The 41,861-nt window shown below is 60.4% G+C and carries 27 protein-coding genes and 1 pseudogene; 9 read left to right on the top strand and 19 right to left on the bottom strand.

Annotated elements, in window-relative coordinates:
- The 8 genes from F561_RS0119075 to F561_RS0119050 all read right to left on the bottom strand — a co-directional run.
- Window positions 1-247, bottom strand: a 247-nt coding sequence (locus tag F561_RS0119075) for a helix-turn-helix domain-containing protein (RefSeq protein ID WP_245556577.1), incomplete at its 3' end; no start/stop codon positions are given.
- 97 nt (window positions 248-344) lie between these two features.
- Window positions 345-923 carry an HD domain-containing protein gene (locus F561_RS0119070; RefSeq protein ID WP_019011569.1) on the bottom strand — a complete coding sequence of 193 codons (579 nt, stop codon included), beginning with the start codon at window positions 921-923 and terminating at the stop codon, window positions 345-347.
- Window positions 913-1,881 (bottom strand): NAD(P)H-dependent glycerol-3-phosphate dehydrogenase, encoded by a 969-nt coding sequence (locus F561_RS0119065; RefSeq protein WP_019011568.1) that lies wholly within the window; start codon window positions 1,879-1,881, stop codon window positions 913-915. The genes F561_RS0119070 and F561_RS0119065 overlap by 11 nt, the downstream gene beginning before the upstream one ends.
- The gene (locus tag F561_RS0119060) at window positions 1,878-2,651 is read right to left on the bottom strand and encodes a class I SAM-dependent DNA methyltransferase (protein WP_019011567.1); all 774 of its coding nucleotides are present in this window, start codon (window positions 2,649-2,651) and stop codon (window positions 1,878-1,880) included. Before F561_RS0119060 ends, F561_RS0119065 begins: the two co-directional genes overlap by 4 nt.
- An 8-nt stretch (window positions 2,652-2,659) precedes the next feature.
- Window positions 2,660-3,220, bottom strand: a complete 561-nt coding sequence (locus F561_RS0119055; protein WP_019011566.1) for a DUF1802 family protein — start codon at window positions 3,218-3,220, stop codon at window positions 2,660-2,662.
- Window positions 3,148-4,587, bottom strand: a complete 1,440-nt coding sequence (locus F561_RS28075; protein WP_083922554.1) for an O-antigen ligase family protein — start codon at window positions 4,585-4,587, stop codon at window positions 3,148-3,150. Before F561_RS28075 ends, F561_RS0119055 begins: the two co-directional genes overlap by 73 nt.
- Window positions 4,553-4,930, bottom strand: a complete 378-nt coding sequence (locus tag F561_RS28070) for a prepilin-type N-terminal cleavage/methylation domain-containing protein (protein WP_083922553.1) — start codon at window positions 4,928-4,930, stop codon at window positions 4,553-4,555. The genes F561_RS28075 and F561_RS28070 overlap by 35 nt, the downstream gene beginning before the upstream one ends.
- Before the next feature lie 71 nt (window positions 4,931-5,001).
- The gene (locus F561_RS0119050; protein ID WP_019011565.1) at window positions 5,002-5,382 is read right to left on the bottom strand and encodes a type IV pilin protein; all 381 of its coding nucleotides are present in this window, start codon (window positions 5,380-5,382) and stop codon (window positions 5,002-5,004) included.
- Window positions 5,383-5,796: 414 nt separating this feature from the next.
- Between F561_RS0119050 and dnaB the strand changes: the two genes are divergently transcribed.
- The 5 genes from dnaB to nrdR all read left to right on the top strand — a co-directional run bounded on the left by dnaB (window position 5,797) and on the right by nrdR (window position 9,481).
- Window positions 5,797-7,143 carry a replicative DNA helicase gene (gene dnaB, locus F561_RS0119045; RefSeq protein WP_019011564.1) on the top strand — a complete coding sequence of 449 codons (1,347 nt, stop codon included), beginning with the start codon at window positions 5,797-5,799 and terminating at the stop codon, window positions 7,141-7,143.
- On the top strand, window positions 7,143-7,859 hold the full coding sequence (locus F561_RS0119040; RefSeq protein ID WP_019011563.1) for an NUDIX hydrolase: 717 nt from the start codon (window positions 7,143-7,145) through the stop codon (window positions 7,857-7,859). Before dnaB ends, F561_RS0119040 begins: the two co-directional genes overlap by 1 nt.
- A 121-nt stretch (window positions 7,860-7,980) precedes the next feature.
- Entirely contained in the window at window positions 7,981-8,214 is a 234-nt protein-coding gene (locus tag F561_RS0119035) for a hypothetical protein (RefSeq protein WP_026299075.1), read from the top strand.
- Window positions 8,215-8,295: 81 nt separating this feature from the next.
- Window positions 8,296-9,009, top strand: coding sequence for an SDR family NAD(P)-dependent oxidoreductase (locus F561_RS0119030; RefSeq protein WP_019011561.1), 714 nt, complete (start codon window positions 8,296-8,298; stop codon window positions 9,007-9,009).
- A gap of 16 nt (window positions 9,010-9,025) precedes the next feature.
- Window positions 9,026-9,481, top strand: coding sequence for a transcriptional regulator NrdR (gene nrdR / locus F561_RS0119025; RefSeq protein WP_019011560.1), 456 nt, complete (start codon window positions 9,026-9,028; stop codon window positions 9,479-9,481).
- 12 nt (window positions 9,482-9,493) lie between these two features.
- On the opposite strand, the gene F561_RS0119020 is transcribed toward nrdR, so the two are convergent.
- From F561_RS0119020 to F561_RS0118980, 9 genes are all read right to left on the bottom strand, one after another.
- Window positions 9,494-10,429: a class I SAM-dependent methyltransferase gene (locus F561_RS0119020; protein WP_026299074.1), complete on the bottom strand. Its 936-nt coding sequence runs from the start codon at window positions 10,427-10,429 to the stop codon at window positions 9,494-9,496.
- A 20-nt stretch (window positions 10,430-10,449) separates the two neighbouring features.
- Entirely contained in the window at window positions 10,450-11,367 is a 918-nt protein-coding gene (locus F561_RS0119015; protein ID WP_040381282.1) for a DMT family transporter, read from the bottom strand.
- A gap of 110 nt (window positions 11,368-11,477) precedes the next feature.
- The gene (locus F561_RS0119010) at window positions 11,478-15,212 is read right to left on the bottom strand and encodes a beta strand repeat-containing protein (RefSeq protein ID WP_169389544.1); all 3,735 of its coding nucleotides are present in this window, start codon (window positions 15,210-15,212) and stop codon (window positions 11,478-11,480) included.
- A 1,272-nt stretch (window positions 15,213-16,484) separates the two neighbouring features.
- Window positions 16,485-21,635 carry a CshA/CshB family fibrillar adhesin-related protein gene (locus F561_RS0119005; protein WP_019011556.1) on the bottom strand — a complete coding sequence of 1,717 codons (5,151 nt, stop codon included), beginning with the start codon at window positions 21,633-21,635 and terminating at the stop codon, window positions 16,485-16,487.
- Window positions 21,636-22,033: 398 nt separating this feature from the next.
- The gene (locus F561_RS0119000) at window positions 22,034-26,851 is read right to left on the bottom strand and encodes a DUF11 domain-containing protein (protein ID WP_019011555.1); all 4,818 of its coding nucleotides are present in this window, start codon (window positions 26,849-26,851) and stop codon (window positions 22,034-22,036) included.
- 1 nt (window position 26,852) lies between these two features.
- Window positions 26,853-29,648, bottom strand: a complete 2,796-nt coding sequence (locus F561_RS0118995) for a DUF11 domain-containing protein (protein ID WP_157452008.1) — start codon at window positions 29,646-29,648, stop codon at window positions 26,853-26,855.
- A 286-nt stretch (window positions 29,649-29,934) separates the two neighbouring features.
- Window positions 29,935-32,238 carry a hypothetical protein gene (locus F561_RS27390; RefSeq protein WP_157452007.1) on the bottom strand — a complete coding sequence of 768 codons (2,304 nt, stop codon included), beginning with the start codon at window positions 32,236-32,238 and terminating at the stop codon, window positions 29,935-29,937.
- 310 nt (window positions 32,239-32,548) lie between these two features.
- Window positions 32,549-34,780 (bottom strand): hypothetical protein, encoded by a 2,232-nt coding sequence (locus F561_RS0118985; RefSeq protein ID WP_019011552.1) that lies wholly within the window; start codon window positions 34,778-34,780, stop codon window positions 32,549-32,551.
- Window positions 34,781-34,850: 70 nt separating this feature from the next.
- A complete protein-coding gene (locus tag F561_RS0118980; RefSeq protein WP_019011551.1) occupies window positions 34,851-35,366 on the bottom strand; it encodes a DUF11 domain-containing protein in 516 nt (171 codons plus the stop codon).
- Window positions 35,367-35,882: 516 nt separating this feature from the next.
- Here F561_RS0118980 and dusA point away from each other — a divergent pair.
- From dusA to pta, 4 genes are all read left to right on the top strand, one after another.
- Window positions 35,883-36,911 carry a tRNA dihydrouridine(20/20a) synthase DusA gene (gene dusA, locus F561_RS0118975; protein WP_019011550.1) on the top strand — a complete coding sequence of 343 codons (1,029 nt, stop codon included), beginning with the start codon at window positions 35,883-35,885 and terminating at the stop codon, window positions 36,909-36,911.
- Window positions 36,908-37,351, top strand: coding sequence for a tRNA (adenosine(37)-N6)-threonylcarbamoyltransferase complex ATPase subunit type 1 TsaE (tsaE, locus tag F561_RS0118970; protein ID WP_019011549.1), 444 nt, complete (start codon window positions 36,908-36,910; stop codon window positions 37,349-37,351). Before dusA ends, tsaE begins: the two co-directional genes overlap by 4 nt.
- A gap of 388 nt (window positions 37,352-37,739) precedes the next feature.
- On the top strand, window positions 37,740-38,924 hold the full coding sequence (locus tag F561_RS0118965) for an acetate kinase (RefSeq protein ID WP_026299072.1): 1,185 nt from the start codon (window positions 37,740-37,742) through the stop codon (window positions 38,922-38,924).
- A gap of 104 nt (window positions 38,925-39,028) precedes the next feature.
- Window positions 39,029-41,152, top strand: a complete 2,124-nt coding sequence (gene pta / locus F561_RS0118960) for a phosphate acetyltransferase (RefSeq protein WP_019011547.1) — start codon at window positions 39,029-39,031, stop codon at window positions 41,150-41,152.
- 61 nt (window positions 41,153-41,213) lie between these two features.
- Here pta and F561_RS29075 read toward each other — a convergent pair whose 3' ends face one another.
- Together F561_RS29075 and F561_RS29070 are read right to left on the bottom strand one after the other, a co-directional pair.
- On the bottom strand, window positions 41,214-41,633 hold the full coding sequence (locus F561_RS29075; protein WP_157452006.1) for a hypothetical protein: 420 nt from the start codon (window positions 41,631-41,633) through the stop codon (window positions 41,214-41,216).
- 99 nt (window positions 41,634-41,732) lie between these two features.
- A pseudogene (locus tag F561_RS29070) lies at window positions 41,733-41,861 on the bottom strand (IS5-like element ISDds9 family transposase); the annotation flags it as partial.

Here is a 41,861-nt window from a genome sequence, read left to right as displayed (position 1 = left end):
TGGTTTCATGCACGCCCCAGTCGTCGCCAAGATGCGCGAAAGTGCGGTACTCGCGCCAGAATTCCAGGGTCATCAGCAGCTGTTCAGCCACGCTCAGCGCGGCTGGGCGGCCAGATTTCTTCTTCCGCCCTTCGCGTTCATTCAGCACTGCTTCCATCTCGGCGAAGGTTTCCGGATAGACCCCGGTGCGTCGCCGAAACTGCTTGCGGTTCATCTTTAGCGTGCGTGTCAGACGATCTTGCTCCACCCTGCCAGCTTAGCCCACGACTTTCGCAAGAGGTCTATAGATTCGGGAGTGGGGCGGCACTTGACCTATCTGGATAGAAGGTCATCACTCCTTTAAGCTAGCTCAGCTTTCCAAGTACGTCCAGCAGATTTGCCCGCGCCTGTCCCTCCAACTCCGCAAATTCCGGCGTCGTAAAGATTTGCTCCCGCTCCAGAAAGCCGCGCAGAATTTTTTTGCGGCCCATGCGGTACAGCAGGCCCGGAACGTGTTTGTATTCCCGGCGAATGGCGGTGTCGTAGGCGGCAAACACCCCGGCATCGGCCCCCAAAATGCTCAGGTCGGCGTCAATCAGCAGGGCTTCGGCACGGGTGGCGGCGGGTGCGGCGTGGCGGGTCGCCAGAATCAGGGCGTGGATGTCGTCCCGTAAATCGGCGGGTGCACCCTGTTCGGCCAACCAACCATCAAACACATCGGCGCTGCGTTGTTCGTTGTCGTGTTGACGCGGATCGTAGATCAGGTCGTGACCCCAGATCGCCAGAGCCAGCGTGGGCGTCAGCACTTGCCTGCTGTCCAGCGCGTGCAGCACGGCCCGCACATGCTGGGCATTGTGGTAGGCGCGGTGGGCCTCGGCGTAATAGGGGAGGGCAAAGGCTTCGGCGGCGGCCAGCAGGTTGGCCTGCACCGACTCACTCTTCATGTTCAGCCTTGGCGTCCCGCTCCATCAGGTGGCGGAGACCCACGGCGGGTGTCCATTCTCCGGCGGCGACCCGTGCCACAGCCCGCACAATCGGCAGGTCGTGGCCGTGTGCGGTGGCCCAGGCGTCCAGCAGTCCGGCAGTCCGCAGCCCTTCGACCACTTTGCCCCCCTGCGCCGGATTCTGACCCCGTGCGATGGCTTCCCCGGCGGCGCGGTTGCGGCTGTGCAGGCTGGTTGCCGTCGCCACCAGATCGCCCAACCCGCTCAGGCCGTATACCGTTTCCTCCTGTGCGCCCTGCGACAGCAGATAACGGCCCATTTCGCGCAGCCCACGGGTAATCAGGGTGGCTTTGGCGTTGTCTCCCAGTTGCAGGCCGTCACCGAGGCCCGCCGCCAGTGCGATCACGTTTTTCAGCACGCCGCCAAGTTCCACGCCCACCTCATCGGTGCTGGTGTAAACGCGCAAACTGGGCGTCATCAGGGCGGTCTGTGCGGCGAAGGCCAGAGCTTCATCGGTGCTGGCCACCACGGTGGCGGCGGGAAGGCCCCGGCCTACCTCCTCGGCATGATTGGGGCCACTCAGGACAGCCACCCGCGCAAATCCGAGGCTGCGGGCCAGATCGGTGAGGCGGCCACCATCCGGCGCGAGACCTTTGGCACACAGCACCACGCCGAGACTACGGGGCAACTGGGCCAGCAGATCGGGTACGCCCACGCTGGGAACGACCACCAAGGCCCACTCCGCGCCCTGCACCGCTTCCCCAAGGTCGGAAGTCAGGCGCACCGAATCCGGCAGCAGGATTCCCGGCAGATATTCCCGGTTCTCGCGCACCTCGGCCAAGCGGGCCGCAACCTCGGGGCGTCTGGCCCACAGGGTCACGGGCTGCCCAGTGCGTGCCGCATTGACCGCCAACGCCGTGCCCCAGCCGCCTGCCCCTAATACGCGAAGTCCGCTCATGCACCCGCCCAGGCGAAGACCCAGACACGCGGCGTTTCGGGCGTGGGCGGGGCAAAGTCGGGGTATTCCACCACTTCCCAGCGGTCAAAGCCTGCTGCGCCCAGCAGCGCCTCTATCTCGGCAGGATCGTAGCCACGCTCGCGGTGGGTTTCTACAAATTCTTCTGTAGTGCCGTCAGGGTTGAGTACCCGGCAAAAGGCCTGCACCACGCCCACATCAGCCTCCACATCATGATGATGAGACCAGTGGTAATGCACCTCGCGGCCATCTTCGGCGTGGGCCAGTCCCTCGATGGCGTTGTCTTCCCAGAGTTCGCGCACGCCGATTCTGGTGTTCAGGTCGCAGGCCAGCAGCCCGCCCGCCCGCAGATGCCCCCGCGCCTGCCGGAACGCCGCGCCCAGATCGGCAGGATCGAGCAGGTTATTGAGACTGTCGAAGACGCAGGTAATCAGGTCAAATTGTTGGCCCAGTTCAAAGGTACGCAGGTCGCCCACTTCAAAGGAAATCTCGGGCAGCCGTTGCCGTGCCACCCGCAACATCTCGGCGCTGCCGTCCAGCCCGGTGACAGCCAGGCCCGCCTCCTGAAGTTCACGCGTAAAACCGCCGGTGCCGCAAGCCAGATCTAAGGCTGTCAACTTCGAGTGTGCGTCTGCATTCAGGCCACCGTCACGGGCATAGGTCAGCACGAAATCGGCCCAATGATCGTATTCCACGTCGGCCATAATCGCGTCGTACACGGCGGCCAACGCGGTAAAAGGGGAGTGCTGCATAGGGGTTACTATAGCTGGGCCGTCTCTCCTAACCGCGCCTCTATTTCGCTGTGTAAGCCTTCTAGCCTCGTCTCATCCAGCACAGGCGGGCCAGCCTCTACCGCCACTTCTCCCAGTGGCACCCAGCTGACACAGCCCAACATCTGCGGCGTTTCGGGCAGCACCAGCGGCGCACTCAGTGGGCGCACCCGCAGCAGCAACGCATGAACCCACGGGCGGCCCCGGTACGCAAAGCGGCGCGAAATGGCGTCGGCAGTCAGGGCCTGAAGGTCAGCCAAAGCCCGCGCCTGCGCTTCCTGTTCTATCTTCCACACGCCCATTACCTCAGCCAGGGCAGGCAAGACAATCGCGCCCGGTTGCGGATCGTCTCGCAACAGGGGCGCAAATTCGGGCCGAAGCTCGGCGGGGTTCTGGTGGAGGAAGGTCGGATACAGCAGAAAAGAACGGTGCTCGACTTCAAAACCGTCGTGCGTTTCCATGATGCCGCCTTTGCGGATCAGGACTGCGGTCTGGCCGAGGCTGAGGGCTTGGGATTGGACATCCCATTCTTTGAGGGCTGGGGTGGGCATGACCTGACTTTACTTCGGAAGCTAGCGCCTAAGGCCAAGCCCATAATGAACCAGGCGATGGGAGCAAACCGAATAACTTCAGGCCAAGTCAGCAGATATGCTGCGTAAGCAACGACTGCCCCCGATAGTCCAGGCGCAATCAGGCGACTTGCCCAAATAGAGCGGCTGATTAAGACAATAAAAAGGAGTGCTGCAGGTATGCCGTATGTCAAGGCGTAATCGAGATATTCGTTGTGAACTTTGTTGATCGTGAAATCTACTCGCTCTCTAGATCCATCTGTGTGAGTGACGTAGAAACTGGGCGCAGAGCGAGGGTCATCATTTCGTTTTTGAATCGCCGTTATGTTTTGTGTGCCGTTCTCGTGCAAGAGGGTCTGGGCATCCCTTGAATTCATCACCTGCCATAGAGCCGGAGAACCCCAGCCCAGCAGGGGCTTCTGCTGTATACCGATCAAGGCTGAACGCCACAGGACACTACGACCACTACTATCGGTAATAGCCTGCCCTTCGGTTCCTCGACCATTGCCAAAGATGAGGGTGACAACAGTAAAGATCATCAGACCTAAGCCTATAGGAAGCCATTCGCGTAGCTTAGGACGTTTCCAGTAGGCCAGCCAAATTAGACCGAGGGCACCTGCTAGCCAAGCCCCCCGAGCAAACGTGCCTGCTAGCGCCCAAGTTATCAACATAACGGCGATGAACATTCCACGTTGCGGGAAGCCGCCCTTAAACGTGGCAGAAAACGCGAGAGGCAACAAAAGTGCCAATGCTCCGCCCATATAACCCCGGTTGCCCAGGGTGCCCCCAAACAAGGTAGCAGAGACGCCTGTAAAAGCGCCTTCGCCAGGAATTCCCATCAGATGAACTTGTTGAAAGATATTAGTGAGAGCCAAAAGACTGCTGCCAACCAATAGACCTGTACTTAAGATTCGTTGCTGTGTATGTAAGTCCGCAAGTCTTGCGTATCCGATGCCAGTCAACAACAACGCGGCGTAGACCCCATGCATCAACACCCCATCTGCGCGGTCGGCTGCTCCCCACCAATTCGACCAGAGATTTTGATTGATTAGGGCGCTCAGGCACATCAAAAAAAGCCAAGTGCCAACGACCGGAAAAACCACACCAAATTGGTGCAAATGCTTACGAAGTTGCCAGGTTAGCAGCAAGCTGCAAGGAAGCAGAATGGCGTATATCCAAAGAATTTTGGGTGTCAAATAAACAGAATCGAACGAAAGGGTCAGCGCGGGGTTGATCCACAGCGGTAAGCCACAAATTGCAAAGACAAGCAGGGCGAAAGGTCGATTCCGAGACTGCAACAGACCTTCTTCCCCCTTAGCTGGCACTGGCAAGAATGGTTCGACCGTCATGCTTGAACACTTTACCAGTGATGCTAGTCACCGTAACCATATAGCTGTCTTGGAGTATCTGAATGACTATAGCGGAGTTTTTGACTGACTGTGGTCGAGGCAATCTGCTTTCGCCTAGATTGCCATCTTCGCAGGAGGTAACGTTGGGAAGTTGTTGATTCACTACTTGACGAGAAGACTCGATTGAGGTGACGCAATGCCTTAGATAAGCAACTGCTGCACTGTCATTTGCCCGTGCGCGAATAGCAGACACATTTTGTAGGAGAACTGATGCTAGTAATCCGATAACCGCTATAGCCACAAGCAACTCTATAAGTGTAAACCCTTCCTGATTTTTATGCATGGCTTAATCCTCTAAAAAGAATCCCCCCACCTAAAAAGGAGAGGGGATTATGAAGTTTTAAGCGTCTGAGGTTAGCTTCCGCTGATCTTCTTACCGTCGAAGTTGAAGATTTTGCCGGTGATGCTGGTGACGCTTGCTGTGTAGCTATCGCTCGCAGGCGTAGTGGTGTAGATCGAAGAAGTGACTGCAGCAGGCTTCGTCAGTGCGGCCGTGCCAAGTTTCGTAGCGTCAGTATCCTCACATGTACCAGAAGCAGGCAAAACTTGTGTCACAGAGTTGCGGGCTGTTTCGATAGCTGTAATGCAGTTACGGAGGTAGCTCTGAGCAGCGCTGTCGTTGGCGCGGTTACGTGCGGCGATCAGGTTGGGGATCAAGACGGCGGCCAGAATACCGATGATGGCGATGACGATCAGCAGCTCGATCAGGGTGAAGCCTTGGGTGTTGTTCTTCATGGTGATCTCCTGGGGTAGCCGTCCAGATAAGGGATAAATGGGTCTGGTTGGCTGGGTATGGCAGCGGCTCCTGCGGGTGTCTCCCGCTTTTGCCTGCCTACACACTACGGGTGGAGTTCTAACAATTCTCTTACCTGAAAGTGAAGAAGGTTATCTTTAGTAGTTCAGGCAGTCAGGATTCTGGCCTGTGTCTGGCTCCTGTCAGGGCAGGGGGCCAAAGCGGTGGTATGATGCACGGCAGTTCCGCCTGAGCGTTCCCCCAATGGGGAAGAGTTCTGGCTGAATGGGCGCGGTTTTTCCTGCACCCACCCCGCTGTACGTAGACCAATTGTTGACCCGGCACGCGCCACGCCGCTGCCTCCGCATCGTCGGGGCCGCGTGCGGCTGGCCGCTGCCCACAGGAGAGGCCACTGCATGGAACTCACGCCACGTGTCCCGCCGCACAGTAATGACGCAGAAATTAGCGTGCTGGGCAGCGTTCTGCTAGACAACGATACTCTGGCCCAATTGGGCGATACCGTATCGCCGGAAATGTTTTACCGCGAGGGCCACCGCAAGATTTTTGCGGCGATGCGGGCGCTTCAGGAGCGCGGCGAACCCGTGGACCTGGTCACGCTGTCTGAGGATTTGCGCAGTAAGGGCACCCTGGACGATGTGGGCGGCCTTACCTACCTGATTGGCCTGTCGGATCAGGTGCCCACTGCCGCCTATGCCGAACATTACGCCCGGATTGTGCAGGAAAAGCACACGCTCAGGATGTTGATCAGTGCGTCAGGCAAGGCCATGCAATTGGCCTACGACGCTCAGTTGCCCCTGGAAGATCTGCTCGACCGCGCCGAAAAGATGATTTTTGAGGTGGCCGAGCAGAAGAAAAAGGGCGAGGCGTTTCAGGCGATGGGCGAGGTGGTGCACAACACCTTTGAATACATCACCTTGCTGCACGCCAACAAAGGCATCCCGGACGGCGTCAGCAGCGGCTTCCGTGACCTTGATGAGCAGATCAGCGGACTCCAGAAAGGCAGCCTGAATGTGCTGGCGGCGCGGCCCAGCATGGGAAAAACGGCATTTGCGCTGTCTATCGCCCAGAATGTGGCCCTGCGCGGTGAGAAATCGGTGGCGGTGTTCAGCCTTGAGATGCCTGCGGTGCAGCTTGCCCTGCGAATGCTGTGCAGTGAGGCGCGGGTGGACATGAACCGCATTCGCAGCGGGCAACTGAACGAGCGCGATTTTGAACGCCTGGCGCACGCCGCAGGCCGCCTTGCCGAAGCGCCCATGATCATCGACGACGAACCCGACCTGACGCTGAACGGCCTCAGAAGCAAGTTGCGCCGGATCTCCGCCCAGCATGGGCAACTCGGCCTCGTGGTGATCGATTACCTGCAACTGATGTCGGGCGGCAAAAGCAGCGGCGGTAGCGACAACAGACAGCAGGAAATCAGCACCATTTCGCGTGGACTCAAAGGTCTGGCGCGTGAGTTAGAGGTGCCGATCATGGTGCTCAGTCAGCTCAGCCGTGCTGTAGAGCAGAGGCCCAATCATAGGCCAATGCTATCTGATTTGAGAGAATCGGGCGCTATCGAGCAGGATGCAGACATCGTGATGTTTATTTACCGCGACGAGTATTACAACAAGGAAACCGATCAACAGGGAATTGCCGAAATCATTATTGGCAAGCAGCGCAACGGGCCTGTGGGAACGGTCAAGTTGCAGTTTCATAGCGCACATGTCCGGTTTAATGACCTTGCGCCGGAGGGTGTGTAATGGCCGAAGAAGCAGTGAAAGCAGCAGGACAGGGTGCAGGCAGACGGCGCAGACGCAGACGCAGCCCCAAAGCGGCAGACGGTGGCAGCGGCTCGGCCAATTTGCAGCAGTCGGGGCAGTTGCGGCCCGGTCAGGTGTCCAACGCCACCGCCGCCCCCATTCCCGCCGTACCCAACAAGCGCGGCCAAAAGCGCCCGCTGGCCGATCCGCGTATCGGCGTAGGCTGCATCGTCATGCGCGGCGACGAGATTTTGCTGGTGCGTGAGCGGGGGCGCTGGTCGTTGCCCAAAGGCGGTCTGGAGGCGGGCGAACTGGTCCAGGAAGGCGCACGCCGCGAAACCTTTGAAGAAACGGGCCTGATCGTGGAACTGCGTGACCTCGCGTTTATCGTCGAATTTCAGGCCCAGACGTGGGGCCACCACCTTCAGTTCTTCTATACAGGGCGCGAAGTGGGCGGCAAGCTGGAGCCGCGTGACCCGGACCGCGACGTACAGGAAGCCCGCTTCATTCCTATCCGGCAACTGCGCGAATTCATCCGTTTCCGGCCCCGCCTGCTGGCCCTCGAAACGTGGCTGCGCGAGCGGCGGCCCCGCCATTTCGTGTTTAACCTGGACAAAGAACCGGCCATGCTCCGCAAGCGGCGGCGCGTGGGCGAAGGATTGCCCAGCGGGTCGCAATTCGATATCTCGGATGACGGAGATGAAGTCGATTTGTAGGAAAGCGGTCAGTGGTGAATAGGAAGGGGTGAGAAAACAAGGTGGAATCGGGGTTGTTGCCTTTCCTGCTGACCACTACTCACTCACCACTTCCTGACTTTAAATCTGTTATCATCAGAATATGAAGCGTGTATTACGTAAGACTTTGGGCGAAGAGGAGGGGGATTCTCTTCCGGCTGCCTTGCCTGTCAGTGGGCGCGGATATGCCCACGTATGCCCCCGGTGCGGGCAGGCCCTGACCCTGCACGACCTGCGAGACGGTGATCAGGCCTACTGGTGCCATGCCTGCAACGTGGGCCACCGCGCCAGCGATCCCCCCGCGCAGGCGTTCAAGCTGTTGCCCCAGGCGGGCTGATCCAGCCTGGCGTCCGGTCACTTCACGTCCGGCACAGGCACATTTCCGACCTAGCGCCGTATCCGCTATGCTAGGCGTCTCATGACTCGCTCCACAGATTCGCAGGCTATACCGCCGCACCCTCTGGCTGGTCAGGTCATTGCGGTCACGGGTGCGGATCAGGGGTACGGAAGGGCCGTCAGCGGCGCACTGGCGCAGGCGGGAGCCAGCATCGTGCTGATCGGCGGCAATAGTGAAACGCTGGCATCGGCGGCCAGCACGCTGGAACACGCGGGCGGCACGGCCATTCCAATCAAGGCCGATGTCGATATACCGCTCGACTGGCTCAGCGCTCAGAACCGGATTCTGGATATTTTCGGGTCGCTGCACGGCATCGTTCATCTGGCCGACAAACGCGCCCACAGCAACTTCACGATGCTGACTGAAGGCGAATGGATGGACCTGTTCAACTGCAACGTGAAAAGCAGCGTGGCGATTGCCCAGATTTTGCGTCGCCGCCTGCCCGGAGCGTGGCTGACCATCATCGGGCCGCATCTCGACGATACGGGCCTGCAGGTCCATCCCCAGCGCGGCGCGATTCGGGGCCTCGTGGAGCATGCCTACAGCGAAGATTTACGGATCAATATGATCCTGCCGGGCCGCGCCAGTGCGGGAGAAGAAGCCCTCGACCGCCCGGTGGCCGAGAGCGTGATGGCGCTGGCAACCCCAGCCCTCGCGCACCTGCGCGGCAACATCATTGATGTGCCGCTGGCTCCTATTCCCAAACTGCGCGTCACGGAACCGCAGCCCTACTGATGCCGAAGGATGCCAGATGAAGTGCCCCTACTGCTCTGCCCCCGACAGCAAAGTGGTGAATTCCCGCCCCAGCGACGACGGGGCCAGTATTCGCCGCCGCCGCGAGTGCCTGAGCTGTGCCCGCCGGTTTACCACCTACGAACGCGCCCAATTGGAGCCGCTGATGGTGGTTAAGCGTAGCGGCCCCCGCGAGGCCTTCAATCCCGACAAATTGCTGCGCGGCCTGACCCTCGCCACCGAAAAGCGCCCGGTAGACCCAGACGTGCTACGGGCTTTCGCCTACGGCTTTGAAGACGATGTGCAACTTGGGGAGATCCCCAGCACCGAGATCGGGCGGCGGGCCATGACCTTTCTGCGCCCACTGGACAGCGTGGCCTACATCCGGTTTGCCAGCGTGTACCGCGAATTCGACAGCCTGGAACGGTTTATAGAGGAGATTCAGGGGCTGAAGGACAAGGAAGAAGGCGAATAAGCTTCAGCCGCTCTAGAACTCCAACCCTGTCGGCGTCTCTATTGCTGCTGGAATCGCCGTGACCAGCACCTCATATTTCCCGGTCACAAATACCTTGAAACCGTGCTTTTGCAATTGGCGGCGGGCCTGCGTCACGTCGGTACACAGCAGGCTCAGATCGGGGCGGGCGTAGTTTCTCATGCGTGCGCCGTAGCTGAGCTGTCCATCCAGATATCGGGCATTCGGAAAACCCAGAATGAGGCCGCCTGTGGGGGTCAGGTGGTGGCGGCGAATGGCCCTGAGAAGGTCGTGCGGCACGACACCGGGACTTTGCAGCAGACTGAGGGCCAGGACCAGATCAAACGTGCCCAGTTCGGGCTGGGGCAAGGTATTCACATCCAGCACGTAGAAGGCAAACTCTGGATACCGTGCGCGGGCGGTGGCGAGGGCGGATTCATCCAAATCAATGCCTATGACCTCGAAGGTGCGGCCTGGGAAGGCCAGCGCCAGCGCGTCCAGTTCCCGGCCCCCATTCACACCCAGCGCCAGAATTCTTCCACCAGCGGGCGGATTCACGCGGCGCAGCGCTTCTACAATGGTGGTCAGAAAGACCGGGTCTTCTAACTTGTCTACCCGCGCCCAGTGGCCCTCTGCGCCGTAGCCTGCTGCATCCGGGGCAGGAGTGGAGGCGTAACGTTGCAGGGTCAGCCGGACTCGGCCCGCACCCACATGTTCCGGTGTGTGCAGGTGTGCGCCCAGCAGATCGGCCAGATCGACCCACACGCTCAGCGGGCGGTGCAGCCCTGCATTCTGTGACCCTATGTGGAGGGCCTCGCCCGCATAGAGGCCCAGCCCCAGATCAGGGTCAGGCACACTGAAGGTCACGCGGCCTTCCTCGGCCAGCACACGCCGCACGGTGGGCACAATGACGCTCAGTGGCTCGGAAGTGAAGTGCATTGGTGCAGTCATTGGCAGATCCATTGGCACGGTCAGGTGTCGGCCTGCGCGGTGGGCGTCGGCGTTTCTGCATGGGGGTCACGGCCTGCCCGCTGGCTCAGTACAGTCGCTATCACCACCAACACTCCGCCCAGTGCGCCGCGTAGTCCCACCCGCTCGTTAATCAGCAGGTAGCTGAAGGCGGTGGCGGTCACGGGTTCCAGAGCGTAGATCAGGCTGGCCTCGGCGGCGCTGACATGGCGCTGGCCCACGGTTTGCAGCAGCGTGGTGACGGCGGTGGCGGCGATGCCCAGATAGAGCAGCGGTGCCCAGGCCTGGGGCGGGGGCCAGAGGTTGTTCGGCGCAGCGATGGCGGCCCACAGCCACGCCACCACCGTTACGGTGATCAGTTGCGCCAGCGTAAACGGCAAGGCGTCGTGCCGATGTGCCAGCCGCTCCAGCGTCACGATAAATCCGGCATACGTGACGGCGCAGCCCAGCGCCCAGGCGTCGCCCACCACCAACGCTCCGCCCTCCCAGGACAGGAACGCCAGCCCCAGCACGGCCAGCGGGAGCGCCCCCCAGAGCGTCAGCGGCAGCGGGCGGCGCTGGGCGAAGGTGAGCCATACCGGAACCAGAATCACGCTCAGGGCTGTAAAAAACGCAGCCCGATTTGCCCCCGTGGTTTGCAGCGCGATGGTCTGCGTGCCGTATCCGGCGATCAACCACAGGCCCAAAATAAAGCCGTCCTTGGTCAGACTGGAGCGGTTGGGAGCGTTTTGGTCAGTGCGTATCGCCGGACGGTACAGCAGTAACGCCGGGGCCAGCGCCACCGTCGCAATCAGAAAACGCCACGCGATCAGCACGCTGGCGTCCAGAGTCTCGCCCAGGGTTTTGACCACCGCGAAGGTACTGCCCCACAGGGCGGTTGTTAAAATCAGCAGAAGCACACCGCGAGCGTGAGAAGACATCAGGTGAAATTCTACGCGCAGTGGCGGTGGTGACACACAAGAACAGAAATTCGGCTCCATTGCCTGCGCTGGGCAGACAGGAGGAGCCGAAAACAACAGGGAGTGTGGTGTCAGCGGATGGTGCTTCTGAAGCAGGCTGTGCCGCTCTTCCCGGCAGTCAGGGTGCCGAGATTGACCGTCATGAGGCCGCTGTTGGGCGTGCCGTCGCTGTTGAGTCCGCCCACATTGGTCAGGCTGCCGCTGGCGCTGGTCAGGTAGCTGACGACTGTGGTGGGCGTGGTTGCTGGGAGGACGGGAGGGGAGACGCGGGTCAGTTTGACGCCGTAACCGCTGCCCGCAAAGCCTGCGGCGTTGGCCTCCGTGTCGTAGCCGTAGGTTGGGGCCGCCGACACACCCGTCAACTGGGGCTGGACGTTGGCTGGAACGGCATCGGTGAGGACAAAGTTGGGCAGATCGGCACCGCCGTAATTCTGGAAGTCGATGCAGTATTCCAGAACCTGCTTGGGCAGGCCCGTGCCTGTGGTGCCGAACGGGCCAGCAGTGGTCGCCACGGTCAGGTTGCGAACCTTTTTGGTCAGTTCGGCCAACACCAGATTCGTAACGGCGCTAGCCGACACCGGACCAGTGACGTTGCTGGCGCTGACGCTGGCTGCATTCGTGACGCTGGGCAGAGGTGCGGTTTTGATGACTGTGGCGGAAGGCATCTTGAGCGTCAGGGTCACTGTCTTGCTGTTGCCCGCTGTGGCCGGAATGCTTCCCAATGCCCACGTGTAGCTGCTTCCCGTGGGCACGGGCGTGATGGCCGTTCCGCTGGCATCGGTGGCGGCTACCATGGTCGTGTTGGCCGGAATGGTATCGGTCAGGTTGACGAGGGTGGCGGCCACAGAGCCGGTGTTGGTGACGGTCAGGGTGTACACCACGTTCCCGTTGGGCCTGGCGGCGGCGGCCCCGGTTTTGCTGAGGGTCAGTGTGGTGGTGCTGGCCGCCGAGATCAGATCACTGTCGCTGGCGCTGTTGTTGCCCGCCGCCGTATCGGTGATTCCGGCGGGTACCGCAATCGTGGCCGTGTTGGTCACAGTGATGCCCGCAGTTGCCGTAACGCTGGCCGTGACGTTGATCTCGTAGAACGCGCCTCTGGCGAGCGCCGGAAGTGTGACTCCCGCGCCACTTTCCAGACTGACGGCGGTGGGGGCGGTGGTGCAGGCGTTGCCAGCGGCAGCCGAGCAGCTCACGGCTGTCTTGGACAGACCCGTGGCAGCCGCGTCTTTCAGCACGGCTCCGGTGACGCTGATAGAGCCGTTGTTGGTGACGCGAATGGTGTAGGTGGTGGTGCTGCCCACCAACAATCCGGTCACGCCGTTGCTCTTGGTGATGCCGAGATCAGCGAAGTTGAAGCCGAAATCGGGGCCGATATTGGTGCCACTGACATAGTTGGGCGTGCCTGCAATGGCGGCGTTGTTGGGAGACAGCAGGGTATAGCCCGCCGGAATGGTCGTGGTCTCAGTGCTATAAGAGCCGTCTTCGACGTGCACGAAGTAGGTGTAACCGGTGGGGGGCGGCGGCACGTTGGTAAAGACGTACTTGCCCGTATCGCTGCCGACGCCTGTGGTGGTTTTGGCGACCGTCACGGGATTGCCGTTGGAATCCGTGTACTGCAAGTCCACAATGACTCCGGCGGGCAACTGAGGTTCTGCCGGGTTCTGAAAGCTGCCGCTGACATTGGCGTCGCCGTACAGGAAGCCGCTGAGTGTGTTGACATACACGCCCTGACACTGGTTCAGGCTCAGTTGGTCAAAGGCCAGATCGTTGCCCGTAGAGGCCGGAACGCGGCTGACCAATTTGAAGGTCGCTGAGGTCGCGTTGCCACTGTTGAAGACGAACCCTGCCCGGCGCCAGGTGGACTGGACATCCTGGGGAATGTTGCCTGTTCGGAAATAGGATGCGCCGTTGACATAAAAGTCGATATTGGGCAGCACGAAGCCAGTCTGGCCGTTGTCGATCACATTGGAGAACAGGCCGAGAAGTTGATAGTTCGTGTAGGGAGTCAGGCCACTGATGGTCGTCTGGATGATGGTCACGCCCGGATTGGCCCCGTTGATCAGCAGGAACCTTCCGGTGGTCGCGTCGCTGGTGGCTATTCCTGTTCCGGTGCCCGTCACCGTGATGGCAGTCAGTGCGTTTGACCAAGTGTTGTAGATACGCGGGCTGCTCAGGCGGTTGACCAAGGACAGCGAGCCGTCGGCGGGGCCGCTGGCCGACACCTGTGCGTACCCGTAGTTCAGGGTTGCGGCTGGGTAGGGCCAGGCGGCGGGCGAACGGGTATTGGTGCTGGCAACCACAGGATCACTGGTACTGATGCCGAAAGTGCCGTCATTGAAGTCGGTCACCAGATTGCTGCCCGTGCCCGTGTATCCGGGCAGAGCGGAACAGATGGCGGGCGTGGTGGGCGTGTACGGCAGCGTGACCGTATCGGTGTCGCTGGCGGTGTTGTTGCCTGTACTGGGATCGATGATGCCAGTGGGCGCATCGACGGTGGCCGTATTGACGACGCTGCCGCTCGTTGCCGTGACATTGGCCGTCACCAGAATTTCGTAAAAAGCACTGCTGGCGAGTGTCGGCAAGCTGAAGCCTGCGCCGCTTTCCAGGACGGTGGCGGTAGGCGGCGTGGTGGTGCAGGTGTTGCCACTGGCCGTGGAGCAGGTAACAGCCGTCTTGGACAGGCCCGTGGCGGCAGCATCTTTGAACACGGCTCCGGTTACGGTGGTGGGGCCGCCGTTGGTGACGCGAATGGTGTAGGTGGTGTTGGTTCCCGTGAGAATGCTGGTCATACTGTTGGATTTGGTGAGTTGCAGGTCTGCCTGTTTGGGAGTATTGGTCAGCGTACAGCCGATCACGTCGTTGCCGTTGGGCGTGATGCTGAAGCTCTGACCTGCGCCGCTGGGCAAGACCGTAGTGCTGGAGCCGTTGCTGTTGGTGCAGGCAATAGACGTAGTGTAATCACTCAGCGCCGAAGTGCCCGCTACCATGATCTCGGTCAGGGTGTAGGTGGTGCCTGCAGTGAGGGTGGTGCTTCCGGTGGTACCGCCCGTGACGGTCGTTCCGGTGCCTGCGGTGGTGCCGCTCGCCACGGGGGTCGTCCCGTTTTTGATCTGCACGGTGAATTGATCAGCGGCGACGTGGCGACCGGGAGCCGCGATGGTTTTGGTCAGGTTGAGGGTCGGCTGTGCCAGAACTGTGAAAGTGGCGTTCGCAGCGCTGGCATTCGTTCCAACAGTCGTATTGAGTGTGCCGATGGCGAGGGTGTTGACATAGTTTCCAACCCCCGTCGCCGTCACATTGACTGTGATGGTGCAGCCACCCGCTGGAATGCGGGAACCTGCTGCCAACTTAATGCTGCTGCTGGCTGCCGCAGCCGTAATGGTATTGCTGGCGATATTACAGGTGCCACCCAAGCCGTTGGGCGTGGCGACAACCATATTGTTGGGCAGGTTGTCCAGAAAATCGGCCTGCAAATAGATGGGGGCCAAATTGGAATTGTTGAGATTGATGGTGAGGGCCGTTGTCCCTGATGTGCCTACCACTGAGCTTGGTGAAAAGCTTTTGGTGACTGTAGGACGATCAGGAAGAACGGGGCAACCACCAAGGTCTGTCAATCCAGTGAACAGTCCCTCTGGGGTTGTAATACCGGTCGTCGGATTGAGGTTGTAAGTACCCGCTGCTCCGGTCGTCGGCCCTGTTCCGCTACTGATAAAAAATTTCCCTGTTGCTGGATCGACGACCAGTCCGTTGGCATTGCCTGTCCATTGGGTGGTCGCATCTATTCTGAGGGCAACAGGTGAAGTCAAAGCTCCGGTGGCAAGATTGAGCTTCCACAGAAAGGCTCCATTGGCTAGCCCGCTCCCCGCTGGAGTCGCCGTCGTCTGAGCAATAACGTAAGCCTGATCCGTCGAGTCGATAGTGAAATCGCCGTTGCCAGTATTATTGTTGACCAAAACGTAGCCAGCGGGTGGTACGAAGGACTTATAAGCCCCACCGACTATTGCGCCCGTTGTTAAGTTGACTTGCCCGTAGACGCCTTGTGCACTGTAGACATAATAGTTGCCTGCTGGGTCTGTCGTGCCACCAATAATGTTAAGTGGTGCGGGATTAAGAGTGCCACTGGCCGTCGTATCAATTCCTGTATTAACGTCGAGTTTATGAACGCTGTTATTGGCCCGATCTATATAGTATAGCATGGCGTTTGTCGGGCTTTGTGCTATGGCATTGGAGTTGGTAGAGGCGGCTGGGAAAATAGGGACAACCCCGTTCGTGAGGTCATTGAAAAAGCCGATTTGATTTGATGCACTGGTCGAAATAGTGTAGGTAGCAGTACAATATGAAGGTGCTGCCAGCGCAGCTCCTGACATTGCGGCAGCAGTTGCGAGAAATTTGCCTTTTTTTCTTATTGACCGTAATATAAGTGCTATATTTTTCATTTCCTTCCTTGTCTATTGACATAGAGACTTGAAGTGTCCCAGAATTACTTATCGCTTCATATATTAAGTAGATACTGGCTTAAAATCTGATTGGACTCCTGTTGGTAGCAGCTATATGAGAGATATTTTCACGATTGAATGTTTATATCCAAGAGAATTATTTAGGGACGTGTAATTCTCTAGCCGATCTAAAGCTCATGCGAACCTGATCATAAATACGGCATTCTTAGCGATCTATCACAAACAAATTTGAAGGCGTGAAAAAAATCTCTTTTACCCCGATCTCACCTTTATTGACTGGGCAGTCGTATAATAAATATTCCTGCCGATAATTTACGCGCTTATATCTATAGACCCGTAATTATAATCTCAGTACAGGGCAAAATAATTTGACCATAGGGCTATAAAATCGAATTTTACTCTAGGAAGTTCGACCTCTAACCCATCAATTTATGAATACGGGAAGAAAATACAGTTTCTTATTCTGACTTGGTGTTCATAAATTTGAGCCACTTACAATTCGAGTAAATTCCCGGAAAAGAATCTAAAGAAAAAGACAAAAAATCCCCACTTGCGCTATGCAAGTGGGGTCAAAGTGAAGCTTAGGCGGCTAGTGGCCTAGCTTAGATCAGTGCAACTGAATCAGGGAACCTGTGTCTGGAAGCAGACGGTGCCTTTGCCTGCGGTGGTTAGTCCGGTGGCACCGAGGTTGAGGGTCATCAGACCGGGGTGGCTGGAACTGCCGACAGGATCGGAGGGATTGACAACAGAGGTGTTGTTGAAGGTGCCCTGATCAGGAGTGGGGCTATCGGTGATGTTGGTCAGGTTGGTGCCGGTTGGGGCGGCAGCATCGCCTATGGCAGCCTTGGTGGTGCTGCTCCAGCGAACGCCTTTGCCCGTGCCGTAGGCGTCTGGCACGATCACCATTCCAAAGGGAACATAGTCGGTTAGCACAAAGTTCGCTGCATTGCCACCCGTGTTTTCATAGGCAATGCAATATTCGACGATGTCTTTGGGCTTCACAGAGACATTGGTGCTGACGAAGGTCGTTGCGTTGGTCACGTTCCGAACGAGTTTAAGAAGCGTTACGTTAGGGATGGAGACCGTGGTAATGCTGGTGTTGGCACTGGCACACAGGTTGCTGGGCGCACAACTGGCCGAGTTCGCGTTGGTCAAGGTGCTGGCATCGCCGCCGCCGCTGATGCTGGCATAGTTGGTCAGGGTGCCTGTGGCGGTAGCGCCAACTGTGACCGGGAAGGTAAAGGTGCTCGTGCCACTTGCCGCAATGACCGTAGAACTGGTGCAGGTCAGGGTATTGCTGGCCGCCGTACATGCCCAGTTAGCTGCATTCGTGCCGCTCAGCGTGACTGCGCCGTTGGGAACAGTAATGCCCGTGGGCAGTTTATCGGTGAGGGTCACGGTGCCGGACGTGGCTTTCGGGCCACTGTTGGTTGCCGTAAGGGTGTAGGTCGCTCCGCTTTGACCCACCGTCCAGGAGCTGGCGCTGCTGCTCTTGGCAAGATTGAGGATCGGAGGGCAATCGGCGACGATGCTGGTTTTGCCCGTCAGGTCGATGGTGGATCCGCCGAACTGCCCCGCGTAGTACAGCCAATCAAAGCTGCTCACTTCTTTGGTGACAAGGCGCACGGCTTTGGCTGTGCCGTCTGGATAATCATTGGTGCCTGTTGTACCCACAGCATTGCCATACTTGCCCACGACCATCTTGTCGTAACTGATGGAGGAGGCGGCGGAAGCTACCCCAGTAAAGGGATTGTTCAACAGATACAACTGAGCGTTGCTGTTGTACTGGGCTTCAAAGATTTGGCTGGCTTTCCAAGCAACATGTTCGCTGGTGCCCGCACCTACAGGAGCAGGATTGCCTACAGTCGTACCGGCAGTTCCTGCTTCGCCATCCACATCGGTGATGAGGTTGGCAACCGAAACATTGATCGGGGTATTGGTTCCAGAGACAAAGAATTTGATGGTATAGACGATATTAGTACTGCCTGTTGCTGTCATTTGCTGAGTACCGATCAGAGGCTGGGTTGGTCCCCCAACGGTCACGGGTAGGGAACTGGTCAACTCCAGATCAAGCAGGGTGCCGTCGGCCAGAGCGCCCACACGCTGAAAACGCCTGAATGAGCTGGTTGACGTAGCAGTATCGAACCAACGGAAATTCAGACCCACGGTGTTGGGAGGATTGGCGACGCAGGTACTTGTATTGGAAACAGAGCTGGTCAGTTTTACTGCGTAATCTTCAACTTCGCCGTTGGGAGCCAGTCCGGTGGGCAGGGTGGCTTGGCCCGAACCTGTAGTCACTCGGAAGCGGGCATAGGTCAGGCCGGAAATAGTGGCAGAAGCAATATTAAAGGTCAGGGTGTTGGCTCCGGCTACCACAGGGGTATCCGCAAATATTTTCTCCGTAGTATCAAACAAGCCGTTCTGGTTGTAATCGATCCAGGCATTCAGGAACCCGGCGGCAGAAGCCGTCACCGTCACCGTATTGGCGGTGGTGCTGCTGTTCTGCATGTTCAGCAGGGTGGGAATACCCGCAGTTGCATTGAAGATGACACCATCGTTGTCTGTGGCCGTAATCACGGTTCCGAATACGACTGGTGATCCGTTGGTATCGGCGTTAACCGTACTGCCCAGGCGGATGCTATCGATGACATGCCGCGCCCCGTCTTCAGCGAACAGGGTTTTGTAAGAATTGGCGCTGAGCGTGCCCGGTGCTGAGTTGGGGTCTTCGCCGTAATCGAAGAAATACACGGGTGTGGTGGTGGTATTGGTATTTAGCGTGGCTACCGTGCCTGTGCCGGTGGCATCATCGTTGTACTGAATAGCGCCCGTGTTGCTGACGCTGGTTGTCCCGGCATTGACCTTGACTTTGAAGGTAATGGTGGCTTCTTTGTCAGTTGTTGTTCCGGGCGTGCTATCCACTTCAAGCTGGCCGGTGATGGTCGTGCTGGGGCTTTTGATGACTTTGCCTGCCACATAAGGCATCACGCCACCCGTCGCGTCGGTTACGGGCACAGTATTCAGGGTGGCGCTGCTTGCGACATAGGTGGTTCCAGCCGGAATGATGTCCTGAAAACTGACTCCGGTTGCCACCAGAGTGCCAGAGTTTCTGACGACGATGGTGTAGGTCAGGGTATCGCCCGCAAAAGCTCGGGTGTCTCCGGTGGTGTCTGTTGAACCAGCCGCAGTCTTGGTAACGGTTTTGGTGGAGGTAATAAGAGGACGCAGCGAAGGGTAATAACAGCTACCCAAATCGCTGCCGATGGTCGAAGTATTGGTTGTCAGCGTGTTGATGGTCTTACTGGCAAGATCGATAGAAAGCATTTCGCCGCCAAAGCCAATGACATATAGACCGCCGCTGAGGGCCGCAATACCAGTGTAAACCGTATTTGTGGCAGGGGTAAGAAATCGTCCAAAAAATTTGGCAACAGGTGATGCGCCCGTCGCTCCCTGAATGAGAAAGAGATCAAGGTAATTTTGGCTGCTTGGTGTGAGCGTTGTAATGTTCGGGTTCGCCATCAGATACAGATTGTTATCGCTGTCTACAAAGAAATCACCATTAGCCGCACTGTTGTTGGCGAGGTTGCGTGCAAGGAAGGGCGTTGGAGACAAGCCGGAAGTGTCGGTATAACTCACGGTCTTCACGCTTGAGAGGGTGTAGGGCGACGTTTGCGAGAAGGTCCATAAGGAGCCGCTCATTCCGACATAGCCGGTGCCGTCTGGCCCAATCGCCATTCGCAGAGGTCGCCCATCGATTACGACATACCCGGATAAGGTTCCCGCTGTAGCCCAAGTATTGGTGGGAATGTCGTAGACGCGCAGAACGTAATCGGAACCCATCACGAAGATCTTGTCTCCGCTCGTGCTGATTGCCATTGCAGCGTTGCTGGTCGAGGTTGGAATGGTGGTGATTGATGGTGTCCCCAGAACATTGGCGAGGCTGAGGCTCTGCACATTGGTGGTCGTGGAGGCGTTTCCGAAGATGCCGTAAAGGTTGGCGGTGCAGGCCAGGGGAGGTGCGGCAGTGAGGATGGTATCCACAGACGTACACATGCCGCTGGGGGTGCAGCTTGCGCCGGGGGTGGGGGCCACGCCACTGTTGCGCGTATCGCCGCCGCCACCGATAGAGGCATAGTTGGTCGCGGTTCCTGCCGCGCCGCTAACATTGACTGGAACCACGATATCGGTGCCGTTCGCACCCACTGCGATTGAGGTGGTGCTGGTGCAAGTCACGGTCTGGCCGACAAAGGTGCAGCTCCAGCCGTTGGTCGTCTGGGTACCCGTCCAGCCGGGGGTAATGCCGCTGGGCAGCACATCAATGACCGTGACAGTGCCGTTGGTGGCGGCTGTTCCGGCGCTGTTGCTGGGGGTCAGGGTGTAGGTGGCTCCGGTCTGGCCTGGGACCCAGGGGCCGTTGCTGGTTTTGGTCACCGACAGAATCGGAGCCACAATGCTCAGGCTGTAATCTTCGACTTCGCCCGAAGCGGAAACGCCAGTCGGTGTAGTGCAGCTTGCAATGACGGTACAGATGCGGAAGCGAGCAAAAGTAGTGCCCAAGACCGCTGTACTGGGAATGGTGACGCTGAGGTTGGTGGTGCCCGCAAGGACCGACTGATCCGTTGCGATCTGCTCCCCACTATCGGCAAAATCGCCATCGCCGTTCCAATCGATCCAGGCATTCAAGCGGCCAACGCCACCGATGACTACAGGTACAGTAGCTGTCGTGCCGCGCTTCATCGTGGGAAAGGTCACGCTGGTTTCGTCATCGATCCCGGTGCTATCGTCGCCCGTTGCACCAGCATTGAACTGCTGAGCGCTTTCAAGGTCTACTGTGCTGCCCAGTAAGGCGGAAGTGGGCTGCGTTTGCGTGCCCAAGGTGAACGCAGGAGAGGCCGTCGTAGCGGGGAAAATAGGGTTGGTTCCCGTAGAGAGGGTGCCGCTCGTCCAGTTGAGTTGAGGAATGTGGGCCACGTTGCCGTACGTGCTCGGAGCGTCGCCGTAGTCGGCGATGTTCAGCATCACGCCGAGGGCCACCGCTTGTTTACCCCCACCCACAATCTTCACGGTGGCGGAAGTCGCGTTATCCAGAAAGCCGACGGCCATGGCCGAGGTCTCAACAAATGGGGCAGTACCATAACAAGCGTTAACGATGCCACTCCCAGAGACAGGAGCGATCCCAGTTCTGAAGGTGTAGGTAGTCCCTGACACATCAACGTAGTAAGGCTCGTCGCAGTTAGCCTCACGGAGCCGCTCAATGACGCGCATCGTGGCTCCGGCGGGAAGCGTCACGACCGTTGACTCGGTTTCGCTGGTGGTTTCCGCATCGGCAAACACCAGACCATCCAGAGGAAAGGAAACCCCTCCGAGCGTCATGCCGCAACTGAAGGTAAAGGTGGCGTTCGTGCTTGCGGTTCGGTTGATGAGACCGATGTTCATGGTGTTTGGATTCGTGCCTGGGTCGCCAGTACCTATGCCGCCAATGTTGTACAGGTTATCGAGGCCATCTTCAAAATAGTCACCTGGCCTGTAGATCGCCAAATCTGGGTCAGTGCCACTGCCACTGATGCCATTGATGGTGCAGGTGAGGACCAACGTCTGACCGGCAACGGTGATGTTTTGGGTGACCGTCTGCCCCAACTGCGGGATCGAAGTGCCCGCGCTTCCCCAGTCAATCCAATAGATTTGGCTGCGGTAGATGCCGCTGCCCCCCGTAGCGAACTGGGCCTGTGCAGTGGGCGTCACTGCGCCGCAGATGATGGCAGCGGCCAACAGCAAGCCTGCAAGACGAGAAGAAACCCGTGAAACTGGCGGTAGCCAACGCTGTAAAGATGCAAGCAAGTTCATGTGAGGGTCACTCCTGGGGCTGGGGGTCGAGAGAGGAGGAGGTAATGTCGTTGCAGCGGATTCAGTGTTCGTTGGGGAGGGGTCATCATGTTTTTTCTGTCCTCGTGTCGAGATAATTTGCTTCTTAGTGCAAAACAACTGGGTGGTCTGAATCCGGAAAAATCTAATTTAGATGTCTTGGTTTTAAATTAACGCTTCAAAAAAAATTAATGACTTTTGATGATCTACTGGGGTTTTGGGCATATATTTTTGACTTAATGTTCATTTAAAAGATCAAAAAAAGAGCGGGAGAGGGTGGGCAGGCTCTCGGCTGCCCCCTCTCCCACTTCCTACTTCTGCTCTTTGCCCAAATTTTCGTCGATGGTCAGGTCGAGGCGCAGGTAAGCGCCCTGGCGGGTGTAGGTGCCAGCGCTGGGCAGGCCCACGAAGCCCACCGGGTTATATCCGGCGGTCAGCCACGTTCCGGCCAGGGGACGCACGCTGGCTTCCAGGCCGAAGCCGTAGGCGGTGTTGCTGCTGGCAGGCTGAGTGATCATGCGGCCCCACGCCCCCAAGCCGAAGCGGTCGGTGAGGTAGGCTGTGCCGCCGATCTGTGCCTGCAAGGTAAAGCTGTCGGTGTCGTTGAGCAGGGTGCGGGTCTCTACTCCGCCGCGCACGGCCCAGGTGGGCTGGCGATACTCGGCGCTGAGGCCAGTGCTGAGTTCGGGCTGCGTTCCGCCGAGGCTGCCCTGCAGGTAGCGTACGTAACCGAGGCTGTTGAGGGTGCGGTTGCGGTAGGCGTAGCCGAGGCTGGCCCGCAGTCCGGTCTTGTCGGCGGCCCATTCGGCCAGCGCGTCGGCAGTAAGGGTCAGGTGGGGGGTAACGGTTCCGGTGATTCCGCCGCGGACCACCACGCCGAACTTGCCGCCACTGTAGGTCAGGTCAGTGCCGGTGGTGGCACTTATGCTGTCGCTGCGGTAGTTCACGTCTGCACCTGCACCCAGCTGGGCCTCATTCTTGCTGAGGTCGTACAGGGCGCTGCCGCGCAGGCCCACGTTCACGCGCTCGCTGAGGGTCAGAGCGGTGGTGACGCCAAAGCGGGCGCGGTTGCCTGCGGCGCTAGCGGTGGGCAGCTCGTAGCCCAGCGCGTAGTTCACGTTGCCCAGGCGGGAATCGAGGGTCAGGGCTGCCGACTGCGTGATGTTGTTGGTGCTGCCCACGCCCCAGGTGATGGCGTCGGTCAGGCCCAACGTTACCTTGTCGTTGAAGCGGTACTTGGCCGTGATGTTGGTGGTGGCGTCCAGGTTGCCGCTCAGAGGCTGCACATGCACCACGTCCACGTCTACGGGGTTGCGGTGATAGCCGATGCTGCCCACCGCGCCGAGGCCGTACACGTCGCCGTAGGCGTACTTGAAGCCGCCGCCCACCGTAAACGGAGCAACCCTGAATTCGGCCCGTGCGCCCAGAGTGCCGCCCTCGGTGGTGGGCGTGCGGTGGTATTCGCCGTCGGCAATAGCGTTCAGGTTCGCGCCCAAGCGGGCGTTGTAGCTGGCGCTGGCGTTCAGCCCCACGCCAAATCCGTTCAGGCCGCCGTAGCCCGAGTCCTGATAACGCACGCGGGCGCCGAGGTTGTCGTCGCCCAGTTTGGTGGTCAGGTCGGCGCTGGCCTGCACGCCGCCCGAGTAGGCCAGCAGCGCCCCGGTTTTCAGGGTGCCGTTGTCGTACTGGGCACGCACGCCGTAGGTCACGCGGTCATCCAGACTCACGGCGGCCACGCCCACAGAGTAATTCTCTCCGGTCTGCTTCACCTGCGCTCCGAAGGCGGTGCGGCGGCCATCCTCGGCGTTCAGCAGACGGTAGCTGGCAAGCACGCGCAGGGTATTCAGGTCGTTGTCTACGGTATCCAGTGCGCGGGCCAGGGTGACGATCCCAGTTCGCACGTCCAGCACGTAGTCTATGTTGCGCGTCAGGGTCACGCGGCTCAGTTCTTTTTGAGTCCCGTCGGCCTGCAGGGTACGTTCCAGCGTCACCAGCACCAGCGTTTCACTGCCTTCTGCGATGCCCGCATTCGGGAGGCGCAGGATGCGCGTGCCTTCGGGCGTCAGAGGCGTGTCAGTAATGCGCTCACGCGGCACCAGCGCGGCAAAAGCCGATACCGAAGGATTGGTTTTGGTGTAGGCGCTGAGCGCCGTGAACTGCTCGCCCAGGGCCAGAACATCGATGGGCAGCGCGGTGGTGCGGTACTGGGCACGGAAGGCCGGGTGATCGTAGCTCAGCGCCACAGGATCGATGCCTTGCAGCGGCACGCTTTCGGTGCTGGCGTCTCCGGCCACGGGGTAGCGGATCAGGGTATTTTCGTCGGTGGGCAGGCCATCTTTGTCGGCGGCGGCATACAGTTTGCCCCCGGTCAGCGGGCCTTCGTAGTAACCTTTGCCCTGCCAGGTCAGGTCGTCTTGCAGGTTCAGGTTGCCGTCCAGCCCCAGCGTCGCGCTGAGCATGCCCACACCCACGCGACTGGCGTCAGGGCGGACTTCAAAGCTCTGGCGCTGCACTTCGTCACCGTTCAGCAGGTCCAGATTCAGGGTGGTCGGAGCAGACTGGGGTTGCAGTTCCAGCACCCCTTCGCCGCCCTCAAGACGCACCTGATAGCCGCTTTCGCCGGGGTTGGCGTCGGGCGTGCGGGGTTCGAGGTTGGTGCGTACCGTCACGCTGCTCAGCGAGGCAAGGTTGCCGAATGCGTCCAGCGCCCGGAATTTGACGCGCAGGGGCGTACTGCCGTCGGCCAGCATCTGGGTCGCCAGCACCTGAATCTGGGCAGTGCCGCCCACCAGTTGCACGGTCGTGGTGTCGCTGCCCACGCTCAGAATGTTGGGGCCGGGTTTCAGGGGTACACCCACGTAGGTCAGGCGCTGCACGCCGCGCACGCCGTCCTGAACGTTGGTACCGATGGTCGAGGAGTCCACCACCTGTCCGTTGACGGTCAGTGTGGGCAGGTTGCCCAGCGGCGCTTCGACGATGACGCTGATGCGGTCACGGGTACGAATCAGCGTGCCGGAGAGGGGCAGTTTGATGGCCCCGGCATTTTCGGCAGTGGCGGCGGCAGCGGGGGCAGCCAGCGGGCGGGCGGCGTTCAGGTCGGCGGCATTGAAGGTGCCTTCCAGTAGCTCGCTGCGGTTCCCCGCCAGTCGGCTGAGAAGAGAAGGGGCGGCCATCACGTCCAGCGCCTCTGTATGCGCCAGATCGTAACTGATCACGCCGCTCTGCGCCTTGCTGTCTGTGGCCGGAATGACCCAGTACAGCGTGCCGCTCGGACCCACCACAGGGTCAGAAATAGGCTGACCGTTTCGGCGGCTGCTGCCCATGGTCACGGTGGCCCCAGCGGGCGGCAGATGCGAGATCACCAGTTCGTTGGTATGGGCAGGTGCGTCGTAGGGCAGACTGACCACGCTTTCACGTATCTGGGCGGGTGCGGGGCGTACCTCAGGCACGACCACGACAGGTTCGGGCACCGGCAGCGGCGCGGCATTCAGCAGGCCGCTGACCGTTTGAGGAGCGGGGCAAGACGGGCTGTTCAGTTGGGCGTTGAGCGTGGCGTCGCCTGCCGATTCCACACGGGCGCGGTAGGTCAGTGTGCGGCTTTCGCCCGCGTCCAGCGTGCCTTCAAAAGTGGTGGAGTCGAGGGCCACCAGACCTGCGCCGGGGGTATCGCTCAGAACAAAAGGCACACTCTGGGCAGCAGTGTTCTTGACTGTCAGGCTGACGGTCACTTCGTCGCCCACGGTCGCGGCGGCCAGCGGCGCACGGCTCAGTTGCAGGCTGGTCGCGCTGGGCAGCACGTTCAGGCTGATGGTCTGCCCCTGTTCCCAGGGATTCAGGCGGGCACTGACGGTCAGGGGACCAGCAACCGTGGCGGTGCCGATGACACTCAGTTCGCCGGGCCGTCCTGCATTCAGGGTGCCCTCAAGCGTGTTTGCGCCGCTGATGTCCAGTCCGGGCAAGTCCAGCGCGAGGTTCATGGGCAGGTCGCCTGCGTAGGCGGTGGTGGCGCGGGCCGTCACGGTCACGCGGTCACCGATGCAGATTTCAGTCTTGTCGGCTTGCAGGCTCAGGGCCACTTCAGGACGAATCTGCACGTGTCCTTCGGCCATCCCGCCTTTGGGCACGCTCAGGCGGCTCTGATCCAGCGTCACGGTGGCTCCGGCCACAGGCGCGGCAGTCAGGTCGTAGTCGCCCACAGGGACGCGGCGCGTCAGGCTGCCTTCCACCTGTTCGGGCTGGCCGTTCAGGGTGATGTCGGCATTGGTGGCCGCCGTGCTGCCGGGCAAGATCAGCTCGGCAGTTACGCGCAGTTGTCCGGTCTGATCGACCCGCGTCAGGGTAATCGGGGTGGCGGTTCCTGCACGCAGCAGGCTGAACCCGGCGGTGTTGGAGTACTGCTTGGCCGTTCCCGTCTGGCGCAGTTCTATGACGTAGCGTCCAGCGGCTTCGGGCAGGGCCAGATCCGCCCATTCCAGATCCTCGCTGACCGTCAGGGGCGTCACGTTGCCCTGTTCGTCGCGCAATTGGGCTTCCAGCTCGCCCGCGCCGTCGCCGTCGTACATCCGAACCACGTAGGGCACGCTGCCGTCGGTGGTCACGTTGATGGCCGGAACCCAGTCCTGAGAATGAATGTTGACGGTCAGGCGCTCGGCGGTCACATCGGCACTGACTCCGGTCAGGCGCACCGCGAAGGTATTTTTGCCGTTGCCCTTGGTTTCCACTTTCAGGCGGTACTGGCCTGCGCTCAGGTCTTGTTCCAGCAGGGTTTCCCAGGCGTGGGCACCGGGTGTAAAGGTGCGCTGCAAGACCACCTGGCCGCTCGCGTCGGTCAGGGTGAAGGTGGTGCTGACCGCCGAACGGTTGGCGTCGTACTGCTCGTCACCGTAATAGGTGTCGCTGCGGTAGTCGCCCTGATCCATGCGGGGGCTATAGAGGTCGAGTTTGATGCGGCCTGCAATGGGCACACTGAGATTTAAATTCTGGTCGCCAACCGTCCACATCAGCTTGTCGCCGATGCTGGTCACGGGCAGACTGGTGTCTATTTCCTGGGCCTGTCCCACCGAACCCGCTGCCAATAGAGCAGTCAGGGCAGTCAGTGCGGCCAGCGAGGATGTTGTTTTGGAATTCACTTCAGTACCTCCAGCTCACGGAAGGATCGGTGGTCGCCGCTCGGTCTTCCCCCGGCCCTTCGAGGCGGTAGGTGAGGTTGGTTTCACCTGCGTTCAAAGTACCAGTGAGGCTATTGCGGCCTTCTTTCAAAGTCGCGCCTGCGGGCACTGGATCGGTCAGGACAAAGTCTTCGAGGGCTGTGGGGCTGGTGATCTTCAGATTGACCACGTAACCGCCTATGACCGGAATCACCAGTTTTTCGACCCGGACGGTTCCCGCGATCAACACTGTCCGGCGCAACACGTTGATATCGCCGCCCAGAGGGGCCAGCGGGAAATCCACACTGGTCAGTCCGCGTACATGCACGGTCTGGGTGCCGCTCAGGTCGCCGTCGGCAGGGACTTTCAGAGGCGGATAGGGCGTGGTGTTGGGATCGAGCCTGAAGGCCTGCGTACCGTACTGCACGTTGGCAAAGTGGTAGCGGCCCTCCTTGTCGGTCAGCGCCAGTCTGCCCCCGGCCATCAGGATGCGGGCGCGGTCCACAGGCGTATCGAAGCCTTCGTCATACAGGCCGTTGCGGTTGCGGTCGATGTACACGACGCCCAACACGTCGCCCAGCGGCGCGAACTTCAGCGGATCGAGGCGGGTGCTGGCCTCGGCGCGGTTGCTGGCAATGGCGCGCCTGGTACCGCCTGCTCCAATGCCCATCACTTCCACGGTATTGATCAGCGTGCCTATGGCCTGCGGGGTCACGCGGGTGGCATAGGTCAGCAGGATTTCGCCGTTCGCCGGAATGACGGCGATAGGCCATTTCAGGATGCCGTCTGTCACTGTTGGATCGCCGTAAGCGGCTCCGGCCAGCGTGGTCGTCCCGCCGATGTACTCCAGCCCTACAGCGGGATTGTCGGTGATGATGGCGTCCACGATGTCGGTGGTGGGGGAGAGGTTGCGAATCCGCAGGGTGTAGGTCAGGCGGTCGCCGTAGGTGGCGACTTTGGCGCTCACTTCCTTCACGATCACCAGACGCGCACTCCAGACGGGCGTTTTGACCTCGTTGGAGGCAACCGGCGCGGGCAACTCGGTACTGACCAGCTTGAAGATGTTCTTCAGTTCCTCACCGTCTACGGCGCGGGTGGAAACCACCGTGTCCATCGTCAGGGTGCGGGTTTCACCGGGTTGCAGCGTGCCCAGATTCCAGGTCACGGTCTGCGTGCCTGCTGCGCCTGCCACAGTGCCGTTCTCGGAAGCCTTCACGAAGTCGGTGTGGGCCGGAACCGGATCGCTGATCACCACATTGGTCAGCGGGCGGGTATAGGGGTTACGTACCGACAGGGTGTAGGTGATCTTCTCGCCGGTTGCGACCGTGACGCCGTCAGCCACCGAGCTGGATTTGACCAGTTCGGGCAGGCCACCTTCTACACCGGTGATCAGGTCGCGGGTCTGGTTGCTGGTGCCCCGGTCGCCTTTCACGGTCAGCAGGGCGTCGAGTGCCCCGGCCTGTGTGGGGGTGTAGCACACACGCACAAAGGCAGTCTGGCCTGGATCGAGAATAAGGGGCTGCACCAGTGGGCCGCCGCTGGCATTCAGGAATTCGGCCTTGGCCGCGCCCTGTGGATAGGTCACCGTGACCGTAAAGTTGTCGCGCACATCGCCCGTGTTTTTGACGGTGTGGTCGAAGCACACGACCTGGCCCACCACGGCGAAGGTCTTGCTCTGGGTATCGGCGGGCGTGCCTTCGGGGGCTTCGGGATTGCCTTCCGGCCCGATGGCAACGGCAGGCAGGTAGCGCACGTCGGCGCTGGCCTGGCCCGTGGCGGTTTTGCCCCCGGTCACTGCGGTGGCTACGTTGGGAATGATGTGGTTTTCGGCGCTGGCTCCGGCCAACATCCGGAAGCTGAGGCTCAGGCGAGCGCCCGCCCTCAGGGTCGGTACACGCACCCGCACACCGCGCACCTGAAGGGGTTCGGTGGCCTGCCAGTTGATGCCGTCTGCGCTGTATTCCAGCACTGCGTCGGCTACACCGCTGCCCACACTGGCGCTGCCTGCCACGAAGCTCAGGCCCTGGGCCAGTTGATCGGTCAGCAGGTCGGTCAGGACCACCTCGCGGCTGTCACCCTGCCCGCCGTTCACCGTGTTCACCGTCACGGTGGTCTCGGTACCGGGGCGTACCAGCGCAGGCGTAAAGCTCTTGTCTACGGCCAGTTCGGGGGGTGGCCCCACCGTCACGCGGCTCACGTTGTCGGCGTCGGTTGCGCTGCCCTCGCCGCCGCAAGAGCCGATCAGGTTCACGAAGGCTTCCCCGCGTGCGCTCTCGGCGGTGCTGACCACGACCAGCAGGTTGGCTCTGCCATCGGCAGGCAGGTCCACACTGCTCACCGTCGGCTCGTTGGCATCCACGACACCGTTGTTATTCAGGTCGCGGTATACGGCCAGCACGGGCGTAAAGGCGCTCGCCGTTTCTACGCGGCCCACCACACCCAGGGTCGCTGCCGCGTTTCCGGCATTCACGATGGTGTACTTGAAGGTGGTGTTTTCTCCGGGCAGCAGCGTGGCGCTCTGGCCGGGAGCCGTGACCGAGCCGTTGGGCGTGATGCTGACGGCGCACACAGCCTGCACCGTGGTGCTGATCAGGTTGCTCTGAGCGTTTGCAGGACCGCCCGGCACCAGTGGATCAAACGACCCGGTCGCAATGTTGGTGATGTTGGTTCCGGCAGAAGTACCGGCGGCGCTGGCCCACTGGCCGCCCGCACAGGCACCCAACGCCAGCAGCGCAGACATCAGTTGCAGTGGGGATTTAGGTACGTAGCTCACGGTCATGGTCTCCTTGTTGTGAAGGGAAAAAGAAGCTTGGGGACGGCTAAAGTGGGATTCAAAGAAGATCTATGAATTTTTTGGCATTTAAAAGCTGCTATGAGAGTCTGGTAGAAGTCCATCAACACCAATCAGTGTGCTGGAGCGGTTCTGACATCCCTATGACGGCGAAATAAAAATGGGGGCAGGCTGTGGGTGTACACCCGATAAGGGGACTACCCTGTCATTTAAAAAGCCTGTGTGTGAAAAAAGTGCGTCCCAGTTGAACAGGGACGCACCGAGGAGGGAGGGGTTACTTGACGGTAACTTCGATATCGAGGCGGATGCTTGCCAGTGCGGGGACGATGTCGGCGGCAGTGATGGCGGTGTCAGTGTTGGTGTTTACAGCCACTTCAAGGGTCGTGACCGTATCCATGTCAGTGGCAGTAGGTGCCGCAGTCACGAAGCCGCTGCTGCTGACTACTGCGCCTGCCTTCGTGCCTGTCCACTTGTAGTAGACGGTGGGCGTAGCGATGCCTGTGAAGTTCACAGGCGTAGCCGTTGCGCCCTTGAAGGTCGAGTAGGTGTAGACGTTGTTGGCAGCGGCGCTATCGCTGAGCACGAAGTTGGCTACGGAGGTGTTGTAGTTGTTCTTAGCGATGATGGCGTAGCGGAGGGTATCGCCGGGGATAGCGGTCAGGGCGTTGGTATCTGCTGCAACCGGGGCAGGTGCAGTTGCGCCATTGGCCTGGTACTTGGCGACAGCAATACCGCTGGTGGAGCTGCTGGGGTTAGCGGGGTCGTAGGTGGGGCCTGTGGGGTCGACAGGCTTGGTGTTGACGATGCCGACCTTCACCACGTCGTTGGGGTCATTGGCAATGATGGTGCTGAAGTTGCCGGTTGCCGTCTGGGGGATGGTGGTCGATCCAGTGATCGCATCATCGGGCACGGTGACGACAAGGAAGACTTTGTATTCGGTGTTGGGTGCCACCACGGGAGTGACGTAGTTTCCGCCGACCTTAGTCAACTCGGCACCCGTGCTGTCTACGTACTTGTAGGTAGCCGGAGTGGTCGTGCCTGCCGTGTTCGGGAAGGCAATGGTGGGCGTGGTCAGCGTGTAAGTATCGCCGTACTCGCCCTGGTTTACGATGTCCATCGGGAACACAGCGGTGTTGTCGGTGGTGTCGGGGCTGCTGGTGATGTTGCCTGGTGCCGGAGCGGCTTTGGGGCTGACCGTCTGAGTCGTGGCAGGAGCGGGGTCGGTGCCCAGTGCCCCCGTGGCGTCGCCGAACTGCATGGCAGCGGGCAGAACCTTCAGCACCGTGGTGTCGTTGGTATTGATGTCGGAGTCGTTGTTGGAGTCGCCGCCCACCGTGAAAGTGTAGGGTGCGGGGTTGGAGGTGGCCGTGGGGTTGGAGTCGGGGTAGGTGACCTTGACCGCGTAGTCGCTTGATCCGTTGGGGGCAACGGTAACCACAGGATACGTTTTGCCGTCGGCGGGGTTGACCGCTGTGGGCAGAGGAGCGCCAGTGGTATCCAAGAACTGCACCTTAGTGCCGTCGCTCAGCGTAAAGGTGCTGGTGGCGGCGTCAAAGCTGGTGTACTGGGGAGCTTTGGGGGCAGCAGGAGCGCTTGGATCTACAGGAGCCGAAGGGAACAGGCTGATAACGTCGGTTTTGGTCGAGGGGTTCCCGACATTGATGTTGAACGTTACGGTGTCATCCGTGGTGTTGCCATCGGCGGGTGGGTAAGCCGTTTGTGCGTCGGCAGAAACCACGATGGGGGTCGAGGGATTGTTGGGATCGGTGTATCCGTTGACAGGCGTGGTGCCAGTAGGGGGCGTCACCGTAGTGCTCACGGTGGGAGGATTTACGACCACAACAGGGGTAAAGACCGTGACCTGTGCGTATTGAAGGTCGGTAGCGGCTTCGTTCACTGCAGCGTAGGTGTTGACAGCTGTAGTTCCGGCCCCTGCGGGTGCGCTGCCTTGAGGGCTGGCCGAGAATACATTTGCGGCTGCGGCATCGGATGGCACCGTAATAACCTGGAAGAACTTGACGATGCCTTCGTCTAGGGTAGGCGTAGCAGCACTGTCAACTGGAACCGTCAACGAAGTGATTGGGGTTGCAGCGGCGATTTCTGCGGGACTCAGGACACCGTCTGTGTTGGTATCGGCAGCGGCGGCGTAGTATGTCACGGCACTGGTCGGCAGTGTCGTGGGGCTGTTGGTGGTATTAGCTGCCAGATTGACGACATAGCCACTGACGTTACCGTTGTTGATCAACTGGTAAAACTCGACTTGAGTGCTGCCAGGCAGTGCGTCCGCGGTTTTGTAGTCAGCAGGAATCTTATTGATTGCGCTGTCATCACCTTTGGTCGCGTCGGCGTCGGTGCTGTCATAGGTGATGTCAAAGGCAGGCACAGGCAAGACCAGCGTGTCTACTTGGTTGGAATTAACGCTTGCGGGAGCGCTAGTGGTACTGGTGGGATCGGTAAAGCTAGCAGTAGCGGTGTTGCTGATGGTGGTGCCAGCGGGAGTGGTGCCCGTGCCAGCGGCAGCGGCGGAACCGGCGGCCAGTGCGGCCATCAGGGCGATCAAACGGGAATTTACTTTCATGTGGTGCTCCTTGGTGCTGCGGTGCAGCGAGAACGAAAACGGCGGTGTGGGCGCACAACTGGGGCGGAACGGAAAGAACATCGAAAATTGAACGGCGGCTTAGAGTTGGGCCTGTCCAGAAGCTTCATTCCAACCACATCTGGCACTCACTCTGACTACAGTGTCTCTTATTAGTTCTGACGGTTTTATCACTGCCAGAGCTGCATTCGTAGAGTGTCTGGGGGTACTGAGGGGGGGGTGATTGACGGCAGAATCTGACGGTACGGCCTGGAAGGGCAGGGGGGCAAAACTGCTGCCCTTCCAGCTCGGTTTACTTGATGGTGGTCGTGAAGTTGACCGTAATGACGCCCGTGCTGGGCACCGTATCGGCAGAAGTGATGGTGCCGTCAGGTGCGCCTGCATTGTTGTCTACGCCCACATCGACCCGCGTGACGCTGGCCGGAGCGGTGGCGGTTGCCAGGGGCTGCCAGGCTGCACCGTTGAAGCGCACGAGCAGATTGCCTGCAAAGTTGGCGCTGGCGGCCACAGACTTGTAGGTGGAGTAGGTGAACAGATTGGTGGTGGTTCCGGCGTTGGTGCCGGTGCCGACCACTCCACTCTGCTCGGTCAGGAAGAAGTTGCGGACCGGGGCATTGAAGTTGTTCTTGGCAACGATCTGGTACTGGATATCTTTGCCGGGCAGGGCGTCGATGTTGGCCGAAGTCTGCGTCTTGGTGATTTCGATTCCGCTGGTGCCGGTGTTGACCACGCCCACCGTGATCTTGTCGCTGTTGGCACCGTCGTCGGTGCGAACAATGCCGCTGAAGGTGCCCGTAATGCTCTGCGAGACGGGCAGCGGGGCGCTTACGCCGTTGGCGTTGGTGCTGGCGGCATTGGCGGGCACGTCGATCACGGCCACCAGTTGCAGCGGTGTACCGGGCACGACCACAGGCGTGGTGGTCAGAGCGGAGCCGGTGGGGTTGCCGTTGGCGTCGGCCAGGTAGTAACGCACGGGTACGACCTGGTTGGTAATGGCTCCCGTGACCGGATCGATCACCGGCACGGTCACGCTGCCCGCGATGTTGTACGACTCTGGGTAGGTGCCCGTGTTCACGATGGTCATGGGGAATGTGGCGCTGCTGTCAGTCGGAGACGTGCTGGTGCCGGTGGGGGCGCCCGGAACCACGACCTGGATCGGCGTCAGGGTGGGGTCGGCGGTTGTGCCGGACGGGTCACCGAACAAAACCTGGGGCGGGTTCACAGTAAAGGTGCCGGTGGTATTGGGCGTCAGGTCGGTGTCGTTGCCCGAATCCACACCAATGGTCACGGGGATGCTGGCAACAGGGGTGGTGGTGCCGTCGGGGTCGGGGTAGGTCACGACGACCCGGAAAGGCACGCTTTGGCCGGGCAGCACCGTTCCGCCGGGGCCAGTGCCGACCAGCGGATAGTTGCCGTTGGCATCGGGCGTAATCGGGTTGCCGTTGCCGTCCAGAATCGTCACGATGGTTCCAACGGGCAGGCCGGTGGGCGGGATCAGGACGATGGCGTCGGGAATCGTGCCGTTGTTGGTGACCTGACTGACAAACGTGACCACATCGGGGGCCGTGCCTGCGTCGGCGGGCGGATAGGCGTTCTGATCGCCGCTCGCGGGGTCTACGGTAATGATGGTGCCGGGGGTGGTCACCGGGCTACCGGGCGGGTTGGAAGGCGCGGGGTAGGTTTTGGGATCGGAGACAGGGCCGCTCGTACCGGGAACAAGACCGGGCACAGGGGGCGTCACGACAAGCGTGGAAGGATCGGTATCCGCAGGCGGCGTGATATCCACACTGGGGTTGGCGATCTTGATGTAGGTGTATTGCAGGTCGGTACTGGGTTCCACGAAGGCTGGGTCGGTGGTGCCTGCGGTGTACTGCTGACCCGTGCCCTGAGGACTGACAAAATACTCACTGCCCTTGGGAGCGGTAGACGGAATCTTGACCCGCTGGATGATAGTGACCTTGCCCTCGTCGCCGGGTGTCAGGGGGTCATCTACAGGAATGCTGACTGGCCCGGTGATTTTCGTATCGCCCGCATCGATACTGCCGTTGCCGTTCAGGTCGAGGTAGTACTCGACAACCGGCAGGTCCGCGCCGGTCAGGGGCGTTCCAGTGGCGCTCTTGCCGCTGATCTCTGCCGCGAGGGTCACAGGGTTTACGCTGTTGCCCGTGTTGACCAGCGTGTACTTGGTGTCCACGTTAGTTCCGGCAGTGGTGGGGACTACATCTGTTGGCGCGTACCCGCCAGGGTAGTAGCCTGCGCCGCTGGTGGCTGTGGCTACTGGCGTCACCGGAGTGTTGCCGTCTACGGTGGTGGTGCCGAAGTTCACATCAAAACCGGGCTTGGGCAGCACGGTGGTGGTCACGGTGTTCGACTGAGACTCTTTGGGGGTGGTGCCGTCGTTGGGGTCCAGAAAGCTGGCGGTGGCGATGTTGGTAATGGGCGTGCCTGCGGGCGTTCCGGCGGCAGCAGCGCTGCCAGCAGACAGGGCCACCATCAGCGTGAGAAGGGAGGGGTTCAACTTCATGGAAACTCCTTGGACAGAATCTGTGGGCGAGGGCAGGCGGTAGAGCGCATTCCAAAAGGGGAGAAGCGGATCAGTTGACCTGAACGCGGAAACCGACTTTCAGGTCTGTGCCCGCACTGATCTGGGGCAATGTCCAGCGAACGTTGGTGTACTCGGAAGGCTTGACCTCTACTTCCTTCTTCACGCTCTTGCCGTTTTCTGTGACTGTGATGGTCTTTTTGAGGGGTGCCGCAGCATAGGTCTTGCCGCCGTCGATGGAGTATTCGGCCTTGGCTCCGCTCGCGGCGACATTCATCGCAGTTTCGGGCTTCAGGTAGGTGGTGCCTTTGGGCACAGGCAGGCGCACCGTAACGTTGGTCAGTGCCTTGCTACCGCTGTTGCGGGCCGTCACCATCTGGCTGAGGACATCGCCAGGGCGTACATTTTTGGGATCGGCGCTCAGCTGTTCGGTGGCTTTGCCGTCTACGGTAACAGCCCGCACCAATGCCTGAGCAAGGGTGAGGGTAAGGGGGCTGGCTGCCTGAGCCAGCGCGGCGCTGGTCAGCAGAGTGCCAGCCAGCAGGAGCGGGTGGGAATAACTTCTCATGGTAACTCCTCGCGTGAAAGAACGTGAGAGAAAAAGGGCGGCCCAATATCTTCAGCAGGCCACCTCAAAAGGGGCAGCGACTTCCTTCACGGTAGTGAGAAAGTTCTTACGGGCAGCTTACAGATGAATTAAAATTTACCCAGGTGGTCAGAAACGACTTACTTTTATGGCCGCTATAAAACGAGAAATACTTCTAACCCAATGGTCATTCGAGATCCTGATCTAAATTTCTGAATACCCAGTTGATAAAAGGAGCCGTTAGTGTCGGTGTTAAAGGCGATGGGTCTTGATATCCCCTACTAACTTGGTAGCTACTCATACAATGTTGGTCTGATGTGAGTTGTGCTCAGGACACCCGATGGGGGGTATCTAACAGTCGGAGTATTTTTACCCCCAATCAGGTGAGGCGTCAGCGATGTCTTGAGTCGTCTCTGTCAAATCGTCCCACCCCACTTCCGGCCTGCTCCTGCCTGCCCCACTTTTTTCTGGCTCTCTCGCCGCTACACTGGTCGGCTGATGAGTGCTGCCCCGCCCTTGCCCCCGCATACGCTGTCTGTGGCCCCGATGATGGACTGGACAGACCGTCATTGCCGCGTGTTTCACCGCACGCTGACGCGCCAGACGCTGCTGTACACCGAGATGATCACCACGGGCGCGATCTTGCACGGAGACCGCCAGCGGCATCTGGGTTTCGATTCCGCCGAGCATCCGCTGGCCTTACAACTGGGCGGCAGCGACCCGGCAGCCCTGGCCGAATGCGCCCGCATAGCGCAGGACTTCGGCTACGACGAAGTGAACCTGAATTGCGGTTGCCCCAGTGACCGCGTGCAAAACGGCTCTTTCGGCGCGTGCCTGATGGCAACCCCCGATGTGGTGGCCCGCGCTGTGGCCGCCATGCGCGGCGCAACCTCCTTGCCTGTCACCGTCAAACACCGCATTGGCATAGACGATCTGGACAGCTACGACCACCTGACCCGGTTCGTGTCCACGGTGGCGGATGCCGGATGTGACACCTTTATTGTGCATGCCCGCAAAGCATGGCTGAGTGGCCTGTCTCCCAAGGAAAACCGCGAAGTGCCGCCGCTGCGTTATGAAGTGGTGCAGCAACTCAAGGCTGACTTTCCGCATCTGAAGATTGTTCTGAATGGCGGCGTGCTGACGCTGGACGCTGCTCAGGAGCATCTGGCCTGGGCCGACGGCGTGATGGTGGGCAGAGCCGCCTATCAGAATCCTTACATTCTGGCCGCCGCTGACCGGGATGTCTTTGGAGGGGGTGCCGTGCCGCCCACCCGCCGCGAAGCCATCGAAGCCTTTTTGCCGTATGTGGCCGCGCAGGTGCAGCAGGGGCAACCCCTGAACCGCATGATGCGCCACACGCTGGGGCTGTTTGCAGGGCAGGCCGGGGCACGCCACTGGAAACGCACCCTCAGCGAAAAGGGCCATCTGCCCGGTGCGGGGTTGGAGGTGGTGCGGGAGGCGATGGCAGGCGTGCCCGAGAGTGTGCTGGACGCCAACAGCATCACCGAAGCTCTGGCTTCTGCATGACCGCCTTGCCGATGCTGCCCGGAGAAACACGCCTTTTATCTGGTCAGGAGGCGCAGTGGGCCTTTGGTGCGGCGCTGGCATTGGCCCTGCCTGCCGGGTCGGTGCTGTTTCTGGAGGGCGAACTGGGCGCGGGTAAAACCACGCTGACGCAGGGGCTGGTGGCCGCACTGGGCTTTACCGAACCCGTGACCAGCCCCACCTACGCCCTGATGAACGCCTACCCGACTCCGGCGGGGCGCGTGCTGCACGTAGACGCCTACCGCACCCGCCACCCCGCCGAGCTGTATGAAATGGACCTGGAAGAACTGATCGCGGGCAGCCGCCTCAGCGTGATCGAGTGGGGAGAAGCCCTGTACGCCGATTACCCGGACGCGCCCATCGTGCGCCTGCTGCATGTGGACGGAGAGCCGGAAGTGCGGCGGGTGGAGCGGCTGCGGTAGGAAGTGGGAAGTGGGCTGTGCGTCGTGGGAAGGTCAAAAGAGTGGGGCTTTTACGGCACTGTTTCTTTAATTGCGTAAACCCCCCAGTCTGCTCCGCAGCCAGCCCCCCTTAAAGGGGAGCACAAAAGATGTTTGTTCCTCCCCTCTAAGGGGGGGCGTTGCGTCAGCAACGGGGGGGTTGAGTCGCCTAGCCTTCAAGGAGTGACCCACCTCCGCAAGAATTCCGCCCAAGAACGGCTAACCTCCTCCTGCTCGCTCCTGCCCTGACCACGATCTACCCTCCACGATCCACCCCCTAGCCCCCAGACCTTTAGATTCCTAGACCGTCAGCACTCACCACCCGCGTCGGGGCCGTCCGTCCTTGTCGCCACCCTTCACAATGGAAGCCATGTGGACGCTCGTTCTGAATTGCGGGTCAAGTAGTGTCAAGTTCGCCCTTCTCAATCCGGCATCGGGAGAGGTGCGGCTGTCGGGGCTGGCCGAGCGGCTGGGTGCGCCCGAAGCGTCGGTGCGGCTGGAGCGGGATGGACAGCGCACCACCCACGCACTGAGGGGCGGGGCCTACGCCGAAGCCTTCGATCTGCTGCTGGCCGAGCTGGATGCTCTGGGCGTGCGTTCCGAAGTCCGGGCCGTGGGCCACCGCGTCGTCCACGGCGGCGAACGCTTCAGCGCCCCGGCCCGCATCACACCCGAAGTCATGGACGCGATCCGGGCCTGTGTGCCCCTCGCGCCGCTGCACAATCCGGCCAATCTGTCGGGCATCGAGGCAGCGCGGGCGGCCTTTCCAGACGTGCCACACGTCGCGGTATTCGATACGGCCTTTCATCAGACCATGCCCGCTGTCGCCTACCGCTACGCCGTGCCGGAAGCGTGGTACACCCGCTACGGCGTACGGAGATACGGCTTTCACGGCACCAGTCATGCGTATGTGGCCGCCGAAGCCGCCGCGCTGCTGGGCCGCCCACTGAGCGAGCTGAATCTGGTCACGGCCCATCTGGGCAACGGTTCCAGCGTGTGCGCCGTGCAGGGCGGGCGCAGCGTGGATACCAGCATGGGCCTGACGCCGCTGGAAGGTCTGGTCATGGGCACCCGCAGCGGCGACGTGGACCCCGGCCTGCACGACTATCTGGCGCGGCAATCCGGCCTGACCCTCAGCGAGATCACGGCGGCCCTGAACCGCGAATCGGGCTTGCTGGGCCTCTCGGGGTTGGCGTCCGATATGCGCGAACTGGAAGCGGCGGCGGCCACCGGAAACGCGGGCGCACGCCTCGCCGTAGACGTGTTCGTGTACCGGCTTGCCAAGACGGTTGCGGGCATGGCGGTGGCTCTGGGTCGTCTGGACGGACTGGTCTTCACGGGCGGAATCGGAGAAAACAGCGCCACCATCCGGGCCGCCACATTGCGGCGCCTGGCGGTGCTGGGCTTTGAACTGGACGAAGCAGCCAACGCCGCAGCCGTGCGCGGGCAATCCGGCCCCATCACGGCGGGCGGTGTTCCGGCGCTGGTGGTGAACACCAACGAGGAACTGAGTATTGCGCGGCAGACGAGTGCGGTGCTGGCGCAGGGAGTGTAGAGGGTAGATCGTGGTTTTGATCTTTTTCCACGTTCTACCCTCTACGTTCTATTTTCTCTACACCCCACAACCCATCCCCTACACCCCCCTCCGAAGGAGACCCCATGAAAACACTCTTCGTCGCCCCCACCCGCAACGGTGTCGGACTGAGCAGTACCACGCTGGGCCTTGTGCGTGCCCTGGAGCGGCAGGGTCTGAAAGTCGCTTTTCTGAAGCCCATTGCCCAGACCCACGAAGCCGACACCGACGATTCGGTGCATTTTGCCCGCGCCCTGATGGGAACGCGCACGCCGGAGCCGATTTCGCTGACCTCTGCCGAAGAGCAACTGAGCCTCGGGGCCGAAGAGGAACTGATGGAAAATGTGATCGCCCTCTCGCGTGAGGCAGCGGGCGGGGTCACGGGCGGCGCAGATGTGCTGGTGGCCGAGGGGCTGGCCCTCACTGAGCGCAATACCTACGCCGGGGCGCTGAATGCCAGCCTGGCCCGCAATCTGGAAGCCGAGGTGATTCTGGTGTCCAGCCTCGCCGGGGTCACATCGGCTGCGCTGGCCGATGAACTGGAAATTTCGGCCCTCGCCTACCGCCGCAGCGATGGGGGAGGGCTGGCCGGATACATCCTGAACTTTGCTCCGCGTGAGCTGGATTTTGGCGGGCTGCTGGCCGAACTCCGCAGCCGGAGCCGGGTGCTGGCGGGCGGAGAATTGCCCCTGCTGGGCGTGGTGGCCCAGAGGCCCGCGCTGGGTGCGCCGCGTACGCTGGATGTGGCGCGGTACCTGGGAGCCACCGTGCTGAACGAGGGCGAAGCCAATCTGCGCCGCGTGTCCAGCACGGTGGTTACAGCCCGCAGCGTGCCGCGCATGGCTCACCTGTTCGGCCCCGGTGCCCTGGTGGTGACGCCCGGAGACCGGGAAGATGTGGTGATGGCCGCAGCGTTGGCACACCTCAGCGGCGTTCCGTTGGCGGGGTTGCTGTTTACCTCGGGCAGTGGCCCCGAAGATTCCATAGAGAAGCTGTGCCGCGCCGCCCTGACCAGCACCCTGCCTGTCCTGAGAACCAATACCAACTCCTACGAAACGGCCTCGCGCCTGTCTCGGATGGATGCCCGCGTGCCGCACGACGACACAGACCGCATGGACAGAATGCTGGACTTTATCGCAGACCGCCTGGATACCCTGCCGCTGGGCGCACGCCTCCGCACCCCCAGTGTGGACGGAGAACGCCGCCTGCCGCCGAGTGCCTTCCGGTACGAACTGATTCAGAAGGCCCGCGCCGCCAACAAGCGAATCGTGCTGCCCGAGGGCGACGAACCCCGTACCGTGCGGGCCGCCGTGCGCTGCGTGGAAAAAGGCATTGCCCGCTGCGTGCTGCTTGCCAAGCCCGACAAGGTGCGTCAGGTGGCCGATGGGCTGGGCCTGACCTTACCCGATGGTCTGGAAATCCTTGACCCCGACGTGATCCGTGCCAACTATGTGGCCCCGATGGTGGAACTCCGCAAAAGCAAGGGCATGACCGCGCCGCAGGCCGAAGCGCAACTGGAAGACACGGTGGTCATCGGCACGATGATGCTGGCGCTGGGCGAGGTCGACGGGCTGGTGTCGGGCGCGGTGCATACCACCGCCAACACGGTGCGGCCCGCCCTGCAACTCATCAAAACGGCTCCCGGCGCGGCTCTGGTCAGCAGTGTCTTTTTTATGCTGATGCCCGAGCAGGTGCTGGTGTACGGCGACGCCGCCATCAATCCCAACCCCAACGCACAGGAATTGGCCGATATTGCCATCCAGAGTGCCGACAGCGCCCGCGCCTTTGGCATCACGCCCCGCGTGGCGATGCTGAGCTACAGTACGGGCGAAAGTGGCACAGGCGAGGACGTGGAAAAGGTGAAGGCCGCCACCGGACTGGTCAAGGAAACGCGCCCCGACATCATCATCGACGGCCCGCTGCAATACGACGCCGCCAGCGTACTGAGCGTGGGCAAGCAGAAAGCCCCCGACAGCCCGGTTGCGGGCCGCGCCACCGTATTCATTTTCCCCGACCTGAACACTGGGAATACCACGTACAAAGCCGTACAACGCGCCGCCGGAGTGGTGGCCGTGGGGCCAATGCTGCAAGGCCTGAGAAAGCCCGTGAACGATCTGAGCCGGGGCGCACTGGTAGACGACATCGTGTATACGATTGCTTTGACGGCTATTCAATCTACACAGCAGGCGACTCAGGGCGGGGGGAAGTAGATGTTCAGCTAGAAAGGTGGGCCAACGGTTTGATAGCCGTTAGCCCACCTTTTTCAACTCCTTAACGCTGTGAGAATAGACCTTGTGTCTTCAGTGCCATAGGTGAAGCACTGTTGGTAAGAAGAGTCCATTTCTGACCTCTGTAGGAGTTCGCGTTGGCATAAGTGACAGTAGTCCCTTCAACACTTACTTGGAGCGCATTCCACCCAGTCTTCAAATCCATATCGTAATTGCTGGTCGTCCTGACACCGCCAGAACTACAGTTCACTTGACCTTTAAGAGTGGTTGCCTTGTCAATGTAGACTGGAGATATCTGCTTGTTAACGTTGTCTTCAATGAAGATAAAGATATTACCATCTTGGTTTGCGTCCACGGTGAATGCCGCAGAGCCGCCACGTGCTGTTTTATCGCTGATGACTAGGCTGGATATGCAACTTGCGTTTTCCCCCACAGTAATGTTGGATAAATATTTATCGGCCAATATAGGCAATTCTGCGAAGTTGAATTTACCGTCAACAGTGAGGGGAGTACGGGTGATTTCTTCAAAAGAATTACCGGGGACACTGCCTGTTACTAGAGATCATCCGGAAATTCGGCGCAGCAGGATGAGAATGCAGGCGAGCTGGACAAAGCCTAAGAAGTTCTGGGCTTTGTGCTCGTCGCGGGTTCGGACACGGCGGAAGGACTGCAACCAGGCGATGGTTCGCTC

The organism is Deinococcus aquatilis DSM 23025, from assembly GCF_000378445.1.
In the GTDB taxonomy this organism is placed as follows: domain Bacteria; phylum Deinococcota; class Deinococci; order Deinococcales; family Deinococcaceae; genus Deinococcus; species Deinococcus aquatilis.
The sequence above is the reverse complement of the archived record's forward strand: the minus strand, read 5'-3'. Positions and strand labels throughout refer to the sequence as shown.

Coding starts and splice junctions, on each gene's coding strand:
- F561_RS0119070 (WP_019011569.1), bottom strand. CDS start 923: ATGAAGAGTGAGTCGGTGCAGGCCAACCTGCTGGCCGCCGCCGAAGCC.
- F561_RS0119065 (WP_019011568.1), bottom strand. CDS start 1,881: ATGAGCGGACTTCGCGTATTAGGGGCAGGCGGCTGGGGCACGGCGTTG.
- F561_RS0119060 (WP_019011567.1), bottom strand. CDS start 2,651: ATGCAGCACTCCCCTTTTACCGCGTTGGCCGCCGTGTACGACGCGATT.
- F561_RS0119055 (WP_019011566.1), bottom strand. CDS start 3,220: ATGCCCACCCCAGCCCTCAAAGAATGGGATGTCCAATCCCAAGCCCTC.
- F561_RS28075 (WP_083922554.1), bottom strand. CDS start 4,587: ATGACGGTCGAACCATTCTTGCCAGTGCCAGCTAAGGGGGAAGAAGGT.
- F561_RS28070 (WP_083922553.1), bottom strand. CDS start 4,930: ATGCATAAAAATCAGGAAGGGTTTACACTTATAGAGTTGCTTGTGGCT.
- F561_RS0119050 (WP_019011565.1), bottom strand. CDS start 5,382: ATGAAGAACAACACCCAAGGCTTCACCCTGATCGAGCTGCTGATCGTC.
- dnaB (WP_019011564.1), top strand. CDS start 5,797: ATGGAACTCACGCCACGTGTCCCGCCGCACAGTAATGACGCAGAAATT.
- F561_RS0119040 (WP_019011563.1), top strand. CDS start 7,143: ATGGCCGAAGAAGCAGTGAAAGCAGCAGGACAGGGTGCAGGCAGACGG.
- F561_RS0119035 (WP_026299075.1), top strand. CDS start 7,981: ATGAAGCGTGTATTACGTAAGACTTTGGGCGAAGAGGAGGGGGATTCT.
- F561_RS0119030 (WP_019011561.1), top strand. CDS start 8,296: ATGACTCGCTCCACAGATTCGCAGGCTATACCGCCGCACCCTCTGGCT.
- nrdR (WP_019011560.1), top strand. CDS start 9,026: ATGAAGTGCCCCTACTGCTCTGCCCCCGACAGCAAAGTGGTGAATTCC.
- F561_RS0119020 (WP_026299074.1), bottom strand. CDS start 10,429: ATGACTGCACCAATGCACTTCACTTCCGAGCCACTGAGCGTCATTGTG.
- F561_RS0119015 (WP_040381282.1), bottom strand. CDS start 11,367: ATGTCTTCTCACGCTCGCGGTGTGCTTCTGCTGATTTTAACAACCGCC.
- F561_RS0118995 (WP_157452008.1), bottom strand. CDS start 29,648: ATGACCGTGAGCTACGTACCTAAATCCCCACTGCAACTGATGTCTGCG.
- F561_RS27390 (WP_157452007.1), bottom strand. CDS start 32,238: ATGAAAGTAAATTCCCGTTTGATCGCCCTGATGGCCGCACTGGCCGCC.
- F561_RS0118985 (WP_019011552.1), bottom strand. CDS start 34,780: ATGAAGTTGAACCCCTCCCTTCTCACGCTGATGGTGGCCCTGTCTGCT.
- F561_RS0118980 (WP_019011551.1), bottom strand. CDS start 35,366: ATGAGAAGTTATTCCCACCCGCTCCTGCTGGCTGGCACTCTGCTGACC.
- dusA (WP_019011550.1), top strand. CDS start 35,883: ATGAGTGCTGCCCCGCCCTTGCCCCCGCATACGCTGTCTGTGGCCCCG.
- tsaE (WP_019011549.1), top strand. CDS start 36,908: ATGACCGCCTTGCCGATGCTGCCCGGAGAAACACGCCTTTTATCTGGT.
- F561_RS0118965 (WP_026299072.1), top strand. CDS start 37,740: ATGTGGACGCTCGTTCTGAATTGCGGGTCAAGTAGTGTCAAGTTCGCC.
- pta (WP_019011547.1), top strand. CDS start 39,029: ATGAAAACACTCTTCGTCGCCCCCACCCGCAACGGTGTCGGACTGAGC.